The sequence below is a fragment of the Bacillus pretiosus genome (assembly GCF_051294775.1).
GTDB classification, from domain to species: Bacteria; Bacillota; Bacilli; order Bacillales; family Bacillaceae_G; genus Bacillus_A; species Bacillus_A wiedmannii.
Map to the genome: position 1 here is coordinate 1,063,387 of NZ_JBPPHF010000002.1, position 57,671 is coordinate 1,121,057.

Below are 57,671 nucleotides of genomic sequence, written 5' to 3' on the forward strand. Positions count from 1 at the left end.
AAACTGTATTACCTAATTTTGCTCTTTCTATGAAAAATTGGATTGCGATTTCTAATAATGAGCTCCTTCAAAGTCAATCGTATTTAGAAGAACTTAGTGAAGGACTTAACTCTTTATTTGGAGAAAATCGAATACAGTTAGAATGTGATTTTAAAGTGCTTGATGACTGGCGCAGAGATACTGACAGAATGACGACTAGAATACAAATGGACGAAGTAAATATTTTACGTCGCTTTACACCAGCACAATTTTTACTGAAAAGTGCCGGTAAATTATTTGGAGTTCTTCCTAAAAACAAAGGTATGCTATATAACAAATACAAACAGTATGTAGAAAATGAAGATTATGCTGAGGTAACGGCTTCTATTATGAAGAAATTTTTCTTGCAATTTGAGCTATTTGAAAACACGCAAGAGCGGGATATTAACATATTCTTTAGGAATCCATTTAACTCCTTGAAACAAGCTGTAGAAAATACTCATTTAGAAATACAAGAAAAACAAGAGATGTTACATAAGATGAAATCACAACCTGAAGTTTATCATGATTCTATCATGCTCTTTGAATTGAGATTACGTCAATGTGAAGTAATTTTAAATATAGGTGATGATCATACCTATACAGATGTAACTTTAGAAACAAGCGTAGAATAAAAGTAAAATATACGAGGTTTTTATATGACATTGCATCATATGTTATACGATAGTAAAAGGGAGCAACTTATTACAGTTGCTCCCTTTCATATTTAGATTATTTTTCAGTCTCTTTAATTTTAGTTTGTACTTCGCCAGTTTTAATTTTATTACTTTCTGAGAAACGTAATAAATCGCCTTCAATAATTTTGTCAGACATTCGTAATTCATTTTGTGCACGGTTAATGAGTGCTTGTGCTTCTTTTTTTGGTAAATCTACAATTTCACCTGTTATGCGGTCATAGAAAGTGTTGTTTGTGTATACATACTTCTCTGTAATAAAGCTACCATCACGTAAAACAACAAAACCGTTATATTCATCTGAAAACATATCATGACCAAAACGGATATCGTTCGTAGTATTAATCCCTAATAAATTTAGAATAGTAGGTTTTATATCGATTTGCCCCGTAGGTTTTGAAATCGTTTGACCTTCTGTTTGGCCAGGCATATGAATATATAAAGGTGTGCGTTGTAAATTTAAAGTATCAAATTCTGTTATTTGATCTTTTTCTAAAAACTGTGCCATTGCACGATTGTGTTTTTCAGAAATACCATAATGATCACCATACAACACAATAATAGAATCATCATACATTCCCTCGGCTTTTAAACGCTCAATAAATTTTTTAATTGATTCGTCTAAGTAACGTGCTGTTACGATATAACGATCAAATACGCCATTACCAGAGTTGTATGGTTCAATGAATTTTGTATCTTCATCATACGTAAATGGATAATGGTTCGTTAAAGTAAGGAAACGAGCATAAAAGGGTTGGTCAACAGTTTTTAATATATCTACTGATTGATCAAAGTATTCGATATCTTTTAATCCCCAATTTAAATTTGTTTCGGGCGTAATTTTGTAATCAAGTTCATTATAGTAACGATCATAACCGAGAGCAGAGTACATAATGTTACGATTCCAAAATGTTGCGTTATTCGCATGGAATACAGAAGTGAAATAACCTTGCTGACGTAAAATCTCTGGAGTCGCAGTATAATCATTGTTACCGTGCGTGAAAAATACAGCTCCTCGATTTAATGGATACAGCGACGTATCGATTAGAAATTCAGAATCGGATGTTTTTCCTTGCCCAGTTTGGTGGAAAAAGTTATCGAAGTAATAGCTTTCATTTATGAATTCATTCAAGAATGGTGTAACTTCTTGACCGTTAACTGATGCGCCTATTAAAAAGGTTTGTAGGGATTCAAGAGTGACAACAATTACGTTTTTTCCTTTTGCTGCACCAAACATGTTAGGGTTTGGCTCACTTTGGTTTGCCTTTACGTAGTTTTCAGTTTCTTGTAATTTACTACTATCAGCAAGTGCTTTTTGTGATCCTGCTTTTACTTGCAGTGTTAAATCATATATTTGATGAGTGTATAGTCCTAAATTTTTAACAAGCATGACTCGGTCGAATGATCTCGTTAATAGTTCAGGGCGCTCTTTTTCTGCAAGGTGTAGATTCGCAAAAAATACACCAATCGTTAAGAGAAAATATACGAAGCGTGCCGGATGAGTTACACGTCCGGTTTGGAAGACTAGTGCCTTCTTCTTTAACAAAATAAAGAAGAAAATAATGTCTACGAATGCGAGAATAATTTTGTAGTTCAATATTTCTATAATACTGCCGCCTAATTGGCCGAAGTTTGATGTTTGTCCAAGTACTGGTAACGTAACGAAATCACTATAAAAATCATAGAACATTACATTCCCAACAAGTACGATTGTTAATAAGAGATTAATACATAGCGCTATATAATTTCGCTTTTCACCGGTTGCAAATAATGCTAATCCGACAAAAGCTAATGATGCAGCGAGAGGGCTAATAAACAAAATAAGCTCTTGTGTAGAAGACTCAATTTTTAAATCAAAACTGAATCTTGTAATAAGATATGTTTTTAACCATACTGCTAACGCAATTATTAAAACAAAGCTTATATTTTGCATTTGTAAATTAATTTTATTTTTCATTTTTACACCTTCTTTATACGATTTATTTAACTTGTGTTATATATTATATTTTCATAACTATTAGAGTGTAATGAACCATTTAATGGTTTCTAAAGGTAACAATATGAAGTATTCATATACGTACAATAGGGAATTTTAAAGCGCAAATCTATTTTTGGAAATAGAACAGAAATAGTCATAGTTGTAGTAAAAAATACTTATAGACATCCTAACATATTAAACACTATGATGATGTTACAAAATATCGAACAAATGAAAGTGGAAATGAATAGAGGCTTTTAAAACTGTTGACATTCAATTTGTTAGAATTGAATGTCGATAGTTTTACCATACATAGTTATGTTAAATATGTATCTCGTAAAATCCCGATTTTTGGTGGGATAATCATTAGCGGGGGAAGGACAAGGTACATAAATAAAGCGTTATGGAAGTTAAAATATTTGATTGCTATCTTAATGAAAGAAATTAAATATGAGATAAATATTTTCCAACATACAACCCACTTGCAGCAGCTTGAAATAATGAATGAGTGACGCCTGAACAATCTCCAACTAAAAATAGTCCATGCACACTTGTTTCAAAATGGTTATTTATTTTTATCGTAGGAGCATAGAATTTTCCGTCAATTCCATATAATAAAGTATCTTTATCGATCGGTTCTTGGATGAATTGTTCTAAACGTAATAAAAATTCTTTAAGCCCTTCAATATATAATGGAGGAATTTCTGTATGCAAATCGCCATAATCTCCGTGTAGTGTAGGCTGTATACGGTTATGTTTCATGCCTTTCTCTGTTGTAGGTTGTTTATTTAGTAAGTCCTCTAAGCGCTGTATAACAATTCGATCTCGTCCTTGGTTAATCCTTTTAATAATTGAACTTGCGTATACATTTGCTTCTTTGAGAGTTGAAAAATAGCGCGGGATAAATAAAGTGAAATTTAAGTTAGGTGTGCCAGTTCCTTCCTCTCGAAAATTTTGACCGTCAGGCATAACTAAACCTTCTTCGTACTTTCTAATGATGCGTCCTTTCGGATTCATACAGTACGTAGTTGCTGTGAATTGTTCATGCTCATAAGAAAGTTTTGTCTCAAATGTATCTTTTAATATAGAACGTAATTGGTGTTCTTTCATCTCTACTCTAATACCTAAATCTACACGAGTTTGTTCCTGAGAAATATTTAGAGAAGTGCACATTTCTTTTAACCAATCCGCTCCGGAACGCCCAGTTGCAAACACTAGTTGCTTAGATTGAACTATTCCTTCATTTGTCTCTATTGTAAAATGATCTTTCTGTTTCATAATATGTTGTACATCTATATGAAATTGAATATTTATTTTCGTAAGTAAAAATTCATAGAGCTGCTGAAAAATGTCACTTGAAAGGGTAGTACCAAGATGTCTTACTTCTGTTGTTAGCATTTGTAAACCACACGTTTCAGCTCTCTTATTGAGATTTGGATTTTCTGTAGAGTATTTTGAAACAGAACTTCCTCCGAACTGACATAGAATTTCATCTACTTCAGCCATGAGTTGAATAAAGCTTTCTTTACCGACTTTTTGCTCAAGTTCTCCGCCAAATCCGTTTGTATAATTAAATTTCCCTTCAGATTTTCCTAAACCGCCAAACCCAAAATATTTATCACATGTAGTACAAGTACACACTTTTCCTTCGTCTAAAGGACAATGGCGATCTTCTAGCGTTTTACCTTTATCAAGAATTAAAACCTTTTTGTTACTTTTAGTCAGTGAATAAGCCATAAAAATGCTACTTACTCCAGCACCGATAATTGTAACATCATACATATTTTTTCACCTGCTAACGAATAGTTTGTTTTTATTTTTCTAGTGTATAACAATTTTATGAAGTTAAGAAATAGCTTTTATTAATAAAAAGGGAGTTTTTTAACTCGATGCTTCTTTAATTTTTCGGAGTGATGAAGTAAATATAAATGTCTTTATTTAAAAGAAGAAATAGTTTTCAAAGATCACTATGTCATATGATAAATAAATTCTTACATATAAAAAAACAGACCTTTTAAGTGAGAAGGTCTGTTTTTTATATGTTATTTAGCGAAGACGTGGTTACCAATTACTGCTACTGTTTGACGTGTCGTAATCCATTTGTCTGTTGATGTTTTTGGATTGTAAAAATAAAGCCAATCAGAATGTATGCCATTTGTGGAGATAGCTTCTTCTACTGCCATTTTTGCTTCTGGGCTTGCAGGCTGATTAATTCTTCCATCTGTAACAGGAGTAAAGGCATATCCGTATTTAATAGGTTCATAAATAACGCCTGTTATTGTATTTGGAAAACCTTTTGCATTTACACGATTTAGTATAACTTTTGCTACAGCTACTTTACCTTTATAAGATTCGCCACCTGCTTCAGCGGTAACTAAGCGTGCCATTAAGTCTTTTTCTTTTTCTGAAATGCTTGAGTTAATTTTTAAATGTTGTCCTGTATAAAGCTTGTTTCCGGCTGTATTGTTAATTTGTTTTATAGATTGAACGGTAACGTTGTAACGCTTTGCTATCGTTTCTAATGAATCTCCCTGTTGTACTTGATAAATAATTTGTCTAGAAATGTTCGCAGGTTTAGGTTTGGCATTTTGACGAACGGTGATTTCATTTGAATTCATGGACCCTGGAATATTTAACTGCTCACCAATAAAGGTTTGATCGTTTCCTTTATTGTTAGCCTGTTTAATGGATTGTATTGAAACCCCATATTGTTTACTAATGCCCCAAAGTGTATCATTCTTTTTTACTGTATGAATGGTAGATGCTTCAGCTGTACTTTGATGACATACGAATGTAATTGCAGCTGCAGATATAGGGATTATATGTTTTATTTTTAATAATTTCATTGTAAATCCTCCTAGCGAAAATAAGGTGAAATTGTTAAGTAATATAGTTCAGAATGTCTATACATAATATTTTAATATAAGTATATTAGCACGTATAAAATAAATAATCATCATAAGTTTCTTATTTATGTAGTGTAGAGTCCGAATATGAAATATTGCATATAAAAATACATTGAAGTTCATATTGCTGATTACTATAATCTATTTAGTAGAAAGGGAATATGTTATATAAGTAAAATCATTATAGATTAATATAATGATTACATATTATTAATAGGAGGAGTGATGTAATGAATATATTTAAAAGAATATCTGTTTCAGCTGTAATTATTTCAATATTTTTAGGAATAGGGGACACGGTCAATAGTGTAAAGGCTGATTCTGTAGAACAGCAGAGTAAATTAGGGATAGAACAAGAAACAGATAAGCAAATCATTGTAAAATTCAGAGCGGATTTGAAATTGCCATATGAAGATGGTATTGAAAAACAAATACAATCTCAAACGAACGATAAAGTACTAGAAGATTTTTTTGCAGAATATCCAGATGTAACATTTAATCGTTTATTCACATCTGTAAGCCCGGAACAAATACAAAACCTTGAAGTGAAAGCACCCAATAATATATCTACAAGTTTATTAAACTACTATATTCTTCAAACTCAAAATGGTGAGCAGGAAGAAGAACTAGTAGATAAGTTAAAGACATCTTCTTTAATAGAAGATGTGTATGTGAAGAAACAAGAAAAAATAACGCCACCGGAAGTACAACCATTAAGTGTATCTTTTAATCCTAATAACAATCCTAGATATAAAAAACAAGGTTACCTTGATGCGGCACCATACGGTATTAATGCGCCCTTCGCCTGGGGAGTTCAAGGCGGTAATGGAAATGGTATAACTTTTGTTGATATGGAATATGGATGGCTATTAAATCATGAGGATTTAGTACATCAAAATATTAAATTAATGTCTGGAAGAAATATAGATCAGCATGTTGGACATGGAACGTCAGTACTAGGAATTGTATCCTCTGAAGATAATGCAGTGGGGAATATTGGGATTGCGCCAAAAGCGAAAGCGAAAGTGATTTCTCAAATAAGAGATAACGGGCAGTATAATACAGCTGATGCAATATTAAGTGCTGTAAATCAGTTAGAAGCTGGGGATGTTTTATTATTAGAGGCACAAGCTTCCTTTGATGGATATGGTGATAAATATTTACCTGTTGAAATACAACCAGATATCTTTGATGCGATTCGTGCTGGTACAGATAAAGGTGTTGTCATTATAGAAGCTGGAGCAAATGGATGGAATGATTTAGATCAATTTAAAGATAGAAATGGTAAACAAGTCTTAAATCGTAATAGTAAAGATTTTAAAGATTCAGGTGCAATTATGGTAGGAGCGGGCTCTTCATCTTTCCCTCATGAGCGTATGTGGTTTTCAAATTATGGAAGTCGGATTGATGTGTACGGGTGGGGAGAAAATGTAGATACAACTACAGCTGAGCAAAGTCGAAGTGCTGTAAATCTTTATACTTCAAGCTTTAGTGGAACATCTAGTGCTTCACCCATTATCGCAGGAGCAGCGACTTTAGTACAAAGTATTGCTAAAGAAAATTTAGGACAACCGTATAGACCAAGTGAATTAAGAACGATATTAAGTAACCGTAACACTGGAACGAAATCTAAAGATCCATCTTCAGATAAAATTGGTGTTTTACCAGATTTGAAGTCTATACTAGTAGATTTAGGGTATGAACGAAGAGAACTGAACGGTGGGAATGAGTTACAAGTAACAGAAAATGAACCAAATAATGAACGTAGACAGGCAAATAAAGTTAACTTTCATACACCAATAAAAGGAACACTACATAATCGTGATAAGGTAGATGTATTTACTTTCCAAATTGACTCACCAGAAAATATTAATATTGCTCTACTAAATGAACAAAACATTGGAATGACATGGGTACTTCATCATGAATCAGATTTAAACAACTATGTAGCATATGGTGAAAATGAAGGGAATGTAGTTAAAGGAACTTATAATGCAAAGCCAGGTAAATATTATTTATATGTTTATAAGTATGAGAATAAAGATGGTTCATATATATTGAATATAAAATAAACGAAAGGAACTTCAGATGAAGTTCCTTTAAATTTTTCTAATTCAGTATATGTGAATGATTTTTTAACTTTACTTCTATGCAATATTTCATATTGATGAAATGTTATTTATTTTTTATTCACCAGATTATATTATATTCAATAAGTTTGATATGAAACAGAAAAAGGAGGAATAATAATGAGCAATAAGAAGTTTATTTTGAAATTATTCATATGTAGTATGATATTTATCACATCTGTATTTGCTTTACATGATAAGCAAGTCGTTGCAGCTAGCTCTGTTATTGAACTTGAAAATTGGTCAAAATGGATGAAACCTATACCTGATAACATCCCGTTAGCACGAATTTCAATTCCAGGAACACATGATAGTGGTACGTTTAAATTACAAAATCCAATAAAGCAAGTATGGGGAATGACGCAAGAGTATGATTTTCGTTATCAAATGGATCATGGAGCTCGCATTTTTGATATAAGAGGCCGTTTAACAGATGATAATACGATAGTTCTTCATCATGGGCCATTATATCTTTATGTAACACTGCATGAATTCATAAACGAAGCGAAACAATTTTTAAAAGATAACCCAAGTGAAACAATTATTATGTCTTTAAAAAAAGAGTATGAGGATATGAAAGGGGCAGAAGGTTCCTTTAGTAATACGTTTGAAAAAAATTATTTTGTTGATCCTATCTTTTTAAAAACAGAAGGAAATATAAAACTTGGAGATGCTCGAGGGAAAATTGTACTACTAAAAAGATATAGTGGTAGTAATGAATCTGGAGGATATAATAATTTTTATTGGCCAGATAATGAGACGTTTACGACAACTGTAAATCAAAATGTAAATGTAACAGTACAAGATAAATATAAAGAGAGTTATGATGTGAAAGTAAAATCTATTAAAGATACGATTAAGGAAACGATGAACAATAGTGAGGATTTAAATCATCTATATGTTAATTTTACAAGCTTGTCTTCTGGTGGTACAGCATGGAATAGCCCATATTATTATGCCTCTTATATAAATCCCGAAATTGCGGCATATATTAAACAAGAGAATCCAAAAAGAGTTGGTTGGGTGATCCAAGATTATGTTAGTGATAAGTGGTCACCGATTCTCTATCAAGAAGTTATAAGAACTAATAAGTCACTTTAATTTTCACCATAATTTCATAGAAACAATGTAAAGCTATTAAAAGTCTTGTGGAATTCCCATAAGACTTTTTAGTATTGGATATTATGAGAATCAAAGTTCTTTGAATAGGTTTATATAGTTAATATAATAATTTAATGCAGTTATAAAATCGACACAAAAAAATGTCGATAAATGTCGAATATTATTGTAATATAAAACATATAAGTATAATATACAGATGAGGTGGAATTGTTGTCTTTTATTAAAAATAGTAAAATTGGAACGAAATTAAATGTGTTAGTCATTATATCGAGTTTGGCTTGTATCATGTTATCTTCTCTAGGGTTTTTAGGGCTTCAAAAAGGTGAAAATACATCTTCTAGTATGTATGACGAAAGGCTATTACCAATTGAATGGATAGGAACTGTAGAATCAAATTTTTACCATGTTAATATGAATTTTATGGAGATTATGATATCGAAAGATGAAAAAAGAATGAAAGAACTAATAACAGAAATGGATAAGACTAGGAAAGAAAATGATGAGTTATTAAAACAATTTGAAACTAGAATTAGTTCTCATAAAGAAAAGGGCTTGTATAATGCATTTCAAAGTCAATTCAAAGATTTAAGAATACAAATGAAGAAAGCACAGGATTTGGGACTGACTAATAATGAAGAAGCTTATAGCTATTATTTAAAAGAAATTGAGCCTAATATGGGAAAAACAATCCAGTCTATCCGTGAACTTATTTTATATAATAATACCGCGGCTGAACAACTACAAAAAGAGAATATCAATAGTGTGAAAAATACAATAATAACATTTGTAATTATTTCATGTGTTGGAATCATAATAATTATTTTTATTGGTTTTATAATAAAAAATACTATAAAAAAACCAATTGTATTATTACAAAAAGATATGGAACGAGTATCTGCTGGAGATTTAACAATTCGAACTTCTTATAAATCCGAGAACGAATTAGGCCATATTGTACAATCCTTTAATAGTATGTTAGATAACTTGCAACAATTAGTCGGTCAGGTGAAGGTTACAGCAAAAGAAGTGATTATTTCAACTGAAAATATGTTACAAGAGACAAAAACGGCAGCACATATATCAAACGAGGTTGTTCGAACTACTTCTGAAATAAATAAAGAAATAGAGGGACAGGTGACTAGTATTCAAGAAAGTTCAACTGCGATGGAAGAAATTGCAACTGGAGTTCAAACAGTAGCTGAATCTTCAGCGATGGTTGCTGAAGTTGCTGTGGCAACAATAGACCAAGCAAATTCTGGTAGTGAAGTTATAAAACAATCTATTCGTCAAATGAATAGTGTGAATGAAGTTGTCGAAGAAACTTCTAAGGTCATTGATAGACTTGTTACACGTACACAACAAATTGAAGAAGCGCTAGATATTATTACTAATATTGCAGAACAAACGAATTTACTGGCCTTAAATGCTGCAATTGAGGCGGCACGCGCCGGAGAAAATGGAAAAGGATTTGCAGTAGTTGCAGCTGAAGTAAGAGGTCTGGCTGAGAAATCTAAAACGTCTGTAAATGATATAAATAATTTATTACATTTTATACATCAAGATACACAGGATACAGTTCATGTAATGAAAAAAGGTCAACAACAGGCTAGTGGTGGTAAAGAAGCAGCATATAAGGCAGAACTCGCATTTTCATCTATTATGCAAGATATTAATAGAATAACGTCCCAAATTCAAGAAGTGTCTGCTGCCACAGAAGAAATGTCTGCTGGGACAGAAGAAGTGAATGCCTCTTTATCAATAGTCTCTGAAACTGCAACACAAGTCTCGCAAGAAACGAATCGAACGGTACAATCAATTCAAGCACAAGCCACATTGATTCAAGAAATAACGACGAAATCTAATGAAATGAAAAAGAAAGTCGAAAATTTAGAAATGCTAATTTCACAATTCATTATTGAAGAATAAGTTTGTTAACATTTATCAGTAGTATAAACTTTAAGATACTCAATATAGTGCTGCGTTGCACAATTTGAAAAAGGACCTTTATAGGTTCTTTTTTTGTAAATGGTGTGAATGCTATGTTTAATTATAGTGAAAAACAGAAATTTATTATATAATAATCATTTAAATTTGTACCTACAAATTTTATATGTAATAATGAATTTGATTTATTCTAATGAAATGGAGGTATATACTATGAAGTTTCCACATGATTTTTTATTCGGAGCTGCTTCAGCTTCTTATCAAGTAGAAGGTGCATGGAATGAGGATGGAAAAGGTGTTACGAATTGGGATGAGTTTTCAAAAATTCCTGGCAAAACATACAATGGAACAAATGGTGATGTAGCGGTTGATCATTATCATCGATATAAGGAAGATGTTCGTTTAATGGCTGAGATGGGATTGGAATCGTATCGTTTTTCGATTTCTTGGGCGAGAATATTGCCGAATGGAGATGGAGAGGTAAATGAAAAAGGCATTAAATTTTATAACAATTTAATTGATGAATGTTTAAAGTACGGGATTGTACCGTTTGTCACTTTATATCATTGGGATCTACCATTACCGTTAGAAAAGGATGGTGGGTGGACGAATAAACGAACAGCAGATGCTTTTGTAAAGTATGCCGAAATTTGCTTTAAAGCATTTGGTGATAGAGTGAAACATTGGATTACTTTTAATGAAACAGTAATGTTTTGTGGATTAGGCTATTTAAAAGGTGCACATCCACCAGGAATAAAAAATGATGTTCCAAAGTATTTTCAAGCGACTCATTATGTATTTTATGCACATGCGAAAACAGTTGCGGTGTACAAGCAGGTGAAACAATATGGGGAGATTGGGATTACACATGTTTTCTTACCTGCTTATAGTGTGGATGATGAAAAAGAAAATATACTAGCAGCAAATCATGCGAATGAATATGAAGCGTATTGGTATTATGATCCAGTTTTAAAAGGTGAGTATCCACCTTATGTTGTTCAACAATTAAAGGAAAAAGGGTGGACTCCTAATTGGACGGTTGAAGAATTAGAAATCATTAAACAAAATGCCGAAAAGAATGATTTTATTGGCTTGAATTATTATCAACCAATACGAGTAGAAAGATACGATATGGATATAAAGAGCGATGAGCATTCTCGAGAAAACTCAACACTTGCTCCAGGTAATCCTTCTTTTGATGGTTTTTATCGCACAGTAAAAATGGATGATAAAACATATACAAAATGGGGATGGGAAATATCTCCCGAAGGTTTCTTAGATGGATTGCATATGTTGAAAGAGCGTTACGGTGACATAAAGATGTATGTAACGGAAAATGGACTTGGTGATGAAGATCCAATCATTGAAGGAGAAGTTGTAGATGTTCCGAGAATTAAATTTATTGAAGAGCATTTAAAAGTAATAAAGCGTGCAATTGAAGAGGGAATCAATTTAAAAGGTTATTATGCATGGTCAGTGATTGATTTATTAAGTTGGTTAAATGGGTATAAAAAGCAATATGGCTTTATTTTTGTCGATCATAATGATAACTTAAAACGTAAGAAAAAACTTTCGTTTCATTGGTATAAACATGTGATCGAAACGAGAGGAGAAGAGTTATAACAGATAAAAGAGTATTTTAGGAGAAAGTGTATGAGTGCAAAGTATAAACAAATTGCAGATGTGTTAGAGCAAAACATTAGAGATGGGCTTTTTAATGAAACGAAAAAACTACCTACAGAAGAAGCTTTGATGAATCGGTTTGAAGTAAGCCGTAATACGATACGTAAAGTAATTAGTCAGCTTGTAAATAGAGGTTATATTTTTCAAGTGCAAGGTAGTGGTATGTTTTTACGTGAAACTTCTGTAACAGATTACATTAATTTAGGAAGTTTACGTGGATTAACGAAAAATCTCGTTTCGCAAAATATTGAAACGAAAGTGTTAGAGCTTGAAGTAATAGATGCGGACGAAGATATAGCAAAGCGGATGCAATGCGAAGCTGGAACTAGGATATATTTTTTGAAGCGTTTAAGAATTGTAGATGGTAAACCATTCTCTATTGAAGTAAGTTATTTCAAAAAGGATATTATTCCATATTTGAATAAAGAAATAGCATTAAGCTCTGTATACAGTTATTTCATTGAAGATTTACGATTAAATATTGGCTTTGCCGATAAAGTTATTAGTTGTGAAAAAGTAAATAAAGAAAACGCGCAGCTGTTAGAATTAAATGAAGGTGATCCGGCGCTTCTTATTGAAAATACAGTGTGTCTTGTAAACGGGACAATTTTCGAGTTATCTCAATCGATGTTTCATTATGAAAAGACTAAACTTTTAAATCGAATTAATTTCAAATAAAAATAGAAAATAATTTATCGTGTGAAAAGCAACTGAGTCCAAAGTGATCAGTTGCTTTTCATTTTTTAAAGTGGATGAGCAAAAAAACACAAAAGTGGTTGGTCCGTTTTTTGTAAACATCTATTATGATAAGAGAAGAAAGGTAGTATGTTATTAAAGTTTTAAAGAGGAAGTTCTTTATTAAAATAGATTGTCTTTAGAGAGGTGAAAATACAATGATTTTTGCAATTTCACTAGTGGTTATTATTGTAATTGGATCCCTGTTTGGGACCGTGTTAGTTGCACGAAATGTTGAGGAGAATTACGGCAAGTCTACAAAGAGAAATGTGAAAAACTTATCAACTATTTATATTCTTCTTCTTTTCGTACTACTTGTTGGGATAACGTGGTATGCGGTAGTGATTTAATAGTTTTGAAAGAAAAAAGTTAATATTGTATATGATGGAGGAGTATGATTTTGATAAAAAATGAACGCCACGTTTTAATTGTTTTTCCGCATCCAGATGATGAGTCATATTGCGTGGCAGGTACAATTTTAGCTTATGCGCAGCGAAATGTTCCTCTTACTTATGTTTGCTTAACGTTAGGTGAAATGGGGAGAACGATGGGGAATCCTCCTTTTGCAACACGTGAATCATTAAATGTTATAAGAGAGACGGAACTAAAGAGGGCTACAAATATTTTAGGGATTAAAGATTTACGTATGATGGGATATCGTGATAAAACTCTTGAATTTGAAACTCCCGGAGAGTTAAGACGTGTAATACAAAAATGTGTAGAAGAAGTGAATCCTTCGTTAGTTATTTCTTTTTATCCGAGATATGCGGTTCATCCAGATCATGATGCAACAGGAGAAGCGGTAGCAGAGGCGTTAGCTAATATTCCGGAATATAAAAGGCCAACATTTTATGCGGTAGCTTTTTCGAAGAATCATGAAGCGGAAATAGGTCCTCCGCATTTTAAAAATGAAGTGAAAGAATATGTTCCCATAAAATTAGAGGCATTGCAAGCACATGCATCACAATTTGCGACGAAAGTAACGGAACTAAAAAGAGAGTATGAAGAAGGTGTACCGGAAACAGTAGAGTGGTTAGAAAAGGAACCATTTTGGATATATTCATTCAAAGATAAGAGTAAGTGACGTGATAGCTGAAGGTGATGAATATGTATTTTGAATATAAGAATAGGAAAATTTCTTACAATATAGAAGGATCGGGCCCTGTTATATTGTTATTACACGGTCTTGGTGGGAACGCAAACAATTGGCTATATCAAAGGCAATATTTCAAAGAGAATTGGACGGTGATTTCTCTTGATTTACCGGGGCATGGGAAATCTGAAGGGCTGGAAATTCTTTTTAAAGAATATGCAAATGTATTGTATGAGTTATGCAGTTATTTAAAGCTACAAAAAGTAGTTATGTGTGGTCTTTCAAAAGGAGCTAGAGTCGGTATCGATTTTGCTATTCAATATCCAGGCTTTGTTTCTAGTTTAATTGTTGTAAATGCATTTCCCTATTTGGAGCCTGAAGATCGAAAAGAAAGAATTGAAGTATATGATTTACTTAGCTTACACGATAATGGAAAAACATGGGCGGATACATTATTGAAGGCGATGGGAGTAGCAGATAATGAAGTAATTGTTAGGGGATTTTATCAATCTTTACAGTCTATTAATTCGGTGCATATTCAAAGATTATTTGCTGAATTAGTAGATTATGATCAAAGACCGTTTCTTTCAAATATTTTATGTCCTACTTTAATTATAAGAGGGGAAAATGATGATTTCGTTCCCGAGAAATATGTAAGAGAGTTTGAAAGACGTTTGAAAAATACAACTTTTATTGAGTTTAAAAATAGTGGACACTTACCTTATTTAGAACAGCCGACTAGCTTTAATATGACGGTAGAAAGATTTTTAAATCATGTATTTAATTAATACTATTATTAAAGTTAATACTGTTATTAGGGAATCAAGGATAGTTCGTTTTGAGAGGGGGCAACAAGGTGGAATGGAAACCAAATCGTGCAGATAAGACGCCTGTATATAAACAAATAGCGGATTATATGGAAAGGGGTATTTCTTCAGGTGAGTTTCCTTCTGACAGCAAGTTACCTTCTGAGCGTACGTTAGCAAAAGAATTACAGGTGAACCGGAGTACAATAGTAGCTGCGTATGAAGAATTAAAATCACTTGGAGTAGTAGAACGGCAAAAGGGAAGCGGAACAAGGGTCAATACAGATATATGGGGTGTCTCACATAAACGAATACCGAACTGGGGTAGGTACGTGGAGGATGGATCGTTCTTACCTAACGTACCACTCGTTCAACAAATTAGAACGGAAACACAAAAAGACGACTTAATTAATTTAGCGAGTGGTGAATTGTCACCAGAATTGATTCCGAGCGATAGATTCCGAACGATTTTGTCGGAGAAAACATTTATGGAAAACCTCGGTTATGACCATCCGCTTGGAAATGAAATGTTGAGAAAAACAATTGCAGCACATGTTCAGCAATATAAACAAATTGAAGCAGATTCGAATTCTATCCTTATTACATCTGGCGCACAACAGGCACTTAACCTTATCGTGCAATGCTTATTAAAACCAGGAGACGCGATTGCAATTGAAGATCCGTCGTATTGTTTTTCATTGCCGATGTTTAAATCTGCTGGCTTAAAAATATTCCATCTACCTGTTGATCAGCATGGAATGAATCCAGATGACTTAATTGATTTGCATAAAAAGCATCGTATTCGCATGGTATTTTTGAATCCAGATTATCAAAATCCAACGGGAACTGTGTTGTCATTAGCAAGGCGTAAAAAGGTTTTAGAGCTGTCTTCTGAATTTGGTATACCGATTGTAGAAGATGATCCGTATAGTTTAACTTCATTTAATGGAGAAGTGAATCCTACATTAAAATCAATGGATCAAAACGGGAATGTTCTTTATATAAGTTCATTATCAAAAATTGTTGCATCAGGATTACGTATTGGCTGGGTAATTGGCCCTACGCGTGTAATAGAACGTTTAGCGGATGCAAAACAGCAAGTTGATTTTGGCCATAGTGTATTTACGCAGTGGGTGGCAAATCAATTTTTAGAATCAGAAGATTTTCATGTACATATTACAATGCTTCGTGAGCAATTGAAAGACAGAAGAGATGTGTTAATTAGAAAGCTTGAAGAAATATTAGGGGACCAGGTTGAACTTTTTGTTCCAGAGGGTGGAATACATTTATGGTGCAAAGTGCAAGGAACATTTGATGAATATCATTTATTAGGCGAATCTATACGAAATGGTGTAGCGTTTGTCCCGGGAAGTGTTTTAGGTACTAAAAATGAATATATTCGTTTTACTTTTGGGAGAGTAGATGTCGAACAAATTCAACTGGGAATTACGAGGTTTGCGGAAACGTTAAATGAGATCTCATAATAGTGATGCGTAATATTGAAATGAGGGAAAGAAATGAAGTACGTGGCGCTTTTACTGCAAGTAGGCGTGCTATATGTATTTAGCTTAGTTGGTACGTGGATTCAAGAAGTATTCCATTTATCAATGCCAGGAAGTTTAATTGGGATGTTAATGCTGTTTCTGCTCCTTTCTACTCGTATTTTACCATTAAAGTGGTTTGAGGAAGGTGCGGAAAAGTTACTCGTATTTTTACCGTTATTTCTAATTCCTTCGACAACAGGGCTGATGGAATTCGGGTCTTTTCTTTTCGGTAAGGGGAGTATTATATTCCTGTTAGTAGTTGCAAGTACGGTAGTAACTTTAATTGTTTCAGGATATATAAGTCAATTATTAGTAACATCAAAAAAATAAAATCGACAAGGTGCACGATGCAAATGGTCTTAATTATTATTACTGTAGTAATGTATGTATTGGCGACAAAGTTATATAAAAAAATTCCGTTTCCATTTACGTTACCGGTGTTAACAGTTACAGCGAGTATGATTTGCTTATTTTTAATTTTTGATATTTCTCATCATGAATATAGGGAAAATGGGGGAGATATTCTTTCCGGCTTATTAAGTCCTGCAATTGTAGCGTTAGCGATACCTTTATTTAAAGAGCGAAACATACTTATGAAAAACTTTTTGTCGATACTTATCGGTGTAGCGGTAGGTATAGTGGTTTTAACGAGTATGAATGTAGTGATTGGTGGGATGTTAAATATAGATAAGGAACTTATATTAACAACACTTCCGCAATTAGCGACGATGCCTATTGCTATTTCATTAGCGGATCAAATTGGCGGTATTCCATCTATGACTTCTAGTTTTGTAGTTGTTGCAGGGATAACAGGTGCTATTATCGGACCAACAGTACTTAAGTTTTTCCGAATAACAAGTACGATTGGAAAAGGAGTGGGGATGGGCTGCGCATCACATATTATCGGTGTGAGCCGTCTCGTGAAGGAAGGCGAAAAAGAAGCGACAATCGGTTCGGTAACGATGATTGTAACGGGAATACTCATTAGTATATTCATACCGTATGGAACGAAATTTATATTTTAAAATGTAATGGAGATGAGAAAATGACAACATGGTTTATAGTTACTTTATTTATTTTTGGCGCTCTTAAAGTGCTAGTTTCTAGTATGCCAACTTCTGTTGTAGAATCAATTATTAGTAGATTTGAATTGCATCAAAAACTTGAGGAAGAGAATACCTCTATATCGATAGATGGAAAGAATATAGAGGGAGAAATGAAACGACAAGTTATTCATGAATTTAATGAAGCTTTATTTTTAGATAAACATTATTTCCCGCCACATGGAGAAGGAACACCACTTGTTATTGATACGAAGAAAGGGAATAAAGAGATTAGATTTTCTCTATATAGCCATGAGGAACATGTTGATGTAATCAAGCAATATAAGAAGAAAATCGTTGCTTATCGTTTACGTTCAAAAAGTCTTCAAACTCTTGCACCATTAGCAATAACCGAAGATTATGCTTAAGAAGAGATCGATTATGGTCTCTTCATTTTTGTATGAAATGATATACTTTCCAAATAAAAGAAAAGAAAATCATATAGCCAAATAAAGAATATGTATGATTCCAATCCAAGCTATGAATAAAGAAACCGAATCTTTCAGCAACTTGTTCAAAAATGCTGGCAAAAATACCTATTGAAATAATAAGTAGAATTCTAGAAATTGTAGAGAATGTTTTGGAAATTTGTATAAAAACAGCTGTTAAAATCGGTAGTACAAACAAAGTAAAGCCAATGTTAACTGAAAATATGGATGAGAATGGTCTAACGGGAAAGGAATACATTTGGTTCGCAACAAAGAAAGCATCTAAGCAAGTTCCGATAATAGAAGAGAGTAAGATTGTAACTGCTAATGTTAGAAAATCATTCTTCTTCTCGAAGGAGGACGTTTTTCTTTGCAAGAATTGCCAATTCAATTTTTTCGAGTGTTTTACAGTAGTCTTCTGTAATTTGTCCATTTATATTTTCCTCCTTATCTACTAAGTAATTTACAACTTGCCAGTCCGTAAACCAATCTTCATTGTCAACTTCTTCATGCTTCATATCTCGCCATGCATAGATGAGTGCAGGACTGTATATACGATAAGCGCCACTACGTAACTGGCATTTCTTTATTCGACGCTTATAAAACTCACGGGAAAAAGATTCATTGACACTTGAAAATAAATGAGGCCAGTAATCTTTCCTTGATCCTGTATGCGGATGGTGCTGGGCCCAGCTTATTATTTGAGATAAAACATGTGTGTCTCGAAATAATAATGAATACAACCTTTTTCCAATTAAGATTCGTTCGTGTAAGGAAGTGAAATGTTTCATTGTATCACCAAATAGTAATACTTTGAGTTTCTTATCATTTTCGTAGAATGGGAAAAGGATATGATTAAACTGAAAGAAATCAAAGAGTTTAAATCCAATACTATTAAGTACAGTCTTTTTAAATTGTATATTTTGAATTACTCTTTTTTCTAAGTAGTGTTGTTCATTAATAATAGTTGCAATGGCTAATGTTTTTTTGTTACCTGTTTTCCAAAAATCGTTCCACATCGTTTCCATAAATGTAGAAACATTTAGGTGAGGGAGAAGGTGAAATAGCTTTTGTGCTCTTTTCACACTTTGTTCATAAAGCAGAAATTGAGGATATACATCTTGGAAAATAAGCCAATTCCCTCTTTCTAAAAAAGAAAAAAATGTGATTTGATCTTTCTCTGATAAAATTTTCGTATATAAATCGCCCTTTAAATCAGTCATATTCCAACCGCCGTTACGTGATACCATATGCCCAAGTAGTGCCCAATGTATTTCTGGATATTGAGTGTAAAATTGGTAGTATGCGCGTGTTCTTGTCACATTATTTTTATTTAGCTGTTCTGTTTGTATTTTTATGTTGTTGATGATGAGTTGCTCTTCTTTCGTTAATTTATACATCGAGCCAGAATGTATGAGTTTGCTTTTTTGTTTTAATTCATTTTTTACATCAAATAGGGAGAGAGGCAGTACTTTGGAAGGTCCGTTATATGTATGATTTGAATTGCTTCGGTACATTCCGTTACCTCCATTTTTCATAAATTTAAACATGATTATTGGCTATGAATCGTTCTATTTATTTTATTACGAGTATAAGAAATAAATGAGCGGTGTTTTTTACAAGGGTTTAGTTATCATGCAAAAAGTATAAAAAATCTTACTGTTGTGAGGTGAAATAAAAAAACAGAAACTATTTTTAATAGTTTCTGTTTTTTTATTTTGTCAATTAAATGTAACAAACGACAATTATGATTTAAATCAATTGAAAATAATTCAATAAATTTTATAAATACAATTCTAATTGAAATGTGTGGTAGGAGGAAAAGAAATGCTAAATAAAATAATTTTAATTACTGGTGGTACAGGTTCGTGGGGACAGGAACTTATAAAACAATTATTAGAAAAATCACCGAAAGAAATTAGAGTTTTTTCAAGAAATGAAACGGTTCAGTTTGAAATGCAGCAACAGTTTATAAATGATGATAGATTAAAATTTATTATTGGAGATATTCGTGATAAAGAACAACTAGTCTATGCATGCCAAGGTGTCCATTATGTATTCCATCTTGCAGCTTTAAAACATGTTCCAGTATGTGAGTATTATCCTTATGAAGCTATAAAAACAAATATACATGGTACACAAAATGTAATTGAAGCATCTATACAGATGCAAGTTGAGAAAGTTATATATGTTTCAACGGATAAAGCAGCCGATCCATCAAATACGTATGGGATGACAAAAGCAATTGGTGAGAAGTTAATGGTGCATGCGAATATGCAAACGAAGAAAACAAAATTCATTTGTGTTCGTGGTGGAAATGTTTTGGGGACGAGTGGAAGTGTGGTACCACTCTTTAAAAAACAAATTAAAAAATCTTTACAAGTAGGGATTACCGATGCAAGTATGACTAGATTTTTCTTAACGATTGAAGATGCTGTTGGATTGTTATTTAAAGCCGTATATCAAGGTAGAGGTGGGGAAATCTTTGTTATGAAAATGCCGGCATGTAAAATAACAGATTTAGCAGAAGTGTTAATTGAAGATTCGAAAAAGGAAAACGTGAAGGTAAAAGAAGTAGGGATAAGACCGGGTGAAAAATTAAGTGAAATGCTTTTATCTGAGGTAGAGAGTAAAACAAGTATAAGTTTTGATCAAAATTATTTTGTGGTACTACCGACTATTCCTATAGAAGGACTGCAAGAATATTATGCTAGCTATCCGCTTGTGGATGTGAAGAGTTTTAGTTCTCAACAAGACTTACTTACAAAACACGAGGTGAAACAAATGTTATTAAAAGGAGGGTTTTTACGATGAAAAAAAATGCGAGTCTTTTAATAACTGGTGCAAATGGTTTCACAGGACGCCATGCTTGCCAATATTTTTTAGAGCAGGGCTTTCATGTAATTCCTATGTTTCAAAATCGTGCACATAGAGAAATAATTGGGAATGGTATTACTTGTAATTTAACTAATAAGAGCGAAGTAATGAAGGTAATGAAACAAATAAAGCCAGATTATGTATTGCATTTAGCAGGAAAGAATTCGGTCATAGAGTCTTGGACAGCTGCTCTTGAATATGTAGAGGTTAATGTAATAGGGACGTTATATTTATTAGAAGCAATTAAGCAAGAAGTACCTCACTGTAGAACATTGGTTATAGGATCTGCTTTGCAAGCAGATAGTATGAGCAATATAAAAATTTCAAATCCATATAGTTTAAGTAAAACGATGCAAGTCATTATTGCAGAGGCGTGGAGTGAATTAATGAATTCAAATATTATCATTGCAAAGCCCTCGAATTTAATTGGTCCAGGAGTATCGAATGGTATTTGTTCTATTCTTGCAAAAAAAATGATAACTATAGAGTCGAATAAAAGTGAAGCAATTATTGAAGTAAACAGTTTGAAAGATAGTAGGGATTTTCTAGATGTACGTGATGCGGTTAAAGCGTATCATGTGTTATTGCGCGATGGAATAAATGGAAAACAATATAATATTGGATCAGGGATAAAACGGTCTTTATTAGATGTAATAGAACAATACAAAGAATTAACACAGCTGAGTTTTTCCATAAAAGAAGCAGAGCATAGTGGAAGCGAATCAAATGAGAGTTTAGTAATAGAGGATATAAAAAGGTTAGGTTGGGTCCCAGAAATTCAATTCCATCAATCATTAAAAGATGTACTCGAGTATGCGAAGTGTAGTGAAATCTGCATTCAATGAAAAATGAAAAGGGTGTAAGAAATATATGAATGGCTATAAAACAATGGATAATCAAAATACGCTATTTCTTTTAATTGTTGATACGCTGGACTGGAAAGATGAGGAAGAGCATGTTTTGTGTATCTATGAGGCGATAAATAAATGTCAAGCCTATGTGGAAGGTAAAAAGGGTGATAGGAAAAATCCAGTAATAGGTACAGGAACTAGGCTTGTAATTCAAGTCTTTGCTCAGTATGAATGTAGTGAGTATGGAAATGATTTTTATGATCTTATTAAAGATTTTTTGCAAGATATAGGGTTTGAGCTAAATGTTTATATAAATAATAGTAAGTTTACTTACATTTAATAGATTAGTATAAAACAAGATTTTTAATGATAAAGGTGGATATAAATTATGAATAAAAAGATTCTCTTTACTGGGGGCGGTACAGCCGGACACGTAATGATTAATATGGTATTGATTCCTAAATTTATGGAAAAAGGATGGGGAATTGAGTATATTGGATCTCAAAATGGAATTGAAAAACTATTAGTTCAAAATGTGAAATACAATAGTATTTCAACGGGGAAGCTTAGGAGATATTGGGATTGGGAGAACTTTAAAGATCCTTTTAAAATAATAAAAGGTTGCATACAAAGTTATAAATTGATGAAACGAATAAAACCAGATGTTGTTTTTTCGGCAGGAGGATTTGTGTCCGTTCCTGTAGTAATAGGAGCGTGGATGAATAAAGTACCTGTAATAATACGTGAACCAGATAGTACGTTAGGATTAGCAAATAAAATAGCATTACCTTTTACTACAAAACTATGCACAACATTTCCTCAGACAGGAGAAAATGTAAGTAATGAGAAGAAGGTTTATGTAGGACCAATTGTAAGGGAAGAAATTGAGAGGGGCAATGTATTGCGGGGAAGAAGCTATTGTAAATTTCAGCAAGATAAACCAGTATTGTTAATTATGGGTGGGAGTCAAGGTGCTCAATGGATAAATGATATGGTAAGGGGAAGTTTGGAAAAATTACTATTAAATTTTAATATTGTTCATATGTGCGGTAAAGGGAAGGTGGATTCATCTATTGGTATGGAAGGTTATATGCAATTTGAGTATATAGGGGATGAGTTGCCGCATATACTAAATATGGCGAGTGTTGTAGTTTCTAGAGCAGGTTCTACTGCTATTTCTGAATTGCTATTTTTGAAGAAACCGATGTTGCTTATCCCGTTAACTAACAGTTCTAGTAGGGGAGATCAAGTTTTAAATGCTGAATATTTTTCTCGGCAAGGATATGCGGAAGTTATAATCCAGGACAGAATAAGTACGAATGTATTCATACATGCAGTAAATAAGTTGTATACAAATAAGGAGAGATATATTCAAAACATGAATGGATATAAGAAAACAAATGATGAGGGGATTCATCAATTAATAGATATAATAAATGAAGTGGTGAAGGAATAGAAATTTAAATAAAAAAACAAAAAGAAAGAAGATATCTTCTTTCCTTTTTACTATAGTTGTTCAAATTCATTATTACTTATCCATATTAGCAATATACTATAGGTGAATACCGATTTCTAATAGCTCAGTAAATGCATGAGTATGGATAGGTTTACTATAATAGTAACCTTGAATAAACTGACATTTATTTTTTTGAAGGAAATTCACATGTTCTTTCGTTTCTACACCTTCTGCAATGACAGACATTTCTAATGTATGTGCTAATGTGATAATCGTTTTAATAATTTCCATTCCATCTTCACACGTTTCAGACATTGTAATAAATTCTCTTGGGATTTTTAACGTATCTATTGGATATAAAGGTAAATACGCTAGTGAAGAATAACCTGTACCAAAGTCGTCGATTGAAATGTGAACTCCTAAACCCTTTAGTGTGCGGAGCTTTATCAATGTTTCTCGCTCATCCATCATTGCAATGCGCTCTGTTAATTCAAGGTCGAGAGAACTTGCCGGTAAGCCTGTAGTTGCTAATGTAGAAGAAATAGACTTTACAAAATCTTCTTGTTCAAATTCTTTAGCAGATAAGTTTACACCAATTTTTAAATGAGAATATCCGAGTGTGTGCCAACGTTTCATTTGCGCACAAGCCTGCTGCAATGTCCATTTTCCTATTGGAATAATTTGTAGTGTTTCTTCAGCAATCGGAATAAATTCATATGGAGAAATAACGCCTAATTCAGGATGATTCCACCTGATTAGAGCTTCTGCACCGATAATTTTATTAGATTCACTATCAACTTGAGGTTGATACAAAAGGAACAATTCTTCATTTTGTATTGCGTTTGGTAAATCTTTTTCTAATCGTAATCGTCTTTCAATTTTTTTAGCGATTACATCGTCATAAATAGAGACAGAGTTAAGCTCTTTTGCCTTTGCATCATACATTGCAACATTAGCGTTTTTCAAAAGTGTAGCGGTATCGATTCCGGAATGTGGATAAATAGCGATGCCGATACTAAGTGATAAAGTTAATGTATGCTCATGTATGACAAACGGTTTTTCCATGCATTCAAATAACTGGTTGCATAAATCGAATAAGGAATCTTCGTCAGTATAGTTTTCAATTAAGATTGTAAATTCATCGCCACCGATTCTTGACAGATGAGTATGTGATGGAAGACATGATTGGAATCGCTTCGCTACTTCTTCTAATATGTGATCTCCTGCCGAATGTCCAAGTGTATCGTTAATTGCTTTAAAGCGATCTAAATCTAAGTATAATAATGCGAACTCACTGTCTGTTGTTTTAGCATTTTTTATAACTCTTTTTAATTTCTTATGGAAAAAGGCACGGTTCCCAATTTTCGTTACCGTATCATGGAATGCTAAATACTTTATTTCTTCTTGTTGCTTTTTTAGTGCGGTAATATCTTTTACCATAATATAACTTCCTGAAATTTGTCCGTCTATTATAATAGGGACGATGGTAACGTATAAAAAATAAGTAAAACCATCTTTATATTTAGAACTTAGTTGTAAGTATGCCGATTCTTGTTGTTTCACCTTTTCTAATGCAGATGTTAGTTTATGTTTGTCTTCATCTAAAATAATCGAAAAACAAGTTTCACCGAGTAACTCATCTGTTGGTGCTCCAAGTAGTATACTTCCGGCTTGATTTACATTTAAGAATACGCCATGTAAATCAATTGTAAAAATAGGATCAGGGTGATATTCATATAACGATTTAAACTTTTGTTGTTTTTGAGATAGAGCCTCTGATTTATGAACTAAATCAGAAGTCCGTAAAGTCACCTTTTCTTCTAGTTGTGCATTGAATGCCTGTAAACGTTTTGTTAGGGAATTGTTTTGCATACGTACAATAGAATGACGAATGAGTACGAAAATAAAAGTAATACAATTTCCTGTAATGAGAGTTGAGGATGATGTTTGTTCTTTTAATGTAAATCCGATTAGTATTGCAACAGCAAGATAGGGAAATACAACTAAAGCCTTTTTTCCTATTATAGGGTTAACAATGAAATAATTTTTATGGCTATTACGATCTGCTGAAATAGATCCAGCTATTGCAATAAATAATATAGGTATTCTATATAAAAGACGTAATAATGTTATCGTTTCAGTTGCTAAATGGTTATTTAAGTAAAAATAAATATAGTTAAAAGTTGCAGAACTTATCAATACAAAAATAAAGATATAAATCTTCCGTTTAGAATTAAAAATTGTCGGACGGAAAAAGAGACTAACGCCTAGTAGAAGAAACAATAAATCTGCAATTGGATATAGAAATGAAAGGAAAACATCGCCTAGTGAAAGGGAGAATATATTTAAATTTGGTTGATTAAATAAATACCACTCTAATGTGAATATGGAAGTAAGTACTATACATATATCACAAATAAAGAACGTTTTTCCCCATTTATCGCATTCTTTTAAAATTTTATAACTGAAAGCGATAAGACAAAAGAGTAGAAAAAACATGTAAAATACATCAGAAATAGTAAAACGATGTATTGGAATTTCGAAGAAGCTATCTTGATATGTATATACTATTTTACCTAATAAAAAACTCCCAATTGCTATCGTGATACATATCCAAAACGGATTTGAACTGACTTTTTTAGAATATATAGAATAAATTAGTGATACAAATGTAATGGCTTCAACAATAAGTGAAGCGAAGCGTACATCCGAATTTGAAAAATGAGTAGGGAACAGATAAAAAAATATAAAATAGATTGAATAGCATATTAATGTTCCGATTAATATACATAGTTGTAAATTTTTATTTAATTTCAATAAAATCACCTTCTTTAATTATGCACTATATTCGTAATATCTATACATAATAATATTACTTAAAAATTGTATCAGATTTCCTTGTAAAAATCTTGTTTATAAGGAAAGTATTGAAGAGTTTAATACTTCTTAAAATTAAAAAAACATTGCGTTTGATAGTATGTATTGCATCAAGATTTTAAATAGAAATTGTATATTTAGTCATCCTTTGAATTGTAAAGGTTTTTTAGTGATTTGCAAGCGGAGATGCAAAATTGCATATAAAATGATGAGAATCCTCTTTCTAGCTGATCTTTTGATTGTTATAGGCTATTTTAAGTAAGATTTTCACTTTTAATCTGAAAATTAACATTTGTAAAAATGTTACAAAAGGATATAAAATAAGAACGTGTATTCTTACAGAGTGGATAGTATTTTCACTAAATAGGGAGGACTTTTTATGTTATGGCGAATGAAAGATGCGGAAATATACTATGAAATTGTTGGAGAGGGTAAGCCAGTCATTATTATACATGGCTGTGCGCCGGATCATAGGTTAATGATGAAATGTATGGAATCAGTATTTCAAAAATATGAAGGTTATCAACGAATATATATTGATTTACCTGGAATGGGAAAGTCGAACGCTCCAGATTGGATAAATAGTTCAGATCATATATTAGAAGTGTTAACTATATTTATTGAAGAAATCATTCCAAAGAAAGATTTTTTACTAGTAGGAGAGTCTTTCGGCGGATATTTAGCTAGAGGGATACTTTCAAAAATGTTTGAGAGAGTCAATGGATTATTATTAATATGTCCTGTGGTTGTTGCACTGCAAAAAGAAAGACGTTTACCGGATAAACAGATAATTGTACAAGATAAGGAGTTTTTAAATACGTTAACTTCTACCGAAAGAAAAGAATTTAGCGAGTTAGCAGTGGTAGCAAATGAATATACATATAAGCGATTTAAAGAAGAAATTAAGCCGGGGTTAGATGTTGCTAATTACGAATTTATTGAAAGATTGCAAAAAAATTATTCTCTTACTATGGAGTTTCACCGAAAGAAATATGAGAAACCCGTTCTTTTATTAGCAGGAAGACAAGATATATCGGTAGGTTATCGAGATATTATAGAAATTATTGAAGATTATCCAAGAGCAACATTAGCGGTGCTTGATATGGCGGGACATAATTTGCAAATTGAACAGCCTGAACTATTCGAGAGTTTAGTAGGAGAATGGATTACACGAACAAAACAACAAAATTTATAAAAAACGAATGAATATTTTCAAGGAGGAAGTATGAATACATATATTTATATGGTTAGGCACGGTGAATCATCAAAATTAGAAGGGAGTGAAAGAACACGTGGTTTAACTGAAAAGGGAAGTTTAGACGCTCATAGAATAACAGACATATTAAAAACAGAGGGAATCGATACTTTCATTTCAAGTCCATATAAGAGGGCTGTGTTAACGATAGAAAAAACAGCCAATTTCTATGAAAAAGAAATATTAATATATGAAAACCTTAAAGAGTGTATGTTTTCCAGTGGGGATCAAGTTATATCACATAAAGAGGTATATCCGCTTGTAAAGAAGATGTTCTCTGATCCGGATTTTGCACTAACAGAAGGAGAGTCATATAAGGATTGTCAGAGACGGGTAGTGAAAGTGTTAAAGGAAATATTAATGGATTTTCAAGGACAAAAAATTGTAATTGGCACACATGGGTTTGTAATGACACTCATGATGAATTATTTTGATAAGCAATACGGGTTTGAATTTCTAATACATACATCAAAGCCTGACATATATAAGCTGGAATTTAATGATGAACAATTATTGAATGTAAAAAAATTATGGATAGGAGAATGAAACTGAATATATGGAGTGTGTTTTAATTCGTACTTATAAAATATACTTTTTTTATAGAAAGCATTTTTATCAACTATTTTTAGAATCTTAAATCAATAAGTAATTATTCAATTTCTGAATAATATAAATGGAAGTTGGGTTAAGGAAACACATTTAAAATGTGACAAAACTCCAAACGTTGGATTTCTATTCAATTGGAAAAAAAGATGTAGAATTTTGTCTTACGGTCCCCGTTTACTTTTCATTTCATTACATATAGGCTTTGTGGTGTAAAGGGGAAAATCACCTTTATACAAAATTTATAAGGAGGACAATGTGATGAAAAAGATTAAAAAGTTTGCGGGAGTAGCTTTAGCAGGTACGGTTGGATTAAGTGGACTACTGTTTTTAGAACCAAGTGTAAGCGCTGCGGAAACAAAGCAGGTGAAAGAAGGAAATTTCAATGCGATTGATGTAACGATGAATCAAAGTGAATTTTATGTATTGAGTGGTAGAAGTATTGATATTCTTTCTGGAGATAAAGAAGCAATTCAGTTAAATAATTACACAATTCGTTTTAGTAAACCAGGGAAGTATGTAATTAAAGTAAATGGCTGTATTTATGACGATGTATATACTTTTATTGTAAATGAGTAGTATATATTCTGAAATTGTGAGATGAAAACAGAAACACCCTATTTGCGGTGAGAATCGTAAATAGGGTGAATACTTTGTATTAAGTTGTAGTTTAAATATGTTCATTAACTTTCTCTTTGTTATGTAAAGTATGTAAGAGGGTTTGAAACATCTTAAATGATTGCTGAAAGATTGGACTTTGAATAAAGGTGTAAAGAAAAGTTACGATGAAAACAGGACCTCCTAGCATAAATCCAATAACTAGTACAACACATTCTACTATGATTCTAGCACGGCTAATAGATAGCCCTGTTTTGTCGGAAATAGTAAGCATGAATCCATCTCGAGGGCCAGCACCAATCCCAGCCGCAACATACATCCCTCCCCCAATACCTGTAATTGCAATCCCAGCAAATAAAATGAGTAAGTTTATCCATAAATAATCACTAGCGTTTGGAAGAATGTTTGATTGTAAGAAAAAGTCCATAATGGGACCGATAAGTAGTGCATTTAAAAATGTGCCCACATTTATATATTTTCGATCTACTAATAAAGAAATGAGAACGAGACATAATCCACATATGACACTCCACGTACCAATGGTCCATCCAAATCTTTGGTAGAGAGCCATATTTAAAACTTCCCAAGGATGTAAACCGAGAAATTTCACTTTGACTGCAAGAGCATTTCCAAGGCCAAAAAAAATTAACCCTAAGAAAAAAAGAAAATAGCGAAAGAGAGTTAGCCTCATCTTTAATACCTCCTATATTTTATAATTATGTATATTACATGTAAGATTTTTAATGTACAAATATTAAGACTTTTTAGTTGTTATTTAAAATTGCTAAAATACAAATGAAATATATATTCGCAGTCAAAAAAGTTAAAATATTGCGTTTTAAGGATTATAATAGAGAGAGAAACATAAAAGGGAGTGAATGAGTTTGAAACAAGAACTTATTGAAAGATTTACGAGATATGTAAAGATTGATACACAATCGAATGAAGAAAGTCATACAGTACCAACAACATCTGGACAAATTGAGTTTGGTAAGTTATTAGTGGAAGAGTTAAAAGAGATTGGCTTAACAGAAGTAACAATGGATGATAATGGGTATGTAATGGCAACGCTTCCTGCTAATACGGATAAGGATGTTCCAGTAATCGGCTTTTTAGCACATTTAGATACGGCAACAGACTTTACAGGGAAAAACGTAAAACCACAAATTCATGAAAATTTTGATGGCAATGCAATTACGTTAAATGAAGAGCTAAATGTTGTGTTAACGCCAGAACAGTTTCCAGAATTACCATCATATAAAGGACATACGATTATTACAACGGATGGTACGACACTTCTAGGAGCAGATGATAAAGCTGGTCTAACTGAAATTATGGTTGCAATGAACTATTTAATACATAATCCGCAAATTAAACATGGGAAAATAAGAGTAGCATTTACGCCGGATGAAGAAATTGGTCGTGGGCCAGCGCATTTTGATGTAGAAGCATTTGGTGCATCATGTGCTTATACGATGGATGGAGGTCCATTAGGTGGTTTAGAGTATGAAAGCTTTAATGCTGCAGGTGCTAAGTTAACGTTTAACGGAACGAATACACATCCCGGAACAGCGAAAAATAAAATGCGTAATGCAACTAAACTTGCTATGGAGTTTAATGGGCACTTACCAGTAGAAGAGGCACCAGAATATACAGAAGGCTATGAAGGATTCTATCATTTACTTTCATTAAATGGTGATGTTGAGCAAAGTAAAGCGTATTATATTATTCGAGATTTTGATCGTGAAAATTTTGAGGCGCGTAAACATAACGTTGAAAATATTGTGAAGCAAATGCAAGAGAAGTATGGACAAAATGCAGTCGTTTTAGAAATGAATGATCAATACTATAACATGCTTGAAAAAATCGAACCAGTGAGAGAAATTGTTGATATTGCATATGAAGCGATGAAAAGTTTAAATATCGAACCAAACATTCACCCGATTCGTGGTGGAACAGATGGATCACAATTATCGTATATGGGATTACCAACGCCGAATATTTTCACAGGTGGTGAAAACTATCACGGTAAATTTGAATATGTTTCGGTGGATACGATGGAAAAAGCTGTTCAAGTTATTGTGGAAATCGCAAGACGCTTCGAAGAACAAGCTTAAAAAAAACCAAGTAGTGCGGATGCGCTACTTGGTTTTTTAGTATAATACTCGCCACAAATAAAAAGTTGCGTAAGACTCCCAGTTGGTCCAATTTGCCGCAAAATCTTTTATTTCCTGTTTAGTCGGTTTACTTTCAGAACCTGTTATATATTTAATTGCATTGTGCAAGCCAACATCGTCAATGGGAAAAGCGGAAGGAAATCGTAAGCAGCGCATTAAAACATAGTTGGCAGTCCACGGTCCTATACCATGTATAGCAGTTAATTGTTTTTCAGCTTGTTGCACATCTTGTATTTGCAGTAAAGATTCTTTTGATAATTTTCCTTCTGTAATAAGCTTTGCAATACCTATTACATATTCGCATTTTCTAGTCGTCATTTTTAAGTTTTTGAGATCCTCTACATGTAAATTGGCAATCGTTTCAGGAGAAGGGAATATCCAATGTTTACTATCGTTCCATTCTACATAATTTCCAAAGTGTTCGACTAATCTTCTTTTTAGTGTATAAGCATATGTGAGATTAATTTGCTGACCGATAATTCCCCAGGAAAGTGCTTCAAATAAGTCTGGAATACCTAAAGTACGAAGCCCATAATATTGTTCAATTGGTCCTTGAAGGAGTACATCATGTTTAGCTAATGTATAAAAGGGAGCTAAATCAGTAGTTAAATCAAACCACTCTTTTACATAGTGAGCTACAGCTTCGCATATCGATTCTTCAGACGTATATGATTCTTCTAAAAAACGTATTTGAATATTATCATCCGAGTTCATACTAATTTCAACTAAAGGATGTACATCCTGAACAGGGATAACTTTATAAATTTTGTTATCTTCAATGTGGAACATACATTCATTGTTAGAACGTGATAGATAGCGTAAATTTTCTTGGAAACTAAATTCTGTTGGAACTGCTAAAGTTAATGTGCTAGTATATTTTGCTGTCATATGCATTCTACCGGAGACTTTTCTAATGTAAGCAACACTTTCTTCATTTCTAATCCACCTCTAAAACCGGTTAGTTTACCATTCTTTCCAATAACACGATGGCAAGGAATTGTAATGAGAAGAGGGTTGGCAGCAATAGCAGTAGCAACGGCACGCACAGCAGTAGGTTTTTGCATTCTTTCGGCAATTTCTGAATAAGAATATGTCTCCCCATAAGGAATTTCACGTACCGTATTCCAAACAGATAATTGAAAATCAGTTCCGTAAGCATCGATAGGGAATGTAAAAGTTTCTCGTTTACTTTCTAAATACTCGATAACTTCTTTCGTATATGATTGTAGGTAATCTGGATTACATGCCAATATATGTTGTGGCAATTTCTTTCTAGCCCATATATTTAGTTCTTCAAATTTTTCATCTTGTGATCCAATGAAGCATAGTCCATTTTCAGTTGCAGCAATATGAAACTGCCAATTTTCATGTGTAAGTAGCGTCCAATATATAAATTTATTTTTGGAGGAATTCATTATTTTATCCTTCTTTCATTTCGTTCTTTTTTCGATATTCAGTAGGAGTGAATCCGGTTTTCTTTTTAAATAAAGTTGCGAAATACTCTGGGTTTTCTATCCCGACAGCAGTACTAATTTCTTTAATGGATTGATTTGTGTGTAAAAGGCGTTCTGCCGCTTTAACAATCCTAAACTGCTGTATATATTCTATTGGACTTATTCCTGTTACTTTTTTGAAAGTGCGTTGCAAATGAAATGGGCTACCATGACATATTTCAGCAAGTATGTTGAGAGTTAATAATTCGTCAAAGTGCTTTTTGATATAATCTTTAATTTGTTCTACCCACTCTTCATTAGGTAAAGTGAGCCCATTTGGTTTACAACGTTTGCAAGGGCGGAATTTTTCGCTTAATGCTTGCTCTGCATGATGAAAAATTCGTACATTGTTTCTATTCGGTATTCTTGATTTGCATGACGGTCGGCAAAAGATTCCGGTTGATTTCACAGCATAAAAGAATTTACTATCATAGGAAGAATCATTATGAATAATTGCTTGCCAATGCTCATTTGTTAACGTAATCCCTTCATTGTGCAAAGAACATCACCTCTGAAATTAGTATAACCTGAATAAAGTGCGTATGTATGTATTCACAAATGTAAGAGCAAGATTACAAAGGTGAAAATATGATTGTTTTTCTATTTTGTGATAGCATGAAATTTGAAAGTGAACATCAAGAGGAGGGCTATAGGTGAAGTTAATTTCGTGGAATGTAAATGGTTTGCGAGCAGTTATCGCAAAAGGTGGATTTTTAGAATATCTTGAGGAATCAAATGCTGATATATTTTGTTTACAAGAGATTAAATTACAAGATGGGCAAATTGATTTGAATCCAGAGGGATATTATACATACTGGAATTATGCTGTGAAAAAAGGTTATTCAGGAACGGCTATTTTTTCGAAAAAAGAACCGCTATCTGTAACATACGGTTTAGGAATTGAAGAGCATGATCAAGAAGGACGAGTTATTACTTTAGAATTCGAAGATTTTTACATGATAACGTTATATACACCAAACTCAAAACGAGGATTAGAACGATTAGATTACAGAATGAAATGGGAAGATGATTTCAGGGCTTATATTAAGCAATTAGATGAAAAAAAGCCCGTTGTTTTTTGCGGTGATTTAAACGTTGCTCATAAAGAAATCGATTTAAAAAATCCAAAAAGTAATCGTAAAAACCCTGGATTCTCTGATGAGGAACGAGAGAAATTCACATGTATTTTAGAAGAAGGATTTATTGATACGTATCGTTATCTGTATCCTGAACAGGAAGGTGCATATTCGTGGTGGTCGTATCGTATGGGAGCGAGAGCAAAAAATATTGGATGGCGTTTAGATTATTTTGTTGTTTCGGAAAGAATGAAAGACAAAATAACAGAGGCGAAAATTAATAGTGAAGTGATGGGATCAGACCATTGCCCAGTTGAATTACATATAAATTTCTAAAAAAAGAAGTATCTTCCTAAGATTAGGCGGATACTTCTTTTTTATTCAGTTTGTTAAAATTTTTCAAATCTTTCTTGAAATAATTGCATATTAAATATATACTTAGTAACGATAATCATTATCAATGAAAAGTGTTATCAATAGATGAGGTGTAAAAGAATTATAGTTTAGGGGAAGTGAACGAGAATGAGTTCTGGATAGAATTATTAATCTAATGAAATATATATGTGAGACAAGTTTCATATAGTTAAATTTTATTGAGAATATAGTTTGAGAATTCGAGAGGAGTTATATAAAGATGAACAAGAAGTTATTTACTTTAGGGATGGTTACAGTTTTAAGTGTAGGACTAGCAGCATGCAATAGTACGGATAAAACTTCAGGAGAACAAAAGCAACAGACAAAAGCTACGGAAACGAAAAAAGACGAAAAAAGAAAAATTACATATTTAGGTAAAGAATATACAGTACCAGCAAAAGTAGATAAAATTGCGACAGCTAGTTTAGAGTCAATGGAAGATGCAGCGGTACTTGGTATTAAGCCAGTAGGTGCCATTACTGTTGGTGGTAAATTACCGAAGTATCTTGAGAAAGATTTAGAGGGTGCGAAATCTGTTGGTGAGAAAATGCAACCAAATTTTGAAACATTACTACAATTAAAGCCAGACGTTATTACATCAAGTACGAAATTCCCAGCAGAAACAGCTGAAAAGTTTACGAAAGTAGCTCCTACATTCCCGGTATCACACGTTTCAACAAATTGGGAAGATAACTTAAAGTTAATGGGAGAATTAACTGGTAAAAAAGATAAAGCAGAAAAAATTATTAAAGATTACAATTCAGACGCTGAAAAGGCAAAAGCAAAACTAGGAGATAAGTTAAAAGACAAAAAAGTACTTGTCATTAGACTAAGAGCAAACGAATTATTCCTATATCCAGAAGGAGTATACTTCAACCCTGTCATTTATAAAGATCTTGGATTAACTGCTCCAGAACAATTGAAAACTGTAAAAGCACAAGAGAAAATTTCATTTGAAAAACTTGCTGAACTTAATCCGGATTATATTTTCTTACAATATGAGACAACTGAAAATAAAAATCCGAAAGTGCTAGAAGAAATTGAAAGTAATCCAATTTGGCAAAGTATGAATGCTGCGAAGGAAAAGAAAGTATTTGTAAACGTTGTAGACCCAATGGCACAAGGTGGTACTGCTTGGAGTAAAACAGCATTCTTAAAAGAAGCAGTGAAAAATTTATCTAAATAATACAATAAGTAAGGTGCGTTGAATGATATGCAGAAAACAAATGCAGTACCAGTGACTATATTATGTATAGCACCCATACTCATCTTATTTACAGTTATATTTTCTATTTTGTATGGGGCGAAGAGTATTGATGCTGAAATAGTGTGGAACGCATTATTTCATTTTGATTCAAGCGATGTAAATCATAATATTATTATTACTTCACGTTTACCAAGGGTAGTTGCAGCTCTTTTAGTTGGAGCATTTCTAGCCATATCAGGAGCACTTATGCAGGGGATGACAAGAAACTATCTTGCATCCCCTTCTATTATGGGTGTGACGGATGGGGCAGCCTTTGTTATTACACTTTGTATGATTTTTCTTCCGGGAATGTCATCAATTGGTATGGTTTTATGTTCAATGATTGGTTCTGCACTAGGAGCCGGTATCGTGTTTGGTTTTGGCTCGCTCCTTCAAAATGGCTTATCACCAGTTAGGTTAGCGATTATCGGAACAGTTATTGGAACATTTTTAAGTAGTGTATCGGCCGCGATGGCATCATATTTCCAAATCTCTCAAAATGTTAGTTTTTGGTTTAATGCAAAGTTAGACCAAGTGGATCCTAATATCATTAAAATCACGATACCGTTTGGGATAATTGGAATAATTTTAGCGTTGTTAATATCAAAATCTATTACCATTCTTTCTTTAGGAGAAGAAGTTTCTATTAATCTAGGGCAGCGTACAAAACTAGTTAAAGCCATGGCAATTTTATCAGTTATCTTTTTAACAGGAACAGCAGTTGCTTTAGTAGGAAAAGTTGGTTTTGTAGGTTTAATTATTCCGCACATTACTCGCTTTATAATTGGGGTAGATTATAAGTGGATTTTGCCATGTGCAGGCGTTATTGGTGGAGTTTTCTTAGCGTTATGTGATGTTTTAAGTAGATTTGTAAACTATCCATTTGAAACACCTATTGGGGTCGTTACCTCCTTAATTGGAATTCCTTTCTTCCTTTATTTAATTCGTACAAGAGGAGGAGAGAGACATGCTTAAAAGTTCAAGTCAACGTTTCGGAATGACGATGGGGATTAGTGTATTTTTAATACTATGTGCTATTTATATTAGTTTAACGAATGGTACGTTTGATATTACGATTACAGATGTATTTAAAACACTCTTTAGAATAGATCCAGTACCAGACCATGATTTAGTTATTTTTGAGTTTCGTCTTCCTCGTATCGTAATTGCTGGGCTAGTAGGATTAGGCTTAGGCGTTGCAGGTGCTGTTATTCAAGGGATTACGAGAAATGGATTGGCAGACCCAGGTATTTTAGGAGTGAATGCTGGGGCCGGCACAGCAATCGTTATTTTTATGTTTTTCTTTCAAGGGCAATTAAAGAGCACAGACTGGATGTCTATTATGATGATGCCAATGTTTGGTTTAGTCGGCGGATTAGGTGCAGCTATCATCATTTATCTGTTTTCATGGAAAAACGGTAAGCTAGACTCCCAACGTCTTTTATTAACAGGGATTGCGATTGGGTCAGGATTTGGAGCATTTTCTATGTACTTATCACTCAAAATGAAGTCAACTGATTTCGAGATGGCTGCAGTTTGGGTGTCAGGAAGTATATATAGTGCAAACTGGAAGTATATTATTGCTATGTTGCCGTGGCTTATCATATTAATTCCGCTTATACAAAAGAAAGCTTATTTATTAGATTTATTTCAATTGGAAGAAACGAGTATTACAAGTTTAGGTGTTTCAGTAGAAAGAGAGAAATCTATTTTACTATTAAGTAGTATCGGACTTGTAAGTGCATGTGTTGCAGTTTCAGGAAGTATTGGTTTCATTGGATTAATGGCACCGCATATAGCAAAAAGGCTTGTCGGTATTCAGCATAAGCATATCATTCCTACGTGCGGAGTAATCGGAATGTTCCTTGTAATAGCTTCAGACTTTATTGCAAAAACAGTTTTCACCCCTGTAGAGTTACCTGTTGGGATCGTTATTTCTATTGTCGGTGTACCGTATTTCTTATATTTACTTTATAAGGCGAAAGCGTAAGAGGAGGAATAAAAGTGAGTATTTTAAGTGCAAAAAATTTAGAAACGAGTTATGAAAAGCTTACAGTGTTTCGCGATTTAAATGTGGAAATACAAGAAGGAAAAGTAACGACAATTATAGGGCCAAACGGGTGCGGGAAATCAACACTGTTAAAAACAATGGGAAGAATTTTAAAGCAAAAGAGCGGTAAAGTATATTTGCAAGGACAGGATTTAAATACGATTCCAACAAAAGAAATTGCGAAGCAGTTAGCTTTACTCCCGCAAACTCCAATTGCACCAGGAGAACTTAAAGTGGAAGAATTAATTTCCTATGGACGCTATCCACATCGAAATAATGTAAATAAGTTAACTTCAAAAGATAAAGAGATGATTGATTGGGCATTAGATATAACGAAAACTTCTGAATTTCGAACGAGACAAATTGCAAATTTATCAGGCGGTCAAAGACAAAAGGTATGGTTAGCGATGGCTTTAGCACAAGAGACAGAAGTGTTACTACTAGATGAACCAACTACATATCTCGATATGTCTCATCAATTAGATGTATTACAAATTGTGGAGAAGTTAAATAAAGAACATAATTGTACGGTTGTTATGGTACTACATGATATTAACCATGCAGCAAGGTTTTCAGATGAAATTATTGCGATGAAGGAAGGGGAAATCGTTACAACTGGTAGCCCAGAAGAAATCATTACAAATGAAGTGTTAAAAGAAGTATTTCATATTGATGCACGTGTCATGATTGATCCGTATAATGGGTCTCCTGTTTGTTTTGGATACGATAGCGTTGCACTTCAAGAAGAGAAAGTAGAGATATATGTAACGAGTTAAGAAGGGGGGAATATAAGATGAATACTACTATTGAAAAACAGCAGATTATTACATCTAATACAGAACAGTGGAAACTGTATTCAAAATTAGACTGTAAGGAATATCAAATTCATATTTCAAAGCCTAGGCGGCCAGCACCAGAGTCAGGATATCCTGTTATATACGTATTAGATGGCAATGCCTTTTTTCAAACATTCCATGAAGCGGTTAAAATACAATCAGTTAGAGCGGAAAAAACAGGTGTTTCACCAGCCATTATAGTAGGTATTGGTTATCCAATTGAAGAGGCATTTTCAGGAGAAGAAAGATGTTATGATTTTACGCCAAGTGTAATTTCAAAAGATGCGCCTTTAAAACCAGATGGCAAACCGTGGCCTAAAACAGGAGGAGCACATAACTTCTTTACTTTTATGGAAGAAGAACTGAAACCTCAAATTGAAAATAATTATAAGATTGATAAAGGAAAGCAAACATTATTTGGGCATTCGTTAGGTGGCTTATTTGCTTTACATATATTATTTACAAACGTAAATGCCTTTCAAAATTATTTTATTAGTAGTCCATCAATCTGGTGGAATAACCAATCTGTGCTTGAAAAAGAAGCGAATCTTATAAATGAATTAAACAGTGCCAAGTTTCAAACGGGAGTGTTCCTTACAGTTGGGTCACTAGAACGGGAGCATATGGTTATAGGGGCAAATGAATTATCAGAGCGCCTTCGCCGAGTAGAACACGATCAGTTTCGATTTACGTTTTATGAAGCTGAAGGGGAGAATCACGCATCTGTTGTGCCGACTTCTTTAAGTAAAGGGTTAAGGTTTATTAGTTACGTATAAATTGAAATGAATATCTAATAAAATGCAAACAAAAGGCTATGGGAAATTTTCCATAGCCTTTTGTTTGTGCAAGTAGAATTGTCCTTTTTGAACGTTTTGTTTCAACTTTTCGTCTAAAGAGACAAAAAGTTGTCACAATTCGGTCACAATTAGCATAAACATAAAATAGACGAAATGAACTTATTTCCAAAAAGGCTTGATTCATTCCATTCATGATTAGAAGAGCTGAAACAGCATGGATTAAAAGTTCACTATATTCTCAAGGAGGTAGATCGTATGAAAACTATTCTTGCTATCGCTGGGCTTATTTGGGTTTTATCACATGGCATTCCAATTTATGAAGGAGAACAAATTCGCAGTGCTCTGAATAAAAATTTTAATGAATATCACGTTATTGATCGGCAAGATAATGTCGTGACAGTTCGTGTAAATGATTGTTTTCATACGGTAACCGTTGAAGGAACTTCAGTAGTGAATGATACAAAAGTATGTGATCAGCAATAATTATATATAGGAAGAAAAAAGTCTCAATTTACACGTGTGAAAATTGAGACTTTTATATTTGTGGATGAATAATAAGCGGGGATGGATAATCCCTGCTTATTATTGTTTTTTGAAAAAAAGCAAGGGTATCATAATAATTGAGTCTGAGAAGCTAATAAGTTGTTAAGAATAAGCATAGAGCGGAAATATACTCATATGGGGTATCATACGTAGATAATTAATGCTATAATTGGTATACTCGTAAAAGCAATTGTTTTATTGGATGAAGAGAAACTTTAAGAAGGTGATAATTATGGATCATAAAGAGCATGAAGCGGTAACACATAGATCAGAAAAAGAAAAAGAGCAGATTATAAATAGATTAAAGAGAATTGAAGGACAGGTCCGCGGTATTCAAAATATGATTGAAAATGATCGTTATTGCGTGGATATTTTAGTGCAAATTTCAGCGATTAATGCAGCGATGAAAAAAGTAGGAATGGGTGTATTAAAAAACCATACAAGTCATTGTGTTTCAGGTGCTATTAAAGATGGCAATGGTGACGAAGCAATTGAAGAATTAATGACTGTATTTGAACGTTTTTCAAAAGCGTAAAAACAAGCTAGTATGTAACTGGCTTGTTTTTTGTTTACCTTCATATAAGATTTTGGGGTATTGATGTGAAAAAGTGTATGTAAAATAAACTTTTAGAAAATAATTGAAAAATCATGATACAAAACCATTGATTACCTTAGGGGGGTATGGTAAAATGTAATTGTGATTAAAAAACAATGAAGAAACAAGAGGAGGATTTTAAATGGAACAGTTAACATTAAAAGTTGAAGGTATGTCTTGTGGACATTGTGTAAATTCTATTGAAAGCAGTGTGAAAGAACTAAACGGTGTTGAACAAGTGAAAGTTCAATTAGCAGAAGGAACTGTTGAAGTTACTATCGACTCGTCTGCTGTAACACTAAAAGATATCGTTGCTGTAATTGAAGATCAAGGATACGATGTTCAATAATTATTTTTAGATATGGAAATAAATCGTACTTTATAGGAAGTACGATTTATTTTGTTAATAATTATACCTTATGAGGGTATATAGAGGTGAGAGACATGAATGAACAGAAAGAGGCTAATCTTCAAATATCAGGAATGACATGTGCGGCATGTGCGAATAGAATTGAAAAAGGTCTGAAAAAAGTAGAAGGTGTTCATGATGCAAATGTAAATTTTGCACTTGAAAAAACAAAAATAATGTATGATCCCCAAAAAACAAATCCGCAACAGTTTAAGGAAAAAGTTGAATCGTTAGGATATGGAATTGTAAGTGATAAAGTTGAGTTTACTGTTTCAGGGATGACATGCGCAGCATGTGCGAATAGAGTAGAAAAGCGTTTAAATAAGTTAGAAGGTGTGAACGGAGCGACAGTAAATTTCGCTTTGGAATCAGCTACAGTAGATTTTAACCCTGATGAAATTAATGTAAATGAAATGAAGAGTGCAATTACGAAATTAGGATATAAACTGGAAGTGAAATCAGATGAGCAAGATGGATCAACTGATCATCGCTTACAAGAAATTGAGCGACAAAAGAAGAAATTTATCATTTCATTTATTTTATCATTCCCGTTACTGTGGGCAATGGTAAGTCATTTCTCATTTACATCGTTTATTTATTTACCTGATATGCTTATGAACCCTTGGGTGCAGCTAGCTCTTGCAACTCCAGTTCAGTTTATCATTGGTGGGCAGTTTTATGTTGGAGCTTATAAAGCGTTACGAAATAAAAGTGCCAATATGGATGTTCTCGTGGCACTTGGAACGTCGGCAGCGTATTTTTACAGTGTGTATTTAAGTATTAGGTCGATTGGTTCTTCGGAACATATGACAGACTTGTATTTTGAAACGAGTGCAGTACTTATTACATTAATTATTTTAGGTAAATTATTTGAAGCAAAGGCAAAGGGACGCTCGTCAGAAGCAATTAAAAAATTAATGGGTTTACAGGCGAAAACCGCTACTGTTCTACGAGACGGAACAGAAATGAAAATTTTAATCGAAGAAGTAGTAGCTGGTGATATCGTTTATGTAAAACCTGGTGAAAAAATCCCGGTAGATGGAGAAATTGTAGAAGGAAAATCAGCAATAGATGAATCGATGTTAACAGGTGAGAGTATTCCAGTTGATAAAACAATTGGGGATGTAGTAATCGGTTCTACAATGAATAAAAATGGATTTTTAAAAGTGAAAGCAACTAAGGTAGGAAGAGATACTGCATTAGCTCAAATTATTAAAGTAGTAGAAGAGGCGCAAGGGTCAAAAGCTCCTATTCAAAAAGTAGCTGATCAAATTTCAGGTATTTTCGTACCCGTTGTAGTTGTGATTGCTATTATCACATTTGCAGTGTGGATGCTATTTGTTACACCTGGTGATTTTGGCGGAGCACTTGAGAAAATGATAGCCGTACTTGTTATCGCTTGTCCATGTGCATTAGGTCTTGCGACACCTACATCTATTATGGCTGGATCAGGAAGATCAGCTGAGTATGGTATTTTATTTAAAGGTGGAGAGCATTTAGAAGCAACGCACCTATTAGATACAGTTATTCTAGATAAAACAGGTACTGTGACAAACGGAAAGCCTGTTTTAACAGATGTAATTGTAGCAGATGGATTCCATGAAGAAGAAATACTACGTTTAGTCGCTGCGGCAGAAAAAAATTCTGAACATCCACTTGCAGAAGCGATTGTAGAAGGAATTAAAGAAAAGAAAATTGATATCCCAAGTTCAGAAACGTTTGAAGCGATTCCAGGATTCGGTATCGAATCAGTTGTAGAAGGGAAACAATTATTAATTGGTACACGTCGATTAATGAAGAAATTCGATATTGATATTGAAGAAGTTTCTAAATCGATGGAAGAGCTAGAACGAGAAGGAAAAACAGCAATGCTTATTGCGATCAATAAAGAATATGCTGGTATAGTGGCCGTTGCAGATACTGTAAAAGATACTTCAAAAGCAGCTATCGCAAGACTTAAGAAAATGGGTCTAGACGTTGTTATGATTACAGGAGATAACACACAAACTGCTCAGGCAATCGCTAAGCAGGTTGGTATTGATCACGTAATTGCAGAAGTATTACCAGAAGGAAAAGCAGAAGAAGTGAAAAAACTCCAAGCACAAGGTAAGAAAGTAGCAATGGTTGGAGATGGAATAAATGATGCTCCTGCTCTTGCTACGGCGGATATCGGTATGGCAATTGGAACAGGAACGGATGTAGCGATGGAAGCGGCAGATATTACGTTAATCCGTGGGGATTTAAATAGTATTGCTGATGCAATCTTTATGAGTAAGATGACGATAAGAAATATTAAGCAAAATTTATTCTGGGCACTAGCTTATAACGGATTAGGAATCCCGATTGCGGCGTTCGGTTTCTTAGCACCTTGGGTTGCAGGAGCGGCTATGGCATTTAGTTCTGTATCCGTTGTATTAAATGCATTACGATTACAAAGAGTGAAATTAAAAAAATAAAAATCTAGAGAGTAATTGCATATGCTTTTAAACGAAAAACAATACTTTGAAATAAGTATTGTTTTTTGTTTATATAGAAAGAAAAAAGATATAATAAAGCAGAAATATTGAATACTAGATGGTAGACAAGTTAAATGATAGTTTAGTAAGGAGGTTCATATATGTTAAAAGATACGATCATTAGAATATTCCGTAAGGAGGATTTAGAACAAGTATTACAGTTGTTCTATGAAACAGTTCATACAATTAATGCAAAAGATTATAACGTGTTACAGCTACAGGCATGGGCACCAGATCAACTAGATAGGGAAAGTTGGTTACAGTCTTTAGAGAAGAATATTAGTTATGTAGCGGATCATAACGGTATGATAGTGGGATTTGGGGATTATAATGATGATCATTACGTAGATCGCTTATTTACGCATAAAGATTATCAAGGGAAAAGGATAGCCTCATACATACTAAAGAAGCTAGAAAAAGAAGCAGTGAACTTGGGGCATAGGGAGATTTATACAGAAGCAAGTATTACAGCAAAACCTTTCTTTGAAAGTAAAGGCTTTATTTGCATAAAGGAACAAAAGAAACAGCATAATGGCCAGATTTTTATTAATTATGTAATGAAAAAAATAGCCCTCTCGTAAACGAGAAGGCTATTTTTTCATTATTTTACAGCTTCTTTAAGTTCTTTACCAGCTTTGAAAGCAGGTACTTTAGAAGCTGCGATTTGCATTTCTTCACCAGTTTGTGGGTTACGGCCTGTACGAGCAGCTCTTTCGCGTACTTCGAATGTACCGAATCCGATAAGTTGTACTTTTTCACCAGCAGCTAAAGTGTTAGTGATTGATTCTACTACAGTTTGTACAACTACAGTAGCTTCTTTTTGAGAAATCTCAGCATTTTGTGCTACGTTTTTAATTAATTCTGTTTTGTTCATGTTTTTCACCTCATATGTAAATAATGCTATTTAAGTTGTTATTATAACGTATAAAACATTCGAGAACAAGTGTACGCACATATATTCGTAAAAAAAATGAAATTTGTAATATTTTTTAGAGCCACTGTATAGACTTTCAATTTAAGCGGATACAGATTTTTTCTTTAATGCAGTTTGCTCTTTATTGGAAGGGAGTTTCTTATTATAGGATATGAAATAAGGTAATGCTACAAATAACATACCTCCTACTAAGTTTCCGAAGAAAACAAAAATGAAGTTTGGAAAATATTCAATCCAAGTTAAATGACCGGCAAAAATTGCAGCTGGGATGACAAACATATTGGCTACAACGTGTTGAAATCCAATCGCAACAAAAGTCATAACTGGGAACCAAATACCGATAATCTTCCCGATAAATTCTTTACTTCCCATACTGAGCCAAACAGCTAAACAAACGAGCCAATTACATCCGATTGCAGAAATGAAGGCTTGTAGTGGTGTATCTTGTAGTTTAGCTTGCGCAATAGAAACTGTTTTCGCTAAAAAAGCTCCCTCTGTTAATCCGACGATATGACCGAAAAAATAAGCAACGAATACAGCACCTATGAAGTTGCTAAACGTAACAATAACTAAATTTCGAATGAAGTGAAATAATTCGATTTTTTTGTGAAGCCACGCCATTGAAACGGTCATCATATTGCCAGTTACTAACTCACCGCCTGCAAGAATAACGAGTATAAGACCGATAGGGAATACAGCGGCACCTAGAAAACTAGTAAATGATCCCCAAGACTTTGGCATTGTTCCAATAACATGAATATCGAGTAAATACCCTAATGCTATGAAAGCACCACCAAAAAAACCGAGAATTAGCATAGGGAGTAATGATAAATGAGCTTTTTTTCTTCCGGAATTCGCAGCAAGTTCCGTAATTTCTTCTGGTGTAAATACAGACATGAATAATCTCTCCTTAATAAAATGATAGAATGAATAGAAGGAACATTTTTAAGAATCTATGTATTATAAAAATATGTTATGACTTCTGTATAAATTTGTCAAAGTGAATTAGGATAGAATTGGATATAGCTAACATTGTTCATGTTGTCACATTAATGTAACAATAAGGCTTTAAAGTACTTCTAGAGGTGAGAATATGAATACGAATCATGTAAAAAAAGAACAAAAAAAATCAATCGTCAAGATATGTATAATCAGTTTCATAAGTATAGTAATGATTTCAATAAGTTTGTATTTCTATGCGACAGAAATAGAACGAAAACTAGTAACAGTTACGTGGAATGAAATAGAAGCTTCTACAATTCCTAAAGAGTTTAATAACAAAAAGATATTACAATTCTCAGATGTGCATTTAGGGCCAGAATTTACATTGAAACAACTAGAAAATTTGGTAGAGAAGATGAATACGTTACATCCAGATATAGTAGTTTTTACAGGGGATTTAATAGATAAGTTTGGATCGTATAAGGCAGAAAGAGAAGAAGCGCAAAGCATTTTGCAGAAAATACATGCGCCCTTAGGGAAATATGCAGTGTTTGGGAATCATGATAGGGGCGGGGGAGGTAGTTTATTTTATAAAAAGTATATGGAGGAAGCTGGTTTCTCTGTGTTAGTAAATGAAGTGCATAAAATTAATGCGGAAAATGGAAAATATATTACAATATCAGGTTTGGATGATTTTTTATTAGGGAAGCCGCAAATAGACGCGACTTTAAAACAAGTAAGGCAACAAGATTTTAATATGCTCTTAGTACATGAGCCGGATGTTGTAGACAAAGTAGCTCGTTACCCAGTTGATTTTCAAATGTCAGGACATAGTCACGGAGGACAAGTTCAAATTCCTTTTATAGGTCCATTAATTACTACAAAATTAGCTGAGAGTCATGTTGAAGGTATGTATGAATTAGAAGGGAAGAATAAGCCGTTACATTTATACGTAAATCGTGGTATTGGGACAACCCGAATGCCTGTTAGATTTTGGAGTGTACCTGAACTTTCAGTATTTGTGTTAAAGCAAAATAGCAACTAGACTATTTTAGAGTAGTAACAGGACTTTCAGAGAAAGTTCTCTTTTTTTATTGGGTAAATACAGAATGTTATGTGATTTTTATTTAAAGTGTTAAAAAGGAAAGGAGAATTTCTATGGTAGAAACATGGCATAAAGAATTGGAAAGTTTATATAACGAAATGGTTTCGTGGCAAATTACTTTTAAGTATTGTAAATAGTTATGTAGAGATGGAAAAGAATCTTTTCATCATGTAGAAGTGAAAAAGTAATTTACATAAATAAAAAACAACAATAGGTTATGTAACCTATTGTTGTTTTTTATTATTTTTGCAAGGGAATAGCATCAAAATATGTTCTATAGTTATTAGAGAATTCAAAGTTGTTTTTTGCATCCCAATTAATAGACCAAGACATTAGGCCCCGGAATGCAGGGTAGCCACTCTGATTTGAAAGTTTATACTTTCCTCCGAAAGGAATTCCTTTAATGATATAATCTAAAGCTTTTTTCATTTCAGTTGGAGAAATATATCCGCCACTTGGAGCGGCCGCTGGTGCTGCAGGAAGTCCAATCATGACTTGATCCGAACGAAGAGCTGGGAAAATGTTAGTTGCATTACCACCTACAGGAAAACCATGTAAGAGCATATCTGCCATAGCGACTTCGTAGTCTGCAGTGCCTTGATTGTAGTTATTACCGTCCATTCCAATCCCGCTACCAGCGTTGTAGTGTTGAACGTGAATGTATGTTAGTTTGTCTTTTACTCCGTAAATAATCGGTAAATAAGCACCCCAGATGCTTCCGTATGCGCTATAACCACCTTGAACATAAGCTGTTTCAGGAGCCATGCTTAATAGAAAATCTGGACCGTAATGATCTGAGATTGTTCGAATAGCTGAGATAAGATTTACGATTTGAGGAGTAGTTGGGTTTTTAAAATTAGTGTCATTTCCGTTTAAGTAAATACCTGATTCAAGGTCAATATCTATTCCATCAAAACCGTATTTATCGATCAGAGATTGTAGGGAATTAATAAAACGTTGCTTAGCCGCATTGTCAGGAAGTAAAACGACCCCATTTTGTCCACCTATTGAAAGAACTATTTTCTTACCTTTACTTTTTAAATAAGAAATATCTGATTTAAACTCTGCATCTGTACCATACACAGGAGAAAATTCAACAGTGGAACGATCACCACCAGTTTCACCGAAAGATACATTGATTACATCCCATTTTGGTGAAACGTCCCTTAATTTAATAATACCAGTACCGTTATCGAAGTTATGCCAGTATCCAACGAGTAATTTGGATCCTAAATTGTTTGCAGCTTGTGCTTGGAAGGGAGCTAGCGGTAGCAGTAAGAAAATTACTAAAGTACAACAAATAAATTTGAACTTGTTTAACATATCAACACTCCTATACAAAAAGTTGTCTAGATGTATAATCTTGTTTATTTCATAATATCTGAAAATTTGAACTTTTGTAAGGTGACTATAATTTTCTCAACAATTGTGTATGGAAAATTATTAAACCTAATGTAATAATTTTTGGAGGAGGTTGAATTATGATTGTTAAATTCAGAATATTTTGATATATTTTAAAGTATAGGACAAGATTTTTCGCATAATACTCTTACATAAAGTGAAACTTTAATCAGTGGGGCTTTGTTCATCCCCCGCTGATTATCAGCCCTCACCAATCGGGCTTTTACGGGCAGTAGATTCCCACCTAACTTCTTTGCTTCCGCTGAATTTTGAGGTGGGGGTCTTACTGTCCGTTAATGCGGGGGAAATTTCAAAATTAAGTTTGGAAGGGGATGTACAAGAGTTGGATAAAAATCTTAAGAAAGACCTCAAAATACGCCACATTACAATGATTTCCATTGGTGGCGTAATAGGAGCTGGTTTGTTTGTTGGAAGCGGTGCGGTTGTGCATTCAGCAGGGCCAGGTTCTATCGTTTCATATGCATTAGCAGGACTTCTAGTCATTTTCGTTATGAGAATGCTAGGGGAAATGGCAGCTATTAACCCGACAAGTGGTTCATTTGCAACATATGCAAGAGAAGCAATTGGTCCATGGGCGGGTTATACAATTGGGTGGCTATATTGGTTTTTCTGGGTAATTGTTATTGCGATAGAAGCTACAGCAGGTGCTGGTATTATTCAATATTGGATTCCAGAAATCCCGCTCTGGTTATTGAGCTTAATATTAACGATTTTATTAACATTGACGAATGTTTTTTCGGTGAAATCATTTGGAGAGTTTGAATATTGGTTTTCATTTATTAAAGTAATAAGTATCGTTTTGTTCCTTTGTCTTGGACTCGCTGTTATTTTAGGATTTGTACCAGGAACGGAAGCACCTGGCACTTCGAATTTAGTAGGGCAAGGAGGATTTATGCCAAATGGTATAAGTTCGGTGCTACTTGGAATTACCGTCGTTATATTTTCATTTATGGGATCAGAGATTGTCGCAGTAGCCGCTGGAGAGTCTGCCGAACCTGTAAAAGCAGTAAAAACAGCAACAAATAGTGTAATTTGGCGTATTCTCGTATTTTTCATTGGATCGATTGCTGTAGTTGTTACACTCCTTCCGTGGAATTCAGCGAACATACTAAAAAGCCCGTTTGTGGCGGTGCTGGAACATATAGGGATACCAGCGGCAGCACAAATTATGAACTTTATCGTTTTAACAGCTGTACTTTCTTGTTTAAATTCGGGTTTATATACGAACTCAAGAATGCTTTTTTCAATGGCAGAAAGAGGAGACGCGCCAAAGGCATTTTTGAAATTGAATAGTAGTGGTGTTCCAGTTCGGGCGGTTTTATTTGGAACTTTCTTTGCTTACATTGGAGTTGTTTTTAGTTACATATCTCCAGATAAAGTATTTTTATTTTTAGTGAATGCATCTGGCGGGATTGCGTTACTCGTTTATCTCGTTATAGCAGTTTCACATTTCAAGATACGTAAAAAAATGGGGAAAGCGGAACAACAAAATTTGAAAGTCAAAATGTGGCTTTTTCCATATGTAACATATGTTACAATTACTGCGATTATAGCAGTTTTAGTTGCCATGCTCGCAATTGAATCTTTACGTTCACAAGCGCTTTTAACAATGCTTGTTACTGTTCTTATAATAATTTCTTATTTTATTTTTAATAGAAATAAAAATAGTACATTGTTGAATCCTAAAAGCAAGAATGAGGAATCTGTTCGATTCTAATTTCTTGTTTTAGAAGAGAGTTACACCCAATCATTGCTATAAAAGAATCATATATAATCATAGAAACAAGTAATTACTATTGTCATAGTGAATATAAACTTTTTTCTTGACTTTTTATATGAAGGCGAGCAAAATGGTAAAAAAGGAAGGGGGGATGACGATGGAAGAGTACGTACTAGAGCTGTATAACTTGTTATATACGACAGAATGGCAAGATATTGTTTCATTTCTAGGAATAATGTTTTGTATGAAAATTGTAATTGTATATATGGAAGAGCAAGGTATGTTCTATTCCTTCTCATCTCCGTTCGATGTGCAGCGCGAGCCGTTGCCAAACTATGCCAAGGTAAATTACGAACAGTTTCCTTTTGTGATTTTCTTTATGATTCGATTTATAACAGCAATTGTAAAGAAAAAGGAAAGTGACGATGAAGAGTGCCATTCAACTTGTAATATAGCGACTGCTTTTTAAGCTAAATACAAGGAGGAGATTTATATGTGGTTTCGATTTCTTATGATTGGTTTCTTTTCATTAACAGCAATTTCTTTAATGGGATATCAAGTGTCTGAAATTTATCAAGCATATAGCAATACGTTTTTTAACAAAAACTAATTACATTGCTATTTAAATAATAAAGCGATAAAATCCTTCTTAAGAAGTTTTATTAAGAAGGATTTTTTTCTTTGCGCTGTCTTACTGTGTCAAACTATTGTCACATTTACACTGTGAATAATATGTTAAAATAGTGAGGTTACGTATACATATTTGAAGGAAGAGGAGTGACCATTTTGGTGGATCAATCAACTAATCAGAAAAGCTATGCTCCTATTGTGATAACGCTTTCTGTAATTGTAAATGCGATTATTTTATTTTTGTTCTTTGGACCTGTTGGCTATGAAGGAGAAGTACATTTTGATGTAACAATTTTACCAATGTTAAATGCAATTTTTAATAGCTTTACGTTCGTATTCTTATTAGCAGCTTTATACTCTATTATTAAGAAAAATGTGAAAATGCACCGTGGTTTCATCTTAGCAGCATTTACAACGACGTTGCTATTTTGTGTTTCATATTTATCGTATCATTACTTGGCGCCAGCAACACATTTTGGCGGAGAAGGATTCATTAAATATGTGTATTTCATCATTTTAATTACACATATTATCCTGGCAGCAATTATTGTACCACTTGCATTGTTTGCACTTGTATTTGGTTTTACAAATCAATTAACACGTCATCGTAAAATTGTACGTTGGACGATGCCAATTTGGTTATATGTAAGTTTATCTGGTGTTATTGTTTACTTAATGATCTCACCTTATTATCAATAAAAAATCTCAGCCTTTAGGCTGGGATTTTTTTGGTTAGGCAAATATTTTTGTGAAATGAAAAAAATATGGTATACAAAAGTATAGTTGCTTTTCATATAGAAGGGATGGTAAAGGGATATGCAAAATTTTGTATTTCGTAATCCAACGAAACTTATTTTCGGTAAAGGTCAATTGGAACAGTTAAAAACTGAAATTCCACAGTTCGGTAAAAAAGTTCTTCTCGTATACGGGGGAGGCAGCATTAAAAGAAACGGTATTTATGATAATGTAATTTCTATTTTAAAAGATATAAATGCGGAAATATTTGAATTGACAGGTGTTGAACCGAATCCTCGTGTATCAACTGTAAAGAAAGGGATTCAAATTTGTAAAGATAATGGTGTCGAATTCATATTAGCGGTTGGCGGAGGAAGTGTAATCGACTGTACGAAAGCAATTGCTGCTGGTAGCAAATATGATGGAGATGTATGGGATATTGTAACGAAAAAAGCATTTGCTAGTGAGGCGTTACCATTTGGTACGGTACTTACGCTTGCGGCAACAGGATCTGAAATGAATGCTGGTTCTGTAATTACAAACTGGGAAACGAATGAAAAATATGGCTGGGGTAGCCCAGTTACTTTCCCGCAGTTTTCGATTTTAGATCCAGTTCATACTGCGTCTGTGCCGAGGGATCAAACAATTTACGGTATGGTAGATATTATGTCACATGTATTAGAGCAATATTTCCATCATGGAACAAATACAGAATTACAAGATCGTTATTGTGAATCTGTTTTAAAAACAGTAATTGAAACTGCTCCTAAGCTTTTAAGTGATTTAGAAAATTATGAGCATAGAGAAACTATTTTATATTGCGGTACTATGGCGTTAAACGGTATTTTAGCGATGGGAGTAAAAGGAGATTGGGCGACTCATAATATTGAACATGCAGTTTCTGCGGTTCATGATATACCACACGGGGGTGGCCTTGCGATTTTATTCCCGAACTGGATGAAGCGTGTTGTAGATGAAAATGTAAGTCGTTTTAAACAGTTCGCTATTCGCGTATTCGATGTAGAAACAGATGAAAAGACTGATCGAGAAATTGCGTTAGAAGGAATTGAGGCGTTACGTCAATTTTGGACTTCAATTGAGGCACCAGTAACGTTAGCGGATTACGGTATTGGGGAAAATGAAATTGATTTAATGGCTGATAAAGCGATGGCTTATGGTGAATTTGGTAACTTTAAAAAATTAAATAAAGACGATGTTTTAAGTATATACAAAGCTTCTTTATAAGTGAATCGAAAAAAGAAACCCATTTGATATAACAATCAAATGGGTTTCTTTTTTGTTGTTTATAACTGTTTGTGACTGTTTTTGGTTATTTGTGAATGTTTCTGGTTGATTTTTGTGATCGTTTTCATTATACTGTAATCAAAGAAGAGGTGAATAAAATGTTAACTCCTGAACGTCATCAAATGATATTGCAACTTGTAAAAGAGCAGAAGGTTGTTAAATTACAGCAATTAGTGGAAAGAACAGAAAGCTCTGAATCAACAATTCGTCGTGATTTAGCGCAATTGGAAAAGCAAAGGTTATTAAAAAGAGTTCATGGTGGTGCTGCTGTTTTAACAGGAAAAGGACAAGAGCCAACGATGGTTGAAAAATCATCCAAAAACATTCAAATAAAACAACAAATTGCGAAGTATGCGGCTAGCATTGTTGAACAAGGTGATTGCATTTATTTAGATGCAGGAAGTACAACATTTGAAATGATTCCATTTTTAATAAATAAAGATGTTACTGTCGTTACGAATGGACTTATGCATATTGAAGCTTTAGTTGAAAATAATATTCGTGCGTATTTACTAGGCGGAATGATGAAAAGCAGGACGAAAGCTTTAATTGGTGCTATGGCACAGGAAAGCATGCAGAAGTACCGTTTTGATAAATGTTTCTTAGGAGCGAATGGTGTGCATGAACAGCTTGGTTATACAACTCCAGATCCAGAAGAGGCACTTTTAAAACAAATGGCATTAACATTAGCAAACGAAGGATATTTCTTAATTGATGAAAGTAAGTTTTCAGAAGTTGCGTTTGCGAAAATTGCCAATGTTGAAGAAGCAAATATTATTACAAACTATTTAGAAATTGATTTAGAAAAATATAAAAGACAAACCAATGTAATTGAGGCTGATAAACAATGATCTATACAGTTACTTTAAACCCATCTATTGATTATGTAGTACAAGTTAATTCCTTCGATTTAGGAGCAGTAAATCGAGCAGAGAAAGATATGAAATTTCCTGGAGGGAAAGGCATTAACGTTTCTCGTGTTCTTCATCGTTTAGGTGTTGAAAATGTAGCGCTTGGATTTACTGGTGGATTTACCGGTCGATTTATTAAAGATGTATTACAGGCGGAAGGTGTAACAACAAACTTCGTCCAAGTAGACGGTGATTCCCGAATTAATGTGAAAATAAAAGGGCAAGAAGAGACAGAATTAAATGGGCAAGGTCCTAATGTGACAAATGAACAATTTGAACAATTAATGAAACAAATTGAAAGTATGAGGCAGGGAGATTGTGTTGTACTAGCTGGAAGTGTACCGGCGTCTATCTCAACTACTTTTTATGAATCAATCGCAGCGCTCGGTGCTGAGAAAGGTATTCGCGTAGTAGTCGATGCAAGTGGAAGTGCGCTGCAGCATGTAATTAAAAATAAACCATTTTTAATAAAGCCTAATCATCATGAACTTGGTGAGTTATTCGGAGTAGAGATTTCAACAGTAGAAGATGTTTTACCGTTTGGAAGAAAATTAGTTGAACAAGGTGTAGAGCACGTTATCGTATCAATGGCTGGAGATGGGGCTTTATTATTTACGGCAGAAGGTATATATGAAGCAACTGTTCCAAAAGGTGTTGTAATTAATTCGGTCGGGGCCGGAGATTCTCTCGTTGCAGGATTTGTAGGTAAATATGAACAGACAAAAGATATTGAAAAGGCATTTCAATATGGCGTTGCAACAGGGAGTGCAACAGCATTTTCAGCTGATTTATGTGAAAAAGAAAAAGTAGAAGAATTATTGTCGCAAGTAATTGTAACTAAGCGATAGGGGGAAGTAACATATGAAAATTACAGAACTATTAAAAAGGGATACAGTTATTATGAACTTGACAGCTTCAAATAAAGAAGCTGTCATAGATGAATTAGTTGAGAAATTAGACGGAGCAAATCGTTTAAATAGTAAAGCTGAATTTAAAGAAGCTATTTTAAAGCGAGAGTCACAAAGTACAACTGGTATAGGGGAAGGGATTGCAATACCTCATGCGAAAACAAAAGCTGTTAAGCAACCAGCGATTTGTTTTGGTAGAAGTGTAAGCGGTATCAACTATGAATCGCTTGATGGGCAGCCTGCACATTTATTCTTTATGATTGCTGCGAGCGAAGGGGCGAATAATACGCATTTAGAAACGTTATCGCGCCTATCTACATTATTAATGGATGAAGGATTTCGTAAGCAATTGTTAGAAGCGAAGGATGAAGAGGAACTTCTTCGTTTATTTGATGAAAAAGAGAATGAAAAAGAAGAAGAAGACATTGAAGTTGCAAAACCAGAAGGAAATGAACCATACGTACTAGCAGTTACGGCTTGCCCAACTGGAATCGCTCACACCTATATGGCAGCGGATAGCTTGAAAGCAAAAGCAGCAGAGCTAGGAATAGCGATTAAAGTTGAAACGAATGGATCAACAGGTATAAAAAACGCTTTAACGAAAGAGGACATTGAACGAGCAACAGCTATTATCGTTGCCGCAGATAAACAAGTAGAAATGAACCGTTTTGCTGGGAAGCATGTTATTCAAGTGCCAGTCGCTGATGGGATTAGAAAAACGGAAACACTTCTTAATCGAGCTGTAAAACAAGACGCGCCAATCTTTAATGGAATAAAGGAAGATGGGAAGACAGAAAGTACAGAGAAAGAAAAAGGGTTAGGAATTTATAAGCACTTAATGAACGGTGTAAGTAATATGCTTCCATTCGTTGTGGGTGGAGGAATTTTAATTGCACTAGCATTTTGGATTGGTGGTATAAAAGCAGAAGGACCATTGGCTGAATTGTTAATGTCTATTGGTGGAGGCAAAACAGGTGCGTTTTTATTCCTCGTACCAATTTTAGCTGGATTTATTGCGAGTTCTATTGCTGATCGTCCAGGATTTATGCCTGGTGTTGTCGGTGGATTTTTAGCAGCACATGCGAATGCTGGATTTTTAGGGGGATTAATTGCTGGTTTCTTAGCTGGGTATGTTGTTTTAGGATTGAAAAGATTATTTTCAGGATTACCAGCACAGTTAGAAGGAATTAAACCTGTATTGTTATATCCGGTCTTTGGATTGTTGATTACAGGAGTTGTTATGCAAAAAGTAGTAATTCCGCCTGTAGTAGCATTGAATGAAATGTTAACAGGATGGTTAAATGGTTTGAACGGTACAAATGCTATATTACTAGGTCTTATATTAGGTGGTATGATGGCAATTGATATGGGTGGTCCAATTAATAAAGCTGCATTTACATTTGGTATTGCTGCAATAGAAGCGCAGAACTTTGGCGTACACTCTGCTGTTATGGCCGGTGGTATGGTACCACCATTAGCGATTGCATTCGCAACTACTTTCTTTAAATCAAAATTTACTGAAGCAGAGCGTAAATCTGGTTTAACAAATTATATTATGGGAGCATCGTTTATTACAGAAGGTGCGATTCCATTTGCAGCTGCAGATCCGATTCGAGTAATAGTAAGTTGTGTTGTTGGTTCAAGTATTGCGGGTGCATTATCTATGTTATTCCAAATTACATTACCAGCACCGCATGGTGGATTGTTTGTTATCGCATTAGTAAATAAACCGGTGCTATATATTTTCTCGATATTCATAGGGACAGTTATTTCAGCTCTTATGATGGGGATTTGGAAAAAGAAAGTTAAATAACACATGAAAAAGGAGTAGCTTTTATTAGCTGCTCTTTTTTATTACAAAAAAGGAGATTAATAATTGGAGAATGATGAATTTTGGTAAAAGATGTAATGAAATATAGTTTTTTTGTAACAAAAAAGTAATACTGTAATTTTTTTTGGAAAAAAATTCTGGGCTAGTATGTGGAAAATATATGAAAACTATTGGGGATTCTATTAGAAATGGAATTCATTAATATGGAAATTTATGTTACAACTCATTAATCGTGTATTACGAATGGTTTGTAATTGTGTGATTTCTAAAAATCCTAAAAATCTGTTGCTATAATGAAAATACGAAAACAAAGCAAATGGAGGCTATTCATGAAAAAATTATTAGGTATAGCAACGGCGGCAGTTTTTGGTCTTGGGATTTTTGCAGGTTCTGCGAAAGCAGAAACGATTGTAACAACAGACGTATTAAATGTTAGAGAAAACCCAACTGTAGAGTCAAAGCTTGTAGGTAAAATGTTAAGTGGAAATAAATTAGATGTTATAAATACAGAAAACGGATGGGCAAAAATTAAATTAAATGGTAAAGAAGCGTTTGTAAGTGCTGAATTTACAAAAAGTACATATTATGTAACGCCGGGCGTGTTAAATGTTCGTGCTGGAGCGAATACTGACTCTGAAATTCTTGGTAAACTGAATAAAGATGATGTAATTGAAACGACAAATCAAGTTCAAAATGAATGGTTACAATTTGACTATAATGGAAAAACAGGATATGTTCACATGCCATTTTTAACAGGGACGGCACCTGTAATTGAAAAGAAAGAAGTTGTAACGCAAGAAGAGGCGCCAGTAAGAGTAAATACGCCGGTTAAAAATAATAAAGTAGTTAAGAGCAAAGAGTCTGTTAAAAATGTAGAATCAAGTAAACCTGTGGCAAAACAGCAGTCAACTACGAAACAAGTTACGAAATCTACTGAAACAAGTGCACCTGCTGGTGGACGTGAAATAACAGTAGAAGCGACAGCGTATACAGCGCATCCAAGTGAGAATGGTACGTATGGTGGTCGTGTATTAACTGCAATGGGGCATGATTTAACAGCAAATCCGAATATGAAAGTAATTGCTGTTGATCCTAAAGTAATTCCGCTTGGATCAAAAGTATGGGTAGAAGGATATGGAGAAGCGATTGCTGGAGATACTGGTGGTGCGATTAAAGGAAATCGTATTGATGTATTAGTCGGTTCAGATGGTAGTGCCGATAGCTGGGGGCGCAAATCTGTAAAAGTGAAAGTAATCAAATAGTGTATATGTATTAATATAAAAGGCGGTTGCTTGAAAGTATGTAGGCAACCGCTTTTTATGGATTATTGAAAAGGATAAATAGTTTTACCTGTAATAATTTTATATGCACTGCAAAATTGATTTTGTATATACTCTGTATTTTTATTTTCTGGATGTAATGTTGTTTCTTGGAGAGTAGAATGAAAAGAACGTAGCAAACAATTTAAGGCGAAATATAATTCTTCTTGTGAACAATTTTGTTCTTTTGTAGCAGTAGCTAAAATAAGGTCTTTTGTTAAAGATGAAAAATTGATGGTGGATTGTTTCATAGTCAACTCATCCTCTCGAAGGTATTTTTAATCATGTATATGCGGAATTGGACAAACTATGTTCTTTTTTATTTGTAATTTCATGTACCGGAATGAAAGAACTTGCAATCATGCCGTTAAAATTGGTAAGATTGGATATAATCAATAGATGGAGTACATTACATAAAGAGAGTTGAATGATATGGGAGAAGTGCAACGTGAAAAAGTTGCTGTCATCATTGGACCAACTGCTGTTGGAAAGACGAAGTTAAGTATTGATCTTGCCAAAGCGTTGAATGGTGAAATTATAAGTGGAGATTCCATGCAGATTTATCGTACGATGGATATTGGAACTGCAAAGGTGACAAAAGAAGAGATGGATGGAATTCCGCATTATATGGTCGATATAAAAAATCCGGAAGAATCATTTTCTGTTGCCGAATTTCAAGAACGTGTTCGTAAGCATATTCGAGAGATTACAGAGCGTGGTAAATTGCCAATTATCGTTGGTGGAACTGGTCTGTATATACAATCTGTTTTATTCGATTATCAGTTTACGGATGATGCTGGCGATACTATATACCGAGAACAAATGGAAAAGTTAGCATTAGAACGTGGTGTGGAATATGTACATAAGAAATTACAAGAAGTAGACCCAGAAAGTGCTGAGCGTATTCATGCAAATAATGTACGTCGTGTCATTAGAGCGTTAGAAATTTTCCACACGACGGGTGAAAAAATGAGTGATCAACTTGAAAAACAAGAAAACGAGTTATTATACGATGTTTCCTTGATTGGCTTGACAA

56 protein-coding genes and 1 pseudogene (2 of these 57 only partly in view) are annotated in these 57,671 nt (G+C 33.7%); 43 read left to right on the forward strand and 14 right to left on the reverse strand.

The features are described from left to right. Positions 1-653: the 3' end of a dynamin family protein gene (locus ACSG5Z_RS13790; RefSeq protein WP_435711564.1), read on the forward strand. The gene continues 2,131 nt to the left of window position 1, outside the view; the window shows 653 of its 2,784 coding nt (coding positions 2,132-2,784); its start codon lies off the left edge, out of view; the stop codon is at positions 651-653. Positions 654-750: 97 nt separating this feature from the next. Here the strand turns inward: ACSG5Z_RS13790 and ACSG5Z_RS13795 are convergent, their stop codons facing one another. The 3 genes from ACSG5Z_RS13795 to ACSG5Z_RS13805 form a co-directional block, all read right to left on the reverse strand. Further along, on the reverse strand, positions 751-2,670 hold the full coding sequence (locus ACSG5Z_RS13795; protein WP_087985023.1) for an LTA synthase family protein: 1,920 nt from the start codon (positions 2,668-2,670) through the stop codon (positions 751-753). A gap of 465 nt (positions 2,671-3,135) precedes the next feature. Beyond that, on the reverse strand, positions 3,136-4,473 hold the full coding sequence (locus tag ACSG5Z_RS13800) for an NAD(P)/FAD-dependent oxidoreductase (protein WP_435711566.1): 1,338 nt from the start codon (positions 4,471-4,473) through the stop codon (positions 3,136-3,138). A 260-nt stretch (positions 4,474-4,733) separates the two neighbouring features. Next, the gene (locus ACSG5Z_RS13805; RefSeq protein WP_087985021.1) at positions 4,734-5,537 is read right to left on the reverse strand and encodes a cell wall hydrolase; all 804 of its coding nucleotides are present in this window, start codon (positions 5,535-5,537) and stop codon (positions 4,734-4,736) included. 290 nt (positions 5,538-5,827) lie between these two features. Here ACSG5Z_RS13805 and ACSG5Z_RS13810 point away from each other — a divergent pair, with 290 nt between their 5' ends. From ACSG5Z_RS13810 to ACSG5Z_RS13865, 12 genes are all read left to right on the forward strand, one after another. Continuing rightward, positions 5,828-7,669, forward strand: a complete 1,842-nt coding sequence (locus tag ACSG5Z_RS13810) for a S8 family peptidase (protein WP_426707121.1) — start codon at positions 5,828-5,830, stop codon at positions 7,667-7,669. Positions 7,670-7,846: 177 nt separating this feature from the next. Next, positions 7,847-8,827, forward strand: a complete 981-nt coding sequence (locus ACSG5Z_RS13815) for a phosphatidylinositol-specific phospholipase C (RefSeq protein ID WP_060487522.1) — start codon at positions 7,847-7,849, stop codon at positions 8,825-8,827. A 231-nt stretch (positions 8,828-9,058) separates the two neighbouring features. After that, complete coding sequence (locus ACSG5Z_RS13820; RefSeq protein WP_088064264.1) at positions 9,059-10,774, forward strand: methyl-accepting chemotaxis protein; 1,716 nt, start codon at positions 9,059-9,061, stop codon at positions 10,772-10,774. Between the two features lie 231 nt (positions 10,775-11,005). Beyond that, positions 11,006-12,415, forward strand: coding sequence for a glycoside hydrolase family 1 protein (locus ACSG5Z_RS13825; RefSeq protein ID WP_435711569.1), 1,410 nt, complete (start codon positions 11,006-11,008; stop codon positions 12,413-12,415). Positions 12,416-12,445: 30 nt separating this feature from the next. Then, positions 12,446-13,153 carry a GntR family transcriptional regulator gene (locus tag ACSG5Z_RS13830; protein ID WP_046956514.1) on the forward strand — a complete coding sequence of 236 codons (708 nt, stop codon included), beginning with the start codon at positions 12,446-12,448 and terminating at the stop codon, positions 13,151-13,153. Positions 13,154-13,368: 215 nt separating this feature from the next. After that, entirely contained in the window at positions 13,369-13,560 is a 192-nt protein-coding gene (locus tag ACSG5Z_RS13835) for a hypothetical protein (protein WP_435711570.1), read from the forward strand. A 53-nt stretch (positions 13,561-13,613) separates the two neighbouring features. Further along, a complete protein-coding gene (gene bshB2, locus ACSG5Z_RS13840; RefSeq protein ID WP_435711772.1) occupies positions 13,614-14,294 on the forward strand; it encodes a bacillithiol biosynthesis deacetylase BshB2 in 681 nt (226 codons plus the stop codon). A 23-nt stretch (positions 14,295-14,317) separates the two neighbouring features. Continuing rightward, positions 14,318-15,091, forward strand: a complete 774-nt coding sequence (locus tag ACSG5Z_RS13845; RefSeq protein WP_087985015.1) for an alpha/beta fold hydrolase — start codon at positions 14,318-14,320, stop codon at positions 15,089-15,091. Positions 15,092-15,159: 68 nt separating this feature from the next. Beyond that, entirely contained in the window at positions 15,160-16,593 is a 1,434-nt protein-coding gene (gene pdxR / locus ACSG5Z_RS13850) for a MocR-like pyridoxine biosynthesis transcription factor PdxR (RefSeq protein WP_435711573.1), read from the forward strand. Positions 16,594-16,626: 33 nt separating this feature from the next. Continuing rightward, the gene (locus ACSG5Z_RS13855) at positions 16,627-16,983 is read left to right on the forward strand and encodes a CidA/LrgA family holin-like protein (RefSeq protein WP_060487518.1); all 357 of its coding nucleotides are present in this window, start codon (positions 16,627-16,629) and stop codon (positions 16,981-16,983) included. 23 nt (positions 16,984-17,006) lie between these two features. Next, on the forward strand, positions 17,007-17,678 hold the full coding sequence (locus tag ACSG5Z_RS13860) for an LrgB family protein (RefSeq protein ID WP_060487517.1): 672 nt from the start codon (positions 17,007-17,009) through the stop codon (positions 17,676-17,678). Between the two features lie 20 nt (positions 17,679-17,698). Further along, positions 17,699-18,124, forward strand: coding sequence for a YfmQ family protein (locus ACSG5Z_RS13865; RefSeq protein ID WP_097908320.1), 426 nt, complete (start codon positions 17,699-17,701; stop codon positions 18,122-18,124). A 22-nt stretch (positions 18,125-18,146) separates the two neighbouring features. Here the strand turns inward: ACSG5Z_RS13865 and ACSG5Z_RS13870 are convergent, their stop codons facing one another. Together ACSG5Z_RS13870 and ACSG5Z_RS13875 are read right to left on the reverse strand one after the other, a co-directional pair. Then, positions 18,147-18,617 (reverse strand): CBO0543 family protein, encoded by a 471-nt coding sequence (locus ACSG5Z_RS13870; RefSeq protein ID WP_435711575.1) that lies wholly within the window; start codon positions 18,615-18,617, stop codon positions 18,147-18,149. Next, positions 18,523-19,701 (reverse strand): DUF2515 domain-containing protein, encoded by a 1,179-nt coding sequence (locus tag ACSG5Z_RS13875; protein ID WP_435711577.1) that lies wholly within the window; start codon positions 19,699-19,701, stop codon positions 18,523-18,525. Before ACSG5Z_RS13875 ends, ACSG5Z_RS13870 begins: the two co-directional genes overlap by 95 nt. Before the next feature lie 310 nt (positions 19,702-20,011). Here ACSG5Z_RS13875 and ACSG5Z_RS13880 point away from each other — a divergent pair, with 310 nt between their 5' ends. The 4 genes from ACSG5Z_RS13880 to murG are packed head-to-tail and all read left to right on the forward strand — an operon-like array spanning position 20,012 to position 23,368. Further along, the gene (locus ACSG5Z_RS13880; protein WP_060487514.1) at positions 20,012-20,998 is read left to right on the forward strand and encodes a UDP-N-acetylglucosamine 4,6-dehydratase family protein; all 987 of its coding nucleotides are present in this window, start codon (positions 20,012-20,014) and stop codon (positions 20,996-20,998) included. Next, complete coding sequence (locus tag ACSG5Z_RS13885; RefSeq protein WP_060487513.1) at positions 20,995-21,906, forward strand: SDR family oxidoreductase; 912 nt, start codon at positions 20,995-20,997, stop codon at positions 21,904-21,906. The genes ACSG5Z_RS13880 and ACSG5Z_RS13885 overlap by 4 nt, the downstream gene beginning before the upstream one ends. Positions 21,907-21,931: 25 nt before the next feature. Then, the gene (locus tag ACSG5Z_RS13890) at positions 21,932-22,252 is read left to right on the forward strand and encodes a DUF6572 domain-containing protein (protein WP_435711579.1); all 321 of its coding nucleotides are present in this window, start codon (positions 21,932-21,934) and stop codon (positions 22,250-22,252) included. A gap of 48 nt (positions 22,253-22,300) precedes the next feature. Beyond that, on the forward strand, positions 22,301-23,368 hold the full coding sequence (gene murG / locus ACSG5Z_RS13895; RefSeq protein ID WP_087985008.1) for an undecaprenyldiphospho-muramoylpentapeptide beta-N-acetylglucosaminyltransferase: 1,068 nt from the start codon (positions 22,301-22,303) through the stop codon (positions 23,366-23,368). A 96-nt stretch (positions 23,369-23,464) separates the two neighbouring features. On the opposite strand, the gene ACSG5Z_RS13900 is transcribed toward murG, so the two are convergent. Further along, positions 23,465-26,185: a putative bifunctional diguanylate cyclase/phosphodiesterase gene (locus ACSG5Z_RS13900; RefSeq protein ID WP_435711581.1), complete on the reverse strand. Its 2,721-nt coding sequence runs from the start codon at positions 26,183-26,185 to the stop codon at positions 23,465-23,467. Positions 26,186-26,624: 439 nt separating this feature from the next. Here ACSG5Z_RS13900 and ACSG5Z_RS13905 point away from each other — a divergent pair, with 439 nt between their 5' ends. The 3 genes from ACSG5Z_RS13905 (at position 26,625) to ACSG5Z_RS13915 (ending at position 28,682) form a co-directional block, all read left to right on the forward strand. After that, complete coding sequence (locus tag ACSG5Z_RS13905) at positions 26,625-27,440, forward strand: alpha/beta fold hydrolase (protein ID WP_306007440.1); 816 nt, start codon at positions 26,625-26,627, stop codon at positions 27,438-27,440. Positions 27,441-27,470: 30 nt separating this feature from the next. Further along, positions 27,471-28,046: a histidine phosphatase family protein gene (locus ACSG5Z_RS13910; protein ID WP_435711583.1), complete on the forward strand. Its 576-nt coding sequence runs from the start codon at positions 27,471-27,473 to the stop codon at positions 28,044-28,046. A 318-nt stretch (positions 28,047-28,364) separates the two neighbouring features. Then, the gene (locus ACSG5Z_RS13915; RefSeq protein WP_060487508.1) at positions 28,365-28,682 is read left to right on the forward strand and encodes a hypothetical protein; all 318 of its coding nucleotides are present in this window, start codon (positions 28,365-28,367) and stop codon (positions 28,680-28,682) included. 91 nt (positions 28,683-28,773) lie between these two features. On the opposite strand, the gene ACSG5Z_RS13920 is transcribed toward ACSG5Z_RS13915, so the two are convergent. Further along, positions 28,774-29,412 carry a YczE/YyaS/YitT family protein gene (locus ACSG5Z_RS13920; protein ID WP_097889693.1) on the reverse strand — a complete coding sequence of 213 codons (639 nt, stop codon included), beginning with the start codon at positions 29,410-29,412 and terminating at the stop codon, positions 28,774-28,776. 193 nt (positions 29,413-29,605) lie between these two features. Here ACSG5Z_RS13920 and pepT point away from each other — a divergent pair, with 193 nt between their 5' ends. Continuing rightward, complete coding sequence (pepT, locus tag ACSG5Z_RS13925) at positions 29,606-30,838, forward strand: peptidase T (RefSeq protein WP_087985003.1); 1,233 nt, start codon at positions 29,606-29,608, stop codon at positions 30,836-30,838. Between the two features lie 36 nt (positions 30,839-30,874). On the opposite strand, the gene ACSG5Z_RS13930 is transcribed toward pepT, so the two are convergent. From ACSG5Z_RS13930 to ACSG5Z_RS13940, 3 genes are read right to left on the reverse strand one after another with little or no spacing between them, the layout of a single operon-like run. Further along, positions 30,875-31,786: a DNA-3-methyladenine glycosylase family protein gene (locus ACSG5Z_RS13930; protein ID WP_087985002.1), complete on the reverse strand. Its 912-nt coding sequence runs from the start codon at positions 31,784-31,786 to the stop codon at positions 30,875-30,877. Beyond that, entirely contained in the window at positions 31,783-32,313 is a 531-nt protein-coding gene (locus ACSG5Z_RS13935; RefSeq protein WP_088064252.1) for a methylated-DNA--[protein]-cysteine S-methyltransferase, read from the reverse strand. The genes ACSG5Z_RS13930 and ACSG5Z_RS13935 overlap by 4 nt, the downstream gene beginning before the upstream one ends. 4 nt (positions 32,314-32,317) lie before the next feature. Further along, positions 32,318-32,890: a bifunctional transcriptional activator/DNA repair enzyme AdaA gene (locus ACSG5Z_RS13940; RefSeq protein ID WP_087985000.1), complete on the reverse strand. Its 573-nt coding sequence runs from the start codon at positions 32,888-32,890 to the stop codon at positions 32,318-32,320. Between the two features lie 154 nt (positions 32,891-33,044). Between ACSG5Z_RS13940 and ACSG5Z_RS13945 the strand changes: the two genes are divergently transcribed. The 11 genes from ACSG5Z_RS13945 to ACSG5Z_RS13995 all read left to right on the forward strand — a co-directional run bounded on the left by ACSG5Z_RS13945 (position 33,045) and on the right by ACSG5Z_RS13995 (position 43,454). Next, on the forward strand, positions 33,045-33,803 hold the full coding sequence (locus ACSG5Z_RS13945; RefSeq protein ID WP_087984999.1) for an exodeoxyribonuclease III: 759 nt from the start codon (positions 33,045-33,047) through the stop codon (positions 33,801-33,803). Between the two features lie 298 nt (positions 33,804-34,101). Next, on the forward strand, positions 34,102-35,067 hold the full coding sequence (locus tag ACSG5Z_RS13950) for an iron-hydroxamate ABC transporter substrate-binding protein (protein WP_060487502.1): 966 nt from the start codon (positions 34,102-34,104) through the stop codon (positions 35,065-35,067). A gap of 27 nt (positions 35,068-35,094) precedes the next feature. Beyond that, the gene (locus ACSG5Z_RS13955; protein WP_088122939.1) at positions 35,095-36,102 is read left to right on the forward strand and encodes a FecCD family ABC transporter permease; all 1,008 of its coding nucleotides are present in this window, start codon (positions 35,095-35,097) and stop codon (positions 36,100-36,102) included. Beyond that, the gene (locus ACSG5Z_RS13960) at positions 36,095-37,117 is read left to right on the forward strand and encodes a FecCD family ABC transporter permease (protein WP_087984997.1); all 1,023 of its coding nucleotides are present in this window, start codon (positions 36,095-36,097) and stop codon (positions 37,115-37,117) included. Before ACSG5Z_RS13955 ends, ACSG5Z_RS13960 begins: the two co-directional genes overlap by 8 nt. Positions 37,118-37,131: 14 nt before the next feature. After that, positions 37,132-37,953: an ABC transporter ATP-binding protein gene (locus ACSG5Z_RS13965; RefSeq protein WP_046956533.1), complete on the forward strand. Its 822-nt coding sequence runs from the start codon at positions 37,132-37,134 to the stop codon at positions 37,951-37,953. A 17-nt stretch (positions 37,954-37,970) separates the two neighbouring features. Continuing rightward, entirely contained in the window at positions 37,971-38,789 is an 819-nt protein-coding gene (locus tag ACSG5Z_RS13970) for an alpha/beta hydrolase (RefSeq protein ID WP_087984996.1), read from the forward strand. Positions 38,790-39,065: 276 nt separating this feature from the next. Continuing rightward, complete coding sequence (locus ACSG5Z_RS13975) at positions 39,066-39,293, forward strand: hypothetical protein (protein ID WP_000849106.1); 228 nt, start codon at positions 39,066-39,068, stop codon at positions 39,291-39,293. Between the two features lie 292 nt (positions 39,294-39,585). Beyond that, positions 39,586-39,888, forward strand: coding sequence for a metal-sensing transcriptional repressor (locus ACSG5Z_RS13980; RefSeq protein ID WP_000349636.1), 303 nt, complete (start codon positions 39,586-39,588; stop codon positions 39,886-39,888). A gap of 202 nt (positions 39,889-40,090) precedes the next feature. After that, entirely contained in the window at positions 40,091-40,297 is a 207-nt protein-coding gene (gene copZ / locus ACSG5Z_RS13985; protein ID WP_002014669.1) for a copper chaperone CopZ, read from the forward strand. Between the two features lie 95 nt (positions 40,298-40,392). Further along, complete coding sequence (locus ACSG5Z_RS13990) at positions 40,393-42,813, forward strand: heavy metal translocating P-type ATPase (RefSeq protein WP_435711591.1); 2,421 nt, start codon at positions 40,393-40,395, stop codon at positions 42,811-42,813. A gap of 161 nt (positions 42,814-42,974) precedes the next feature. Then, entirely contained in the window at positions 42,975-43,454 is a 480-nt protein-coding gene (locus tag ACSG5Z_RS13995; RefSeq protein WP_435711593.1) for a GNAT family N-acetyltransferase, read from the forward strand. Positions 43,455-43,474: 20 nt separating this feature from the next. On the opposite strand, the gene hbs is transcribed toward ACSG5Z_RS13995, so the two are convergent. Together hbs and ACSG5Z_RS14005 are read right to left on the reverse strand one after the other, a co-directional pair. After that, the gene (hbs, locus tag ACSG5Z_RS14000) at positions 43,475-43,747 is read right to left on the reverse strand and encodes a non-specific DNA-binding protein Hbs (protein WP_001043904.1); all 273 of its coding nucleotides are present in this window, start codon (positions 43,745-43,747) and stop codon (positions 43,475-43,477) included. A 141-nt stretch (positions 43,748-43,888) separates the two neighbouring features. Further along, complete coding sequence (locus ACSG5Z_RS14005) at positions 43,889-44,704, reverse strand: formate/nitrite transporter family protein (protein ID WP_088122935.1); 816 nt, start codon at positions 44,702-44,704, stop codon at positions 43,889-43,891. A gap of 196 nt (positions 44,705-44,900) precedes the next feature. Here ACSG5Z_RS14005 and ACSG5Z_RS14010 point away from each other — a divergent pair, with 196 nt between their 5' ends. After that, positions 44,901-45,794, forward strand: a complete 894-nt coding sequence (locus tag ACSG5Z_RS14010; protein ID WP_088064245.1) for a metallophosphoesterase — start codon at positions 44,901-44,903, stop codon at positions 45,792-45,794. A 168-nt stretch (positions 45,795-45,962) separates the two neighbouring features. Beyond that, a pseudogene (locus tag ACSG5Z_RS14015) lies at positions 45,963-46,042 on the forward strand (N-acyl-L-amino acid amidohydrolase); the annotation flags it as partial. Between the two features lie 52 nt (positions 46,043-46,094). Here the strand turns inward: ACSG5Z_RS14015 and ACSG5Z_RS14020 are convergent. Next, positions 46,095-47,177, reverse strand: a complete 1,083-nt coding sequence (locus tag ACSG5Z_RS14020) for a chitinase (protein WP_060487497.1) — start codon at positions 47,175-47,177, stop codon at positions 46,095-46,097. A 421-nt stretch (positions 47,178-47,598) separates the two neighbouring features. On the opposite strand from ACSG5Z_RS14020, the gene gabP reads away from it, so the two are divergent. The 8 genes from gabP (at position 47,599) to entD (ending at position 56,578) form a co-directional block, all read left to right on the forward strand. Next, positions 47,599-48,993 (forward strand): GABA permease, encoded by a 1,395-nt coding sequence (gene gabP, locus ACSG5Z_RS14025; RefSeq protein ID WP_000360103.1) that lies wholly within the window; start codon positions 47,599-47,601, stop codon positions 48,991-48,993. Positions 48,994-49,126: 133 nt separating this feature from the next. Further along, entirely contained in the window at positions 49,127-49,465 is a 339-nt protein-coding gene (locus tag ACSG5Z_RS14030) for a hypothetical protein (RefSeq protein ID WP_113732328.1), read from the forward strand. A gap of 317 nt (positions 49,466-49,782) precedes the next feature. Continuing rightward, entirely contained in the window at positions 49,783-50,325 is a 543-nt protein-coding gene (locus tag ACSG5Z_RS14035) for a DUF420 domain-containing protein (protein WP_000228316.1), read from the forward strand. 117 nt (positions 50,326-50,442) lie between these two features. After that, entirely contained in the window at positions 50,443-51,606 is a 1,164-nt protein-coding gene (locus tag ACSG5Z_RS14040; protein ID WP_046956536.1) for an iron-containing alcohol dehydrogenase, read from the forward strand. A 158-nt stretch (positions 51,607-51,764) separates the two neighbouring features. Beyond that, positions 51,765-52,517, forward strand: coding sequence for a DeoR/GlpR family DNA-binding transcription regulator (locus ACSG5Z_RS14045; protein WP_435711597.1), 753 nt, complete (start codon positions 51,765-51,767; stop codon positions 52,515-52,517). Further along, positions 52,514-53,425, forward strand: coding sequence for a 1-phosphofructokinase (gene pfkB, locus ACSG5Z_RS14050; RefSeq protein WP_002087960.1), 912 nt, complete (start codon positions 52,514-52,516; stop codon positions 53,423-53,425). The genes ACSG5Z_RS14045 and pfkB overlap by 4 nt, the downstream gene beginning before the upstream one ends. A gap of 13 nt (positions 53,426-53,438) precedes the next feature. After that, positions 53,439-55,298 (forward strand): PTS fructose transporter subunit IIABC, encoded by a 1,860-nt coding sequence (locus tag ACSG5Z_RS14055; RefSeq protein ID WP_087984988.1) that lies wholly within the window; start codon positions 53,439-53,441, stop codon positions 55,296-55,298. A 347-nt stretch (positions 55,299-55,645) separates the two neighbouring features. Then, complete coding sequence (gene entD / locus ACSG5Z_RS14060; protein WP_060487491.1) at positions 55,646-56,578, forward strand: cell wall-binding protein EntD; 933 nt, start codon at positions 55,646-55,648, stop codon at positions 56,576-56,578. A 62-nt stretch (positions 56,579-56,640) separates the two neighbouring features. Here entD and ACSG5Z_RS14065 read toward each other — a convergent pair whose 3' ends face one another. Then, on the reverse strand, positions 56,641-56,886 hold the full coding sequence (locus ACSG5Z_RS14065) for a hypothetical protein (protein ID WP_000814419.1): 246 nt from the start codon (positions 56,884-56,886) through the stop codon (positions 56,641-56,643). Positions 56,887-57,067: 181 nt separating this feature from the next. On the opposite strand from ACSG5Z_RS14065, the gene miaA reads away from it, so the two are divergent. Then, positions 57,068-57,671 carry the 5' portion of a tRNA (adenosine(37)-N6)-dimethylallyltransferase MiaA gene (gene miaA / locus ACSG5Z_RS14070; RefSeq protein ID WP_000504945.1) on the forward strand. Its footprint extends 350 nt past the window's final position, so only the first 604 of its 954 coding nucleotides appear in the window; its start codon is at positions 57,068-57,070; its stop codon lies off the right edge, out of view.

Bases quoted from the DNA above. Each gene is read 5' to 3' on its own strand.
- ACSG5Z_RS13795 (WP_087985023.1), bottom strand. From the start codon at position 2,670: ATGAAAAATAAAATTAATTTACAAATGCAAAATATAAGCTTTGTTTTA.
- ACSG5Z_RS13800 (WP_435711566.1), bottom strand. From the start codon at position 4,473: ATGTATGATGTTACAATTATCGGTGCTGGAGTAAGTAGCATTTTTATG.
- ACSG5Z_RS13805 (WP_087985021.1), bottom strand. From the start codon at position 5,537: ATGAAATTATTAAAAATAAAACATATAATCCCTATATCTGCAGCTGCA.
- ACSG5Z_RS13810 (WP_426707121.1), top strand. From the start codon at position 5,828: ATGAATATATTTAAAAGAATATCTGTTTCAGCTGTAATTATTTCAATA.
- ACSG5Z_RS13815 (WP_060487522.1), top strand. From the start codon at position 7,847: ATGAGCAATAAGAAGTTTATTTTGAAATTATTCATATGTAGTATGATA.
- ACSG5Z_RS13825 (WP_435711569.1), top strand. From the start codon at position 11,006: ATGAAGTTTCCACATGATTTTTTATTCGGAGCTGCTTCAGCTTCTTAT.
- ACSG5Z_RS13830 (WP_046956514.1), top strand. From the start codon at position 12,446: ATGAGTGCAAAGTATAAACAAATTGCAGATGTGTTAGAGCAAAACATT.
- ACSG5Z_RS13835 (WP_435711570.1), top strand. From the start codon at position 13,369: ATGATTTTTGCAATTTCACTAGTGGTTATTATTGTAATTGGATCCCTG.
- ACSG5Z_RS13845 (WP_087985015.1), top strand. From the start codon at position 14,318: ATGTATTTTGAATATAAGAATAGGAAAATTTCTTACAATATAGAAGGA.
- ACSG5Z_RS13855 (WP_060487518.1), top strand. From the start codon at position 16,627: ATGAAGTACGTGGCGCTTTTACTGCAAGTAGGCGTGCTATATGTATTT.
- ACSG5Z_RS13860 (WP_060487517.1), top strand. From the start codon at position 17,007: ATGGTCTTAATTATTATTACTGTAGTAATGTATGTATTGGCGACAAAG.
- ACSG5Z_RS13865 (WP_097908320.1), top strand. From the start codon at position 17,699: ATGACAACATGGTTTATAGTTACTTTATTTATTTTTGGCGCTCTTAAA.
- ACSG5Z_RS13870 (WP_435711575.1), bottom strand. From the start codon at position 18,617: ATGGACAAATTACAGAAGACTACTGTAAAACACTCGAAAAAATTGAAT.
- ACSG5Z_RS13875 (WP_435711577.1), bottom strand. From the start codon at position 19,701: ATGTACCGAAGCAATTCAAATCATACATATAACGGACCTTCCAAAGTA.
- ACSG5Z_RS13880 (WP_060487514.1), top strand. From the start codon at position 20,012: ATGCTAAATAAAATAATTTTAATTACTGGTGGTACAGGTTCGTGGGGA.
- ACSG5Z_RS13885 (WP_060487513.1), top strand. From the start codon at position 20,995: ATGAAAAAAAATGCGAGTCTTTTAATAACTGGTGCAAATGGTTTCACA.
- ACSG5Z_RS13890 (WP_435711579.1), top strand. From the start codon at position 21,932: ATGAATGGCTATAAAACAATGGATAATCAAAATACGCTATTTCTTTTA.
- murG (WP_087985008.1), top strand. From the start codon at position 22,301: ATGAATAAAAAGATTCTCTTTACTGGGGGCGGTACAGCCGGACACGTA.
- ACSG5Z_RS13905 (WP_306007440.1), top strand. From the start codon at position 26,625: ATGTTATGGCGAATGAAAGATGCGGAAATATACTATGAAATTGTTGGA.
- ACSG5Z_RS13910 (WP_435711583.1), top strand. From the start codon at position 27,471: ATGAATACATATATTTATATGGTTAGGCACGGTGAATCATCAAAATTA.
- ACSG5Z_RS13915 (WP_060487508.1), top strand. From the start codon at position 28,365: ATGAAAAAGATTAAAAAGTTTGCGGGAGTAGCTTTAGCAGGTACGGTT.
- ACSG5Z_RS13920 (WP_097889693.1), bottom strand. From the start codon at position 29,412: ATGAGGCTAACTCTCTTTCGCTATTTTCTTTTTTTCTTAGGGTTAATT.
- ACSG5Z_RS13930 (WP_087985002.1), bottom strand. From the start codon at position 31,786: ATGACAGCAAAATATACTAGCACATTAACTTTAGCAGTTCCAACAGAA.
- ACSG5Z_RS13935 (WP_088064252.1), bottom strand. From the start codon at position 32,313: ATGAATTCCTCCAAAAATAAATTTATATATTGGACGCTACTTACACAT.
- ACSG5Z_RS13950 (WP_060487502.1), top strand. From the start codon at position 34,102: ATGAACAAGAAGTTATTTACTTTAGGGATGGTTACAGTTTTAAGTGTA.
- ACSG5Z_RS13955 (WP_088122939.1), top strand. From the start codon at position 35,095: ATGCAGAAAACAAATGCAGTACCAGTGACTATATTATGTATAGCACCC.
- ACSG5Z_RS13960 (WP_087984997.1), top strand. From the start codon at position 36,095: ATGCTTAAAAGTTCAAGTCAACGTTTCGGAATGACGATGGGGATTAGT.
- ACSG5Z_RS13970 (WP_087984996.1), top strand. From the start codon at position 37,971: ATGAATACTACTATTGAAAAACAGCAGATTATTACATCTAATACAGAA.
- ACSG5Z_RS13975 (WP_000849106.1), top strand. From the start codon at position 39,066: ATGAAAACTATTCTTGCTATCGCTGGGCTTATTTGGGTTTTATCACAT.
- ACSG5Z_RS13980 (WP_000349636.1), top strand. From the start codon at position 39,586: ATGGATCATAAAGAGCATGAAGCGGTAACACATAGATCAGAAAAAGAA.
- copZ (WP_002014669.1), top strand. From the start codon at position 40,091: ATGGAACAGTTAACATTAAAAGTTGAAGGTATGTCTTGTGGACATTGT.
- ACSG5Z_RS13990 (WP_435711591.1), top strand. From the start codon at position 40,393: ATGAATGAACAGAAAGAGGCTAATCTTCAAATATCAGGAATGACATGT.
- ACSG5Z_RS13995 (WP_435711593.1), top strand. From the start codon at position 42,975: ATGTTAAAAGATACGATCATTAGAATATTCCGTAAGGAGGATTTAGAA.
- hbs (WP_001043904.1), bottom strand. From the start codon at position 43,747: ATGAACAAAACAGAATTAATTAAAAACGTAGCACAAAATGCTGAGATT.
- ACSG5Z_RS14005 (WP_088122935.1), bottom strand. From the start codon at position 44,704: ATGTCTGTATTTACACCAGAAGAAATTACGGAACTTGCTGCGAATTCC.
- ACSG5Z_RS14010 (WP_088064245.1), top strand. From the start codon at position 44,901: ATGAATACGAATCATGTAAAAAAAGAACAAAAAAAATCAATCGTCAAG.
- ACSG5Z_RS14020 (WP_060487497.1), bottom strand. From the start codon at position 47,177: ATGTTAAACAAGTTCAAATTTATTTGTTGTACTTTAGTAATTTTCTTA.
- ACSG5Z_RS14030 (WP_113732328.1), top strand. From the start codon at position 49,127: ATGGTAAAAAAGGAAGGGGGGATGACGATGGAAGAGTACGTACTAGAG.
- ACSG5Z_RS14040 (WP_046956536.1), top strand. From the start codon at position 50,443: ATGCAAAATTTTGTATTTCGTAATCCAACGAAACTTATTTTCGGTAAA.
- ACSG5Z_RS14045 (WP_435711597.1), top strand. From the start codon at position 51,765: ATGTTAACTCCTGAACGTCATCAAATGATATTGCAACTTGTAAAAGAG.
- pfkB (WP_002087960.1), top strand. From the start codon at position 52,514: ATGATCTATACAGTTACTTTAAACCCATCTATTGATTATGTAGTACAA.
- ACSG5Z_RS14055 (WP_087984988.1), top strand. From the start codon at position 53,439: ATGAAAATTACAGAACTATTAAAAAGGGATACAGTTATTATGAACTTG.
- entD (WP_060487491.1), top strand. From the start codon at position 55,646: ATGAAAAAATTATTAGGTATAGCAACGGCGGCAGTTTTTGGTCTTGGG.
- ACSG5Z_RS14065 (WP_000814419.1), bottom strand. From the start codon at position 56,886: ATGAAACAATCCACCATCAATTTTTCATCTTTAACAAAAGACCTTATT.